This is a genomic window from Streptomyces sp. NPDC060194 (assembly GCF_042728285.1).
Classification (GTDB): domain Bacteria; phylum Actinomycetota; class Actinomycetes; order Streptomycetales; family Streptomycetaceae; genus Streptomyces.
On sequence record NZ_JBHWZH010000003.1, the window covers coordinates 1 to 55,949 of the forward strand.

The window sequence follows — 55,949 nt, forward strand, 5'->3', positions numbered from 1 at the left end:
GGGCCGACCCGGACGGGTCGGCCCTCAGCGCGTTCCCCTCACAACGGCCGCAATGCCGGTTCCTTCTGCACGGCTCCCAGCAGCCGGTCCAGCGCCATCTCCACGTCCTCTTTCCAGGACAGCGTGGTGCGCAGCTCCAGACGCAGACGCGGATGGACCGGGTGGGGGCGCACGGTCTTGAAGCCGACCGCGAGCAGATGCTCCGCGGGGAGCACACAGGCGGGCTCCTTCCAGCGGGCGTCACCGAAGGCCTCGATCGCCTTGAAGCCCCGGCGCAGGAGGTCCTTCGCGACCGTCTGCACCATCACCCGCCCGAGGCCCTGGCCCTGGTAGCCCGGCATGATCCAGGACGTCATCAGCTGGACGGCGTCCGGCGACACCGGGCTGGTGGGAAAGGCCGTCGACCGCGGCACGTAGTCCGGCGGGGCGTACAGGACGAAGCCGACCGGCACCTCGTCGACCTGGACCACACGCCCGCAGGAGCCCCACTCGAGGAGGACCGAGGAGAGCCACGACTCCTTCTCCAGTTCGGCCGTCCCCGCGTTCAGCGCTGCCTGTCCCCGTACCGGATCGAGCTCCCAGAAGACACAGGTGCGGCAGCGCTGGGGAAGCTCCGGAAGGTTGTCCAGCGTGAGCGGTACGAGCCGTCGCCCCATAGCGGCTGGTCCTCACTTTCCCCGCTCGCCGAAACGAGAGCGGCCGTCAGCGCACTTCGTTCTCTCAGCAGACTCCCGACGAAGCCGCCGAGGGCCCCCAGGCCCAGTCCCGCCGTCACCAGCCCACCGCGACTCACCGCTCGCACGGTCCCGCCTCCCCACTCCGAGTGCCTTCAGGTGGTTGCGCCGTCCCTGGGGCCATCGTAGCCAGGGCCTCGGTGCACCGACACCGACAGCAAGCAAAGGGCGGGCCGCGATCCGGTTGCCCGGATGCGACCCGCCCGATCTGCGCCGACGACGTCCGTCGCGGCGGTTCGATCACTCCTCCGCGGCCCCGTCGGGGTCGTCGGAGAGTCCCTGCTGCAGCACCCGGCCCTCGCCCGGCGCCAGGGACGTCAGGATCCGTTCGAGATCCTCCATCGAGGCGAACTCGACGGTGATCTTTCCCTTCTTCTGCCCCAGCTCGACCTTCACCCGCGTCTCGAACCGGTCCGAGAGCCGCGTTCCGAGGTCACTGAGCGCCGGCGACACCCGCCCGCCCGCCCGCGGCCCCTTGGGCTTCGGAGCGGACTTCTGCTCCGACCCCATCAGCGTCACGATCTCCTCGACCGAGCGCACCGACAGCCCCTCGGTGACGATCCGGTGAGCCAACCGGTCCTGCTCCGCCAGGTCGTCCAGCGACAGCAGCGCCCTGGCGTGCCCGGCCGAGAGGACCCCCGCGGCCACCCGGCGCTGCACGGCCGGCGACAGCTTGAGCAGTCGCAGGGTGTTGGACACCTGCGGCCGCGACCGCCCGATCCGGTCCGCGAGCTGGTCGTGCGTGCAGTTGAAGTCCTTCAGCAGCTGGTCGTAGGCGGCGGCCTCCTCCAGCGGGTTCAGCTGCGCCCGGTGCAGGTTCTCGAGCAGCGCGTCCAGCAGCAGCTTCTCGTCGTCCGTCGCACGGACGATCGCCGGAATACGGGTCAGCCCCGCCTCCCGGCTGGCCCGCCAGCGCCGCTCACCCATGATCAGCTCGTAGCGCTCGGCGCTGAGCTGCCGGACCACGACCGGCTGCAGAAGCCCGACCTCCTGGATCGACTTCACCAGCTCGGCCAGCGCGTCCTCGTCGAACACCTCGCGCGGCTGGCGCGGGTTCGGCGTGATCGAGTCCAGCGGAAGCTCCGCGAAGAAGGCGCCGACCGGCGTCTCCTCCACCACGGGCTCCGGATCCGGCCGCGATGTTTCACGTGAAACATCGCTCTGCGGCAGCGAGGTCACCGCCGCCGCGGCGACACCGCGCTCCGCGGTCAGCAGCGGCAGGCTCGACGGTGACGCCGATCCTCCGGTGATGGCCGTCGCCCGCTCAGGGCCCGGGGCCGCGGGAATCAGCGCGCCGAGCCCACGCCCCAGTCCTCTCCGTCGTTCGCTCACTGCATCCCCTCCGAAACATCGTGCCGGTTGTCCTGAACATTCCCGTGAGCCTGCTGCGCGTCGTACGCCAGGCCCACCCCGCGCAAGGCGATCTCCCGGGCCGCCTCCAGGTAGGAGAGCGAACCGCTGGAGCCCGGGTCGTAGGTGAGCACCGTCTGCCCGTAGCTGGGCGCCTCGGAGATCCGCACCGACCTCGGGATGCTCGTGCGGAGCACCTCCTTACCGAAGTGACCGCGCACCTCGTCCGCCACCTGCGAGGCCAACCGGGTCCGACCGTCGTACATGGTGAGGAGGATCGTCGACACGTGCAGCGCGGGGTTCAGGTGCCCCCGCACCAGGTCGACGTTCTTCAGCAGCTGCCCCAGCCCCTCCAGCGCGTAGTACTCGCACTGAATGGGGATCAGGACCTCCTGGCCGGCCACCATCGCGTTGACCGTCAGCAGGCCCAGCGAGGGCGGGCAGTCGATGAGGACGTAGTCCAGCGGCTGCTCGTAGGCCTGGATGGCCCGCTGCAGTCGGCTCTCCCGGGCCACCAGGGACACCAGCTCGATCTCCGCACCCGCGAGATCGATGGTGGCCGGCGCGCAGAACAGACCCTCCACGTCGGGGACGGGCTGGACGACCTCGGCGAGCGGCCTGCTCTCGACGAGGACGTCGTAGATCGAGGGCACCTCGGCGTGGTGATCGATGCCCAGCGCAGTCGAGGCGTTCCCCTGCGGGTCCAGGTCGATGACCAGGACACGGGATCCGTTCAGTGCCAGCGAGGCGGCGATGTTGACCGTCGTCGTGGTCTTGCCGACCCCGCCCTTCTGGTTGGCCACCACCATGATGCGGGTCTGGTCCGGCCGCGGCATGCGGGCGCCGGAACGACCGAATGCCTCCAGTGCCGACCGGGCTGAGCGCTCGATGGGTGTGTCGTCCGTCGGAGGCGATGTTTCACGTGAAACATCCTCCCCCGCCGATTCACTGCGGGGGCCGGGGACCGGATCGGTCATCGGCCCCGCGATATTGGCGTCGGACCGCAAGGATTCACTCTCCTCGACTTCAGGCTCGGGATGAACAGAGCCTGCCATGGTTTCGGGGCGAGGGACCAGCGAGGCCCGTTCTCCGGTGGATGATTCCACCTCTGTGGATACTTTGGTGACCCGTGCGGGGGTCGCGGACCCGGAGGCTGACGCTCGGGCGGACGCACCGCGGTTGCGCGGCTGAGCCGCGGCTCGACCGCGGCCGATGATGCCCTGCAGCAGGGAGCGATGTTTCACGTGAAACACGATGCCCAGCCGCAGGGCTCAGGGCAGGAAGACACTCCGGACCCGCGGGCGCGGCACCGGCTTCGGATCAACGGCGCCGGCGCGCGCGACCGGTCCTGGCCGCCTTGGCGCGCTTCGCGGCGAACCGCACGCCGCCCGGGCTCTCGCCCACCTCGACCCGGACCACGGTCGACATCGGGTCCACGACCCCCTCCCCGACCTGCAGCACCGAGGTGTCCACCACACCGAGCTTGCTCAGCGCGGCCCGCGCCCCCTGGATCTCCTCCTCGGCGGTGTCGCCCTTGAGCGCCAGCATCTCGCCGTACGGACGCAGCAGTGGCACACCCCAGCCCGCGAGCCGGTCCAGCGGCGCCACCGCCCGCGCGGTGACCACGTGCACCGGTGGCAGGGTGCCGAGCACCTCCTCGGCCCGGCCGCGCACGACGGTCACGTGGTCGAGTCCGAGCAGCTCCACGGCCTCGTTGAGGAAGTTCGTCCGCCGGAGCAGCGGCTCCAGGAGCGTGATGTTCAGATCGCGGCGCACCAGCGCCAGCGGGATCCCCGGCAGCCCCGCGCCCGAGCCGACGTCGCACACGGTGACGCCCTGCGGTACCGCCTCCGAGAGCACCGCGCAGTTCAGCAGGTGGCGCTCCCACAGGCGCGGAACCTCGCGCGGGCCGATGAGCCCGCGCCGGACGCCGGCGTCCGCGAGCAGCTCCGCGTAGCGGACCGCCTCGGGGAAGTACTCGCCGAACACCTTCCGGGCCTCGTCCGGCGCCGGGGGAAGCTCCGCTGTCTCCGTCACGGGGTTCCGTCCTTCCGTACCGCTCCGCCGCACCGGGGGTCACGGTCCCGGGGGCCACTGAACAACAGACTGACAAAGTCCGGCCCCGCCCGCGAACAGAAGCGGGCGGGGCCGGGAAGAGGGACCGGCTCGGATCAGGCCGGCAGCACGACGACGAAGCGCTGCGGCTCCTCGCCCTCGGACTCGCTGCGCAGACCGGCCGCCGCGATCGCGTCGTGGACGACCTTGCGCTCGAACGGAGTCATCGGGGCCAGCTTCACCGGCGCACCGCTGCTCTTCGCGTCGGCGGCGGCCTTCGCGCCCAGCTCGGACAGCTCCGCACGCTTCTGCGCGCGGAAACCGGCGATGTCGAGCATCAGCCGGCTGCGGTCCCCGGTCTCCCGGTTCACCGCCAGCCGCGTCAGCTCCTGCAGGGCCTCCAGGACCTCGCCGTCCCGGCCCACCAGCTTCTGCAGTTCGCGCCCGGCGGCGTCGCTGACGATGGAGACCGCGGCCCGGTCGGCCTCGACGTCCATGTCGATGTCGCCGTCGAGGTCGGCGATGTCCAGCAGACCCTCGAGGTAGTCGGCCGCGATCTCGCCCTCCTGCTCCAGGCGGGACAGCGCGTCGCCACTCTCGGCGGCGGCGGACGTGGTGGTGGTGCCTTCCGTCACGGGAGGGACTCCTTCTTACTTCTTGGTCGGGTGCTTGGGCCGCTGCGGACCCTTGCGCTGCCCGGACTTGGTCTGACGTGCCGAACCGGCCTTGGGACCGCCGGTCGCCCTGGACCGCGCCGGAGCGGCCCCGGGCTCGGCCGGCTTCTCCAGAGAGGTCTTCGCCGTGGCGCCGTCAGCGGAGTCCGGCGTCTGCGTCGTACCGGAGGAGCGCTGCGCCTTGGTCTGCCGCTTCGGCTGCTGGCGCCGGGCCCCGCTGCCGCCGGCCTCCGCGGGCTCCACGACCTCGCTCTTCACCACGACACCGTCGGCCTGGGCCGCCAGCCCCTTGGCGCCGAGGCCGGTGATGAACTTGCGCTCGTGCTCGTTGCGGTCCCGGCCCTTGGCCACGATCGCCTTGACGATGTTCTTCTCCCGGCGGCCACGGGTCGTCCCGCGGGCGGTGACGTGCTTGAGCATGCCCTCGAGCATCTTGGCCTGCGCCATGCTGCCCGGGGTGGGGTTCCGGTTGATCACGTACATCTGCTGGCCCATGGTCCACACGTTGGTGGTCAGCCAGTAGACGAGGACGCCGACCGGGAAGTTGATGCCCATCACCATGAAGATGACCGGGAAGATGTACATCATCATCTTCTGCTGCTGCATGAACGGCGTCTTGACCGTCAGGTCCATGTTCTTCGTCATCAGCTGGCGCTGCGTGTAGAACTGCGACGCCGACATGAGGACGATCATGAGCGCGGTGACGATGTGGACGCTCGTGATCGAGGCGTCCATCGCAGCGACCTCGGAGGCGCTGTCGGTGAACTTCGCCGCGAGCGGGGCACCGAAGATGTGCGCCTGGGAGGCGCTGTCGAGCAGGTCCTGGTTGATCGAGCCGATCGTCTTGTTCTTCGCGATCGAGTCGAGCACGTGGTACAGCGCGAAGAAGAACGGCGACTGCAGCAGGATGGGAAGGCACGAGGCGAGCGGGTTGGTACCCGTCTCCTTGTACAGCTTCATCATCTCTTCGGACTGGCGCTGCTTGTCGTTCTTGTAGCGCTCCTGGATGGCCTTCATCTGCGGCTGGAGCGCCTGCATGCCACGCGTCGCCTTGATCTGCTTCACGAAGAGCGGGATCAGGCAGATGCGGATCAGCACCACCAGGGACACGATGGACAGACCCCAGGCCCAGCCGGTGTCAGGGCCGAAGATCGCCCCGTAGACCGAGTGGAACTGGACGATGACCCAGGAGACGGGTGTCGTCAGAAAGCTGAAGATACTGGCGATCGTGTCCACTAATTGGGCTCCTTGAGCATTGGCGAGGTCTCTGCGGCGGGACGGTCCTCTACGGCGGGAGGTCCGCCCTTACCGGTGCCGCGCCATCGGTCGCGCAGCCATGCGTGCCACCGCGGCCGGGTGCGGGGCGGCACGTGGTCGACGCCGCCGGGCGACCACGGGTTGCACCGCAGGATGCGCCAGGCGGTCAGCACCGTGCCCTTGACCGCGCCGTGGCGGTCGACGGCCGTGTAGCCGTAGTGGGAGCACGACGGGTAGTACCTGCACACCGGCCCGAGCAGCGGACTGATGGTCCACTGGTACAGCTTGATGAGAGCCAGTAGCGGGTACTTCACCGCGCACCCCCTCCGAGGAGCCGCCGCAGTGCGGCGTCCAGGTCCCGGGCCAGCTGGTCGTGGTCGGCGTCGCCCGCACCGGGCAGCGCCCGTACGACTACCAGGCTACCGGGGGGCAGCTCGGAGAGGTGTTCGCGTACCAGATGGCGAAGTCTCCGCTTCACCTGGTTGCGCACCACTGCGCCGCCCACGGCTTTGCTCACGACGAAACCCGCACGCGCCGGGGGAGCTGTCTCCCCGGGTACGTGCGGGTCCGTTGATCCACTGCGAAGGTGGACGACGAGGAGCGGGCGTCCTGCCCGGCGTCCTCGCCGTACCGCGGTCGCGAAGTCCTCGCGCCGCCTCAGCCGGTACTCGGAAGGCAGCACGACGACATGACCTGACGGTGTCAGGCGGACAGGCGGGCGCGGCCCTTGCTGCGGCGCGTCGCGAGGATCGCGCGGCCGGCGCGGGTACGCATACGCAGGCGGAAACCGTGGGTCTTGGCGCGACGACGGTTGTTCGGCTGGAAGGTGCGCTTGCTCACTCGGGGGCTCCAGAGAAAAATCGGGTGATGGCGGGACATCGCCTGGCTGTCACCGTGCGCCCACGAGGAAGCTCGCGTACACGCACCGAGTGCACCGCTTCACAATCACAGATCGTGATCTTTGCCCATCGGAGGCAGGCGGCAGCAGCCATCGACAACTCGACCTGGTCACGGTACGCGCGGCTACGCCAATCGGTCAAACCGGGGTCGCGTCTCCCGTGTTGTCCCCAGGCTGTGGACAACAAGTTGTGTCTCGGCCCCGCCGCTGACTACCGTGGCCCGTCCCCTCTTCCCATTCCTGCCCCCCTGTCCCGATCACCCACCTGGCATCACACCATCGTGTGGGTTGACCGGTACTCATGAGAGAGCGTGCCCTGTGGCTGACGTACCTGCCGATCTTGCCGCAGTGTGGCCGCGAGTCCTGGAGAAGCTGCTGGGCGAGGGGCGCGGGCAGGGCGTGGAGACCAAGGACGAGCACTGGATCCGACGCTGCCAGCCGCTCGCGCTGGTCGCGGACACCGCGCTGCTCGCCGTGCCGAACGAGTTCGCGAAGGGCGTCCTGGAGGGCCGGCTCGCGCCGGTCGTCAGCGACACGCTGAGCCGGGAGTGCGGCCGGCCGATCCGGATCGCCATCACCGTCGACGACACGGTGGGCGAGGCGGAGCCGCCCCAGCAGTCCAGGGCGGGCCGGCAGCAGGACCAGCACCCGCCCGCCGGGCCGTCGCACGACGCCGCGTCCCACGAGCCGCAGCCCTACGAGGACGACCTCCCCGTCGCCCGGCCGACGTATCCCGAGTACCACCAGCGGCGCGAGCCCGGTGCGTGGCCGCGTCCCCAGGAGGAGTACGGCGGCTGGCAGCAGCAGCACCTCGGCTTCCCGGAGCGGGACGCGTCGCAGGACCGCTGGTCCGAGCGCGACCCCTACGCGAGCCCCCAGCACCCGGCTCCGCACGACTACCGCCCGCAGCCCGCGGAGCGCTCCCCGTACGACCGGTCCGACCGGTCCGACCGGCAGCTGCCGGACCGGCGCGACGGGCACGACGTCCACCGCGATCCGCTCGACGGCCCCGCGCGCCCGGACGACACCGTCCGCCACCAGAGCGACCGCCACCGCGACCGGCTGCACGACGACCGGCGCCACGACGACCGTCCGGGCCGCCACCCCGACGAGCGTCCCGCCCGCCACGAGCCGGACCACCGCCCGTTCGACCGCCCGCAGCACCGTCCGGGCGGCATGTCGGGCGCGCCGGGACCGATGGCCGCCCAGCCGGCTCCGGCATCCGGGCCGGGGGAGCCGCACGCCCGGCTGAACCCGAAGTACCTCTTCGACACCTTCGTCATCGGCGCGTCCAACCGCTTCGCGCACGCCGCCGCCGTCGCGGTGGCCGAGGCGCCGGCCAAGGCGTACAACCCGCTGTTCATCTACGGCGAGTCCGGCCTCGGCAAGACCCACCTGCTGCACGCCATCGGGCACTACGCCCGCACCATCTACCCCGGTACCCGGGTCCGCTACGTGAGCTCCGAGGAGTTCACCAACGAGTTCATCAACTCGATCCGGGACGGCAAGGGCGACACGTTCCGCAAGCGCTACCGCGAGATGGACATCCTGCTCGTCGACGACATCCAGTTCCTGGCGAGCAAGGAGTCGACGCAGGAGGAGTTCTTCCACACCTTCAACACGCTCCACAACGCCAACAAACAGATCGTGCTGTCCTCCGACCGGCCGCCCAAGCAGCTCGTCACGCTGGAGGACCGGCTGCGGAACCGCTTCGAGTGGGGGCTCATCACCGACGTCCAGCCGCCCGAGCTGGAGACCCGGATCGCGATCCTGCGCAAGAAGGCCGTCCAGGAGCAGCTCAACGCCCCGCCGGAGGTGCTCGAGTTCATCGCCTCCCGCATCTCGCGCAACATCCGCGAGCTGGAGGGCGCGCTCATCCGGGTCACGGCGTTCGCCTCGCTGAACCGCCAGCCGGTGGACCTCGGGCTCACCGAGATCGTCCTCAAGGACCTGATCCCCGGCGGCGAGGACGCGGCCCCGGAGATCACCGCCCCGGCGATCATGGCGGCGACGGCCGACTACTTCGGCCTGACGGTGGAGGACCTGTGCGGATCCTCCCGCAGCCGGGTCCTGGTGACGGCCCGGCAGATCGCGATGTACCTGTGCCGCGAGCTGACGGACCTCTCGCTGCCCAAGATCGGCGCCCAGTTCGGCGGCCGCGACCACACGACCGTGATGCACGCGGACCGCAAGATCCGCGCGCTGATGGCCGAGCGGCGGTCGATCTACAACCAGGTCACGGAGCTCACCAACCGCATCAAGAACGGCTGACGGCCGGCCGCTCGTACGAGGGCGGTCGCGGAGGGACGAAGCGCCTCCGCGACCGCCCTTCCGCATGCCCGGAGCCGCCTCGCGCAGGAGTCACGGGACGGCTCCGTGGCGGCTCACAGGCGGCTCCGGAGCGGCCGCCGGGCGGCTTGCGGACGGCTTGCGGCCCGCTCCGGGGGGCGTGAAGAGCGCGTTCGACGGGCGCGCACCGCAGGACATGCGCCTATCCGATGTTCGATTACCAGGCCCGAGGGCCCGGTTACCCACAGATCCGACGGTTTTCCTTCGTCCACAGCCTGGGGACGGGGAAGTTGTCCAGATTCCTTCCACAGGCCGGCTGGCTGATCCCGCGTCACCCCAGGTCGGGAGGCTGTGGATTTGTGAGCAACCGATGTCCACCGGTTGTGGAGGAAGATCTTGTCCACAGGCCTGTGGGTCGAGTTGTCCACCGCCCGCCCACAGGAAAGCAGCTTCGGTCCACATGTTCTCGCCTCTTCTCCACAGCGCTGTCCACTGTTCGGCAACGCGTCGTGCGGCTTCACCGGGTCGAGTGAAAGCGGTCACACCAAGGAGCTGGATTGGCTGTGGGTGAAGGGGGGTAAAGCTGGGGACGAACCTGTGGATCGGAGGGGCCTGTCTGGGGACGGCCTGTGCACAACCCGCGTCCGTCCACAGAGAGGCCCGGTTTTCCACCGGTGCCACCCACAGGGGCAGTGGACAAAAAACCGGTTCTGAGCTGCGAAAACGCGGTTATCCACGGTTTCCACAAGCCCTACTACTACCCCCACGGAGAGTTAGCCAGGGATTCGTTTCGAAGCGGGTCCTGTGCACAACTCGGCCGCGGGCCTCGTCGGGGCCTTCGCAGCGATTTGACCCCGAGCCGCACCGACTGTCAGTGCCGTAGGTCAGACTGGTCCCCGGCAACAGGCAACGAGCAGGAGGCGGCTTACGGTGAAGATCCGGGTGGAGCGCGACGTACTCGCGGAGGCGGTGGCTTGGGCGGCACGCAGCCTTCCGGCCCGTCCGCCGGTACCGGTCCTCGCAGGGCTGCTGCTGAAGGCGGAGAACGGCACGCTGAGCCTCTCCGGCTTCGACTACGAGGTCTCGGCGCGGGTCTCCGTGGACGCGGAGACCGAGGAGGAGGGCACGGTCCTGGTCTCGGGACGGCTCCTCGCCGACATCACCCGCGCCCTCCCCAACCGGCCGGTCGAGATCTCCACAGACGGTGTACGGGCGACCGTGGTCTGCGGATCCTCCCGGTTCACCCTCCACACCCTGCCGGTGGAGGAGTACCCGGCCCTTCCCCAGATGCCGACGGCGACGGGCACCGTCCCCGGCGAGGTCTTCGCCTCCGCCGCCGCCCAGGTCGCCATCGCCGCCGGCCGTGACGACACGCTGCCGGTGCTGACCGGTGTCCGCATCGAGATCGAGGGCGACACCGTCACCCTCGCCTCCACCGACCGCTACCGCTTCGCCGTGCGCGAGTTCCTGTGGAAGCCCGAGGACCCAGAGGCCTCCGCCGTGGCCCTGGTGCCCGCGAAGACGCTCCTGGACACCGCCAAGGCCCTCACCAGCGGCGACACCGTCACCATCGCCCTGTCGGGCTCCGGCTCCGGCGAGGGGCTCATCGGCTTCGAGGGCGCGGGCCGCCGCACCACGACTCGGCTGCTCGAGGGCGACCTGCCGAAGTACCGGACGCTGTTCCCGACCGAGTTCAACTCGATCGCGGTCATCGAGACGGCCCCGTTCGTCGAGGCCGTGAAGCGCGTCGCGCTGGTCGCCGAGCGGAACACCCCGGTGCGCCTGAGCTTCGAGCAGGGCGTGCTCATCCTGGAGGCCGGCTCCAGCGACGACGCACAGGCTGTGGAAAGGGTCGACGCGAAGCTGGAGGGCGACGACATCTCGATCGCCTTCAACCCGACCTTCCTGCTCGACGGCCTCAGCGCCATCGACTCGCCGGTGGCGCAGCTCTCGTTCACCACCTCGACGAAGCCGGCGCTCCTCAGCGGCCGCCCGGCGATCGACGCCGAGGCGGACGACGCGTACAAGTACCTGATCATGCCGGTCCGCCTCTCCGGCTGAGCCCCGTCGGGGGCGCGGGCCCGCCCGCGACCCCTCGCCTGAGCGCTCGGGCCCACAGCTGTGCACGCCTCGTCGGGCGTACGCTCGGACGCGGGTACGAAGGTGCCGCATACGCCACGTCGCTAGTGAAGGAACGCCTGATGGAGCTCGGTCTCGTCGGTCTCGGCAAGATGGGCGGCAACATGCGCGAGCGCATCCGCCGCGCAGGCCACACCGTCATCGGATTCGACCGCAACCCGGACGTCTCGGACGTCTCCAGCCTCGAGGAGCTGGTCGGTCAGCTCAAGGGCCCCCGCGTCGTGTGGGTGATGGTGCCGGCCGGCGCCGCCACCCAGTCCACCGTCGACGAGCTGGCCGAGCTGCTCTCCCCCGGCGACGTCGTGGTCGACGGCGGCAACTCCCGCTGGACGGACGACGAGAAGCACGCCGAGCAGCTGCGGGCCAAGGGCATCGGCTTCGTCGACTGCGGCGTCTCCGGCGGCGTCTGGGGCCTGCAGAACGGCTACGCGCTGATGTACGGCGGGGCCGCCGAGGACGTCGCGAAGGTCGAGCCGGTCTTCTCCGCGCTCAAGCCCGAGGGCGACTTCGGCTCGGTCCACGCCGGCAAGGTCGGCGCCGGGCACTTCGCGAAGATGGTCCACAACGGCATCGAGTACGCCATGATGCAGGCCTACGCCGAGGGCTGGGAGCTCCTGGAGGCGGTCGACTCGGTCACCGACGTCCGCGAGGTCTTCCGCTCCTGGCAGGAGGGCACGGTCATCCGCTCCTGGCTGCTCGACCTGGCGGTCAAGGCGCTGGACGACGACGAGCACCTGGAGCGGCTGCGCGGCTACGCGGCCGACTCCGGCGAGGGCCGCTGGACCGTCGAGGCGGCCATCGACAACGCGGTGCCGCTGCCCGCGATCACCGCATCGCTCTTCGCCCGCTTCGCGTCCCGCCAGGACGACTCCCCGCAGATGAAGATGATCGCCGCCCTGCGCAACCAGTTCGGCGGCCACGCGGTCGAGTCGAAGTCCGAGAACTGACCGGCACGTCCGCCCCAGATCGGTGCAGCGGCCCCCGGCCGTTGTCCACAGCCTGTGAAGCACGCCGGGAGAGGTCGGCAAGTCCATGCACGTCACGCATCTCTCGCTGGCTGACTTCCGGTCCTACGCCCGGGTCGAGGTTCCGCTCGACCCGGGCGTCACCGTGTTCGTCGGACCCAACGGCCAGGGCAAGACCAACCTGGTCGAGGCCGTCGGCTACCTGGCGACGCTCGGCTCCCACCGGGTCGCCTCCGACGCACCACTGGTCCGCTCGGGCGCCGAGCGGGCGGTCGTGCGGGCCGCCGTCACCCAGGGCGAGCGCTCGCAGCTGGTCGAGCTGGAGATCAACCCGGGCCGGGCCAACCGCGCCCGCATCAACAGGTCATCGCAGGTCAGACCGCGTGACGTGCTGGGGATCGTCCGGACGGTGCTGTTCGCGCCGGAGGACCTCGCGCTCGTCAAGGGCGACCCCGGCGAGCGCCGCCGCTTCCTCGACGAGCTGGTGACGGCCCGCTCCCCGCGGATGGCGGGGGTGCGCTCGGACTACGAGCGCGTGCTCAAGCAGCGGAACACCCTGCTGAAGTCGGCCGCCCTCGCCCGGCGGCACGGCGGCCGGCAGCTCGACCTGTCCACGCTGGACGTCTGGGACCAGCACCTCGCCCGGGTCGGCGCGGAGCTGCTCGCCCACCGCCTGGACCTGATCGCGACCCTCCAGCCGCTGGCCGACAAGGCGTACGAGCAGCTCGCGCCGGGCGGCGGCCCGGTCCACCTGGAGTACAAGCCGTCGGCGCCCGGGGAGGGGACGAGCCGCGAGGAGCTGTTCGAGCAGCTCATGGCCGCGCTCGCCGAGGCCCGCACGGCGGAGATCGAGCGCGGCGTCACCCTGGCGGGGCCGCACCGCGACGACCTGGTCCTCAAGCTCGGCGCCCTGCCCGCGAAGGGCTACGCGAGCCACGGCGAGTCCTGGTCGTTCGCGCTGGCGCTGCGGCTGGCCTCGTACGACCTGCTGCGGGCCGAGGGCAACGAGCCGGTGCTGGTCCTCGACGACGTGTTCGCCGAGCTCGACGCCCGCCGCCGGGAGCGGCTGGCGGAGCTGGTGGCCGGCGGCGAGCAGGTGCTCGTCACGGCGGCCGTGGGCGACGACGTCCCCGGCGTCCTCACGGGCGCCCGCTACGCGGTCGCCGACGGCGAGGTGACGCGGGCGTGAGCGCCCCGACCGGCGGCGACGCAGGGACCGGCCGGGGCTCCGGCGACGGCCCCGAGGCCCCCAGGCCCCCGGAGATGTCCGGTGTCGACCTGGCCCGCCAGGCGCTGGCCGCGGCGAAGGCCCAGGCCAAGGCGCGCGGGGACGCGGCCAAGCAGCGGAAGCAGGCGAGGCGCGGCGGCCTGCGTTCCGGCGCCCGCGCGGACGGCAGGGACCCGCAGCCGCTGGGCCAGGCGATCACCCGGCTGATCACCGAGCGCGGCTGGGAGGCCCCTGCGGCCGTCGGCGGCGTCATGGGCCGCTGGCCGGAGCTGGTGGGCGAGAAGCTGGCCGACCACTGCGTGCCCCAGACCTACGACGAGGACACCCGGGTCCTCACCGTGCTCTGCAGCTCCACTGCCTGGGCCACGGAGCTGCGGCTGCTCGCGCCGCAGCTGGTGGCCCGGCTCAACCAGGACCTCGGGCAGGGCACGGTCCGGCTGATCAAGGTGCTCGGCCCTGGCGGCGGCTCCCGCCGCTTCGGCCCGCTGCGCGCCCCCGGCAGCACGGGGCCCGGCGACACCTACGGCTGACGCCTCCACGGCCGAGGCGGCCGAGCGTCCGCGGCCAAGGCGTCGGATCCCGCCGACGGGGCACCAGGACGGAGCGCTCGGACAGCGTGTTTCGACGGGCCTTCGGGGCCACGGCGACGGGCGGGGACGAGGGGACGTGCCGAGACCTGGGTCACGGTCGCCGGCAGTTGACAGCCGGAAGCGCTGAGTGCCGCTGTGAGCCTCTCGGAGCCCCGGCCCGCATATGGGGAGTCGGACGCGGGAGTGCGCGGGCGGCACATGCCAACTCAGGTACCGGCACGACCCCACTTTGGTCGCCGCAACCGGTAGACTGACCCAGGTTCCCGTCATTTTCGGGGACCTCGTCGAGTAGTGGCAGTCCCGCAGGGTCCAAAGCGGGTCCGGCACCGGATCGCCTCCGGGCCCGACCCGAGTCCGAGAGAGAACGACGCGGCTGTTCCCGTCTGCACGGGGGACGGCTCGTGCTGTGCCAGAAAGGGCGCTTCGTGGCCGATTCCGGCAACCCCAACGAGAACACCCCGTCCCCGTCCGGCGACGGTGAGAGCGCACCGGGAGAGAGCGTGGAGGCGGCCCCCGAGGCCATCACGCACGGCGAGGTCTCCGCCGCCTCGTACGACGCGAGCGCGATCACCGTGCTCGAGGGCCTCGACGCGGTCCGCAAGCGCCCCGGCATGTACATCGGTTCCACCGGCGAGCGCGGCCTGCACCACATGGTGCAGGAGGTCGTCGACAACTCCGTCGACGAGGCGCTGGCCGGTCACGCGGACACCATCGACGTGACGGTCCTGGAGGACGGCGGCGTCCGCGTCGTCGACAACGGCCGCGGCATCCCGGTCGGCATCGTCCCGTCCGAGGGGAAGCCGGCCGTCGAGGTCGTGCTGACCGTCCTGCACGCCGGCGGCAAGTTCGGCGGCGGCGGCTACGCCGTCTCCGGCGGTCTGCACGGCGTCGGCGTCTCGGTGGTGAACGCGCTCTCCCAGCGGGTCGCCGTGGAGATCCGCACCGACGGCTACCGCTGGACCCAGGAGTACAAGCTCGGCGTCCCCGTCGCCCCGCTCGAGCGCCATGAGGCGACCGAGGAGACCGGCACGTCGGTGACGTTCTGGGCCGACGGCGAGATCTTCGAGACCACCGAGTACTCCTTCGAGACGCTGTCGCGCCGCTTCCAGGAGATGGCCTTCCTCAACAAGGGCCTCACCATCCGGCTCACCGACGAGCGCGAGTCCGCCAAGGCCGTCCTCGACGCCGACGACCCGCAGGCGGCCGAGGCCACCGACGAGGCCGAGAAGGTCCGCACGGTCACGTACCACTACGAGGGCGGCATCGTCGACTTCGTGAAGTACCTGAACGCGCGCAAGGGGGAGCTGATCCACCCGACCGTCATCGACCTCGAGGCGGAGGACAAGGAGCGCCTGCTCTCCGTCGAGATCGCGATGCAGTGGAACTCGCAGTACCAGGAGGGTGTCTACTCCTACGCGAACGTCATCCACACGCACGAGGGCGGTACCCACGAGGAGGGCTTCCGCGCCGCGCTGACCAACCTGGTCAACCGCTACGCGCGCGACAAGCGGCTGCTGCGGGAGAAGGACGACAACCTCTCCGGCGAGGACATCCGCGAGGGCCTGACCGCGATCATCTCGCTGAAGCTCGGCGAGCCGCAGTTCGAGGGCCAGACGAAGACGAAGCTGGGCAACACCGAGGCGAAGACGTTCGTCCAGAAGATCGTCTACGAGTACCTGACGGACTGGTTCGACCGGAACCCGAACGAGGCCGCGGACATCATCCGCAAGGCCATCCAGGCGCAGACCGCGCGGGTCGCGGCCCGCAAGGCGCGCGACCTGACCCGCCGCAAGGGCCTGCTGGAGTCGGCGTCGCTGCCGGGCAAGCTGAGCGACTGCCAGTCCAACGACCCGACGAAGTGCGAGATCTTCATCGTCGAGGGCGACTCCGCCGGCGGCTCGGCGAAGTCCGGCCGCAACCCGATGTACCAGGCGATCCTGCCGATCCGCGGCAAGATCCTGAACGTCGAGAAGGCGCGGATCGACAAGATCCTCCAGAACACCGAGGTGCAGGCGCTGATCTCGGCGTTCGGCACCGGTGTGCACGAGGACTTCGACATCGAGAAGCTCCGCTACCACAAGATCATCCTGATGGCGGACGCCGACGTCGACGGCCAGCACATCAACACGCTGCTGCTGACGTTCCTCTTCCGCTTCATGCGCCCGCTGGTCGAGGCCGGCCACGTGTACCTCTCCCGCCCGCCGCTCTACAAGATCAAGTGGGGCCGCGAGGACTTCGAGTACGCCTACTCCGACCGCGAGCGCGACGCCCTGGTGGAGCTCGGCAAGCAGAACGGCAAGCGGATCCGCGAGGACTCGATCCAGCGCTTCAAGGGCCTCGGCGAGATGAACGCCGAGGAGCTCCGCGTCACCACCATGGACACCGACCACCGGGTCCTCGGCCAGGTCACGCTCGACGACGCGGCGCAGGCCGACGAGCTGTTCTCGGTCCTCATGGGCGAGGACGTCGAGGCGCGGCGCTCGTTCATCCAGCGCAACGCCAAGGACGTCCGCTTCCTCGACATCTGAGTCGGCCCGCAGGGACCGCACGAAAGGACTGACGACCAGCAATGGCCGACGAGAACACCCCCACACCTGACAACCCGCAGGTCGAGGGCCTTGCCATGCGTGTCGAGCCGGTGGGGCTCGAGACGGAGATGCAGCGCTCCTACCTCGACTACGCGATGTCCGTCATCGTCTCGCGCGCCCTCCCGGACGTGCGCGACGGTCTGAAGCCCGTGCACCGCCGCGTCCTGTACGCGATGTACGACGGCGGCTACCGGCCCGAGAAGGGCTTCTACAAGTGCGCCCGCGTCGTCGGCGACGTCATGGGCACGTACCACCCGCACGGCGACTCCTCGATCTACGACGCCCTGGTCCGCCTCGCGCAGCACTGGTCGATGCGGATGCCGCTGGTGGACTCCAACGGCAACTTCGGCTCCCCGGGCAACGACCCGGCCGCCGCGATGCGGTACACCGAGTGCAAGATGATGCCGCTGGCCATGGAGATGGTCCGGGACATCGACGAGGAGACCGTCGACTTCAAGGACAACTACGACGGCCGCAACCAGGAGCCGGTCGTCCTGCCGGCCCGCTTCCCGAACCTGCTGATCAACGGCTCGGCCGGCATCGCGGTCGGCATGGCGACGAACATCCCGCCGCACAACCTGCGCGAGGTCGCCGACGGCTGCCAGTGGTTCCTGCAGAACCCCGAGGCCTCGCACGAGGAGCTGCTCGACGCGCTCCTGGAGCGCATCAAGGGCCCCGACTTCCCCACCGGCGCGCTGGTCGTCGGCCGCAAGGGCATCGAGGAGGCGTACCGGACCGGTCGCGGCTCCATCACGATGCGCGCGGTCGTCGCGGTCGAGGAGGTGCAGGGCCGGCAGTGCCTGGTCGTCACCGAGCTGCCCTACCAGGTCAACCCGGACAACCTCGCGCAGAAGATCGCCGACCTGGTGAAGGACGGCAAGATCGGCGGCATCGCCGACGTCCGCGACGAGACCTCCTCGCGCACCGGCCAGCGGCTCGTCGTCGTCCTGAAGCGGGACGCCGTCGCCAAGGTCGTCCTGAACAACCTGTACAAGCACACCGACCTGCAGACGAACTTCAGCGCCAACATGCTGGCCCTGGTGGACGGCGTGCCGCGCACCCTGGCGATCGACGCGTTCATCCGCCACTGGGTGACGCACCAGGTCGAGGTCATCGTCCGCCGGACGAAGTTCCGGCTGCGCAAGGCGGAGGAGCGGGCGCACATCCTGCGCGGCCTCCTCAAGGCGCTGGACGCCATCGACGAGGTCATCGCGCTCATCCGGCGCAGCAATACCGTCGAGATCGCGCGCGAGGGCCTGATGGGCCTCCTGGAGATCGACGAGATCCAGGCGAACGCGATCCTGGAGATGCAGCTGCGCCGGCTGGCCGCACTGGAGCACCAGAAGATCACCGCCGAGCACGACGAGCTCCAGGCCAAGATCAACGAGTACAACGCGATCCTGGTCTCGCCCGAGCGGCAGCGCGGCATCGTCAGCGAGGAACTGGCGGCGCTCGTCGAGAAGTTCGGCGACGACCGGCGCTCCAAGCTGGTGCCCTTCGAAGGCGACATGTCCATCGAGGACCTGATCGCCGAGGAGGACATCGTCGTCACCATCACGCGTGGCGGCTACGTCAAGCGCACCAAGACCGAGGACTACCGCTCGCAGAAGCGCGGCGGCAAGGGCGTGCGGGGCACGAAGCTGAAGCAGGACGACATCGTCGACCACTTCTTCGTCTCCACCACCCACCACTGGCTGCTGTTCTTCACCAACAAGGGCCGCGTCTACCGCGCGAAGGCCTACGAACTGCCGGACGCCGGGCGGGAGGCGCGCGGCCAGCACGTGGCGAACCTGCTGGCCTTCCAGCCGGACGAGAAGATCGCCGAGATCCTCGCGATCCGCGACTACGAGGCGGTGCCGTACCTGGTGCTCGCCACGAAGTCGGGCCTGGTGAAGAAGACGCCCCTCAAGGACTACGACTCGCCCCGCTCCGGCGGCGTCATCGCGATCAACCTGCGCGCGATGGACGACGGCCGCGAGGACGAGCTGATCGGCGCCGAGCTGGTCTCGTCCGAGGACGACCTGCTGCTCATCAGCAAGAAGGCGCAGTCGATCCGCTTCACGGCCTCCGACGACACCCTGCGGCCGATGGGCCGCGCGACCTCGGGCGTCAAGGGCATGAGTTTCCGCGACGGGGACGAACTGCTCTCGATGAATGTCGTCCGGCCCGGTACGTTCGTGTTCACCGCAACGGACGGCGGGTACGCGAAGCGGACGAACGTGGACGAGTACCGGGTCCAGGGCCGTGGTGGTCTGGGGATCAAGGCTGCGAAGATCGTGGAGGACCGGGGAACCCTGGTCGGCGCCCTGGTCGTCGAGGCGACCGACGAGATCCTGGCCATCACGCTCAGCGGTGGTGTCATCCGTACGCGAGTCAATGAAGTGCGCGAGACGGGCCGTGACACCATGGGCGTCCAACTGATCAACCTGGGCAAGCGCGATGCCGTCGTCGGCATCGCGCGGAACGCCGAGGCGGGTCGGGAGGCCGAGGAAGTCGACGGGGACGTCCCGGCCGACGCGGCAGGACCGAACGACGCCGCGGACGCAAGTACCGAGGTGACGGACACGGGCGACCGGCCCGGGACCGAGTAGCACGAGGAGTCAGGTCGTGAGTGGAGCCACGGGCGCCGGAGCCAAGGACGAGTCCGGAGCGGAGGACGGCCGTGGCTCTGCCACCGACTCCCGAGGTGGGGGGAACACCGTGACGGACACCAGGGGTCCGCAGACGCAGGAGACACAGGGGTACAAGGGGCCGCTGCCGGCCGACCGGCAGCAGGAGGCCCCCAAGGAGCCCGCCCAGCCGTACCACCCGCCGCAGGCCTACGGGCCGGGGGCGGCGCCTGCGGGGGCCAAGGGCTCCGCGGCCGGCGGGGCCACCGCCGGCGGGGACCCGCAGCGGCGTCCGGCCGCGCCCCGTCCGGGGCCGCAGCCGCCGGTGCCCGCGCCCGCGCAGCGCACCGCGCCGCGGACCCGCAAGGCGCGGCTGCGGGTGGCCAAGGCGGACCCCTGGTCGGTGATGAAGGTCAGCTTCCTGCTGTCCATCGCGCTGGGGATCTGCACGGTCGTCGCCGCGGCGGTGCTGTGGATGGTCATGGACGCCATGGGCGTCTTCTCGACCGTCGGCGGGACCATCTCCGAGGCCACCCAGTCGGACGACGGCGGCGGTTTCGACCTCGAGTCGTTCCTGTCGCTGCCGCGGGTGCTGACGTTCACCTCGATCATCGCCGTCATCGACGTCGTGCTGGCCACGGCGCTGGCGACCCTGGGGGCGTTCATCTACAACCTGTCCGCCGGGTTCGTGGGCGGCGTGGAGCTGACGCTCGCCGAGGACGAGTAGGGCGAGGGCAGGCCGCGCGGGTATCGATTTTGGGACTGGCCGCCTGGTGCGCTAATCTTCAGAGGTCAGCGCGGCACGGCGGAAACGCCCAGCGCGGCGGGGCTATAGCTCAGTTGGTTAGAGCGCATCCCTGATAAGGATGAGGCCACAGGTTCAAATCCTGTTAGCCCCACCGGCACGAAGGCCCCCGAGCGATCTCGCTCGGGGGCCTTCGGCGTGTCCGGGCCGGGCGGAGAGCCCCGGCAAGGGCTCTCCGCAGCCGGCTACGGGGTGAAGGACCCCTCGTTCACCGAGGACAGGCCGTCGGTGACGGCGAAGGCCGCGATCCACATGGACACCTCGAAGAGGAGGAACGCGGCCAGCAGCGACCACAGCAGGAAGCGCGCCCAGCGGGGGAGCCGGAAGGCGATGCGGCCGGGGCCCTCGGGGGCGGTGCGGTGGCGCCACAGCCAGACCAGGGCGCCGGCCCGGACGACCACCGCGATACAGGACATCGCGAACTCGGCCGGGTGGCCGAGGCCGAAGGCCTGGTCGACGACGCGCATGAACAGGTTCGGCAGAATGAACCACCCCGCGGCGATCCACTTCCGTGAGGTGGTCCACCAGGCCGACATGGCCAGGGCGGCGAACCCCAGTGCCGTCACGACGACGACCGGGAACTGCAGCACGTCGGAATGCGGCGCCGCCGTGAGCAGGCCCGTCACCGAACTGGCCGCGAGCAGCGCCACGACGGTGCGCGGGCTGCCGCGCCGCTGCTCGGGGTCGTCGTACGCGGCGGCCTCACGCACCGCGGTGGTGGCGATGTCCCCGGGGTCGCCGAGTTCGGCGAGGATCAGGTCGAGCTCACCCGGCCGCTCGGCCAGGGCGACGTCGATGTGCTCGGAGAGGTCGGCCAGCAGCTCCCTGCGGCGGCCGGCGGGCAGGGGCGCGGCGGCGCGGTCGACGGCGGCCAGGTAGCGGCGTATCTCGGGGTGGGTGACGGTGCTCTTCACTGTTCTCTCCGGTCTGCGTGCTGGTCGGGGGTGACGAGGCGGTCGACCGCCCGGGTGAACTCGGCCCATACGACGGCGAAGTCCGCGAGCGCCGTGCGGCCCTTGTCCGTCAGCGCGTAGTAGCGCCGCGGCGGGCCGCTGGGCGACTCGCTCCAGTCGGTCGTCACCAACTCCTCGCGTCGCAACCGGGTCAGCAGCGGGTACACCGTGCCCTGGCTCGTCGCCAGGGCTACCGTGTTCGCCAACTCGCCCAGAAGTTCCGTGCCGTACCGCGGGCCGTCACGCAGGAGTGACAGCACGCAGTACTCGAGGACCCCCTTGCGGAGCTGGCTCAATGTCTTGCCAGGTTCCATGCAATGCATAGTAGGTGGCAGTTGCATGTATCGCAAGGAAGTCCCGGGCGCGGGCTCCGGGATGCCTTGGAGGCCGCGGGCGGCCGTGCGGGCGCCGGCGCGAAGGGGGGAGGTCCGAAGTGCCGCGCGGGTGTTTCCCGGTTGCGACGCAGGTCACCGATTGGTATCGGCCGGTGTGTAGAGTGGGCCGCTGAGAGGTCCCCTCACGTCAAGGAAAGACGAGGTCGCGCGGTGAAGAAGCTTCTCCTGGTCGCACTGGCTGCAGTCGGCGGTCTCCTCGTGTACCGCCAGGTTCAGGCGGATCGCGCCGAGCAGGATCTGTGGACGGAGGCGACCGACTCCGTGCCCGCCGGTTCGGGCAGCTGAGACCGTCGAGCTGTTCGCGAAGCCCCGGCCGCCACTGAGCGGCCGGGGCTTCGTGCTGTCCGGCGCCGGGTCGGCGGGCCCGTGCGGTGCGAAAGGGGACAAGGCGGTCGCGGGGGTGCGGGGCGGGGACAGGGCCGTGGGCGCCGGTGCAGGATGGGCCGGTGCGGCGAACCGCCCGGGAGGGGCGTCACGGCCCGCGCGGGGTGCGGCTGGGGCTTGAGGAGGGGTGCGTGATGGGTGTCAGCGTCAGGCGGGGCGGCAGGGTCCGGTCCGCGGCCGTGGCGGGGGCCGTCCTCGCGGTGCTCGCCGGCCCGCGGGCCTGGGCGGCCGACGCCGATTCCGTGCCGTCCTACGCGCCCGCACCGGACTCGCTCCGGATCGAGGGCGCGCGGAGCACCGGGGACGCCGAGGAGCTCAAGGCGGGCGGCTTCTACTCCGACACGATCGGCCCGGGGGAGCGGCTCCACTACCGCGTCCGGCTGGACGCGGCCGAGACCAGCGCGTTCGTCTCCGCGGTGGCCCAGCCGGTCGCGAAGGCGAAGGTCGCCTACGGGGACGGCATCGCCGTCACGCTCATGACGGCCGCCGGCTCCCTGTGCGGCAGCGGCAGCGGCAGCACCTTCGGCACCGAACAGGCCCGCCCGCTCGCCGACTTCGCCTCTCGGCTGATCGGTGAGGACAGGCCCTGCCAGGAGGCCGGCACGTACTACGTGCGGGTCGAGCGGACCAGCGACCCCGCCTCGGACCGGTCCGACTGGCCGCTGGAGCTGGCCTTCATGCGGGAGCCGGGCCTCAAGGGCGGCCCCAAGCCGACGGCGGCGCCCAGCGGCTGGCCGAGCGCATCCCCCGAACCGGCGGGCGCCGAGCCGGTCGACCGCAAGGGCGGCACCGGTTTCAACGACGCGCGCTCGGTGGAGGCGGGCGTGTGGAGGGACCGGCTGGTGCCGGGTCAGACGGCGTACTACCGGGTCCCGTTGGACTGGGGGCAGCAGCTCACCGCGCGGGCCGAGCTGTCGCAGGCCGACGAGCTGACCGACGACAGCGCCTACGCGAGCTCCGGGCTCACGGTCGAGATCCTCGACACCGTCCGCGGCCCGGTGCTCGACGGTTCGAAGTCCTACGACGGCGAGCAGGCCGAACTGGGCCTCGGTCCGACGGCCCCGGTCGCGTACAACAACCGATTCGAGTCCTCGGCGGGCGTCGCCGGGATGCGCTTCTCCGGCTGGTACTACGTGGCCGTCACCCTCGACAAGGAGATCGCCGGCTTCACCAAGGGGAGGATCCCGCTGCTCCTGCGGCTGAACGTCGAGGGCGAGCCCGGCGAGGGGCCCGGTTACGACGGTGACGCGTCGGCCGCCGGGTTCGGGATCAGCGACGAGGACCGGGAGGCCGCGGTGAGCGGCGCGACGGCGGAGGAGAGCGCGGCGAGCGGCGCGATGACCGTGCTCGGGCTGGGCGGCATCGGGGCGGGGACGGTTCTGCTGGGCGGGCTCGGGGCGTGGACGCTGATCGCCAGGAGGCGGGCCGCGGCGGGTGCGGGGCAGGGGCCGGGGCCGGTTCCGGGGCAGGGGTACGGGCCGCCGGCCTGGTGAGACGCGCCCCCCGGTCGCGGCCGGGGGCCGGGTCGGCGGGGTGTCCGGCTCAGTGGGATGTCCGGGCCGAGCGGCGTGTGCCGGCCGGCGCGGGGGGTTCCGGCGCGGCGGAGTTCCCGGGCGGGACCGGTGTCATGCCTGGGTCAGGGCCCAGATGCCGATCGCATAGCAGACGAGTGCCAGCAGGAGCACCGGGACCGCCACCTTCGCGGGCGGTCCCGGCCGGCGTCGTGCCGTCCCGGATCCGGCGGCCGGGGAGGGAACCCCGGCGGGCTGAGCGGTGTAGGACTTCGTGAAGGGGCTTTCCTCGCGCACCGCCGAGGTCTGCACCCCGTACGGAGCGAGGGAGGGCGCATGGCCGGGAAGCGGACCGGGATGAGCGCCGGGCTGGGTGGGTGCGGTCGCCTGGTGCAGGGGGTGTCCGTAGCCGGGAGGCGTGGCGTCCGGCGTGGTGGCGGCGGGCGGCGTGTAGCGGGGCGGCGTGTGCCCGGCGGTCGGGACGGGCGGCGCCGACGGCCGGTCGGGGGCGAGGCGCTGCGGCGGTGGGGCGAGGTGGAAGCTGCCGGTCTCCGACGGCTCGTGGCCCGTTGTCGCGGCTCCGGTCCGCCCGGGCTGCTCCTGGCCGCCCTGCGGTCCGTGGGGTCCCTGGTCTCCCCGCGGCTCTGCCCGGCCGCCGCCGGCCGAGGCTCCCGCCGGCCCACTCGGTCCGAACCCGGGCGGCAGCGGGCCGAGTTGGTCGAAGACCTCGACCGGATCGTCGGCGGGGTCGGCCTCGGGCAGCATCTCCACGGCCGCCGCCAGCGCCTTGCGCGCCCCCACGGCCGTCCGGAACCGGGCGTGCGGGTCCGGCTGCAGCAGGTTCGCCACGACCTGCCACAAGGGCTCCGGAACGCCCTCGGGGGCGGCCGGGGTGCCGTGGGCGGCGAACTGCTCCACGAGGGCCTGCGAGTCCGGCTTCGCCCCCTGCAGGAGGTAGAGCGCCACGAGCCCCACCGCGAAGAGGTCGGCGGGGAAGTCGGGTTCGGCGCCCAGCATCTGCTCCGGCGCGAAGTACCCGGGTGTCCCGATCACGAAGTCGGTCTCGGTCAGGCGCGGTTCGCCCTTGCGCATCGAGATGCCGAAGTCCGACAGCCGCAGGTGCGGCCGCCCGGTGCCGGTCGCCTCCAGCAGGATGTTGGCCGGCTTGATGTCCCGGTGGACGACCCCCTCGGCGTGCACCGTCGCCAGTCCCGCGAGCAGCTGGTCGAGCAGCGTGCACACGAAGCGGGGCGGCAGCGGGCCGTAGTCGCCGATGAGGTGCGCCAGCGAGCCGCCGCTGACCAGGTCCATGGTGAACAGGACTTTGTCGTCGTCGGCCGCCCAGCTGGCCGGCGCCAGCACGTGCGGGTGGTCGATGCGCAGCGCCTGCTCGCGCACGAAGCGCAGCAACGTGTGCGCGTCGCTCTGCAGCAGCACCTTCGCCGCCACGTACCGCTTGCGCCGGTGGTCCCAGGCGCGCCAGACCGCTCCGGCGCCGCCCCTGCCGATCGGATCGGCCAGCTCGTACCGGCCGGCGAAGACCTCACCCATCGTGCTCTGCCCGCCCCCGCCCGGTCAGTTCTGGTGCGCCTCGTAGTGGGCGATCGCCTCGGCGGTGCGCCCTGCGCCGTACACCCGCAGGAACTCTGCCAGTTCGGGGTGGGTGGGCGCGAGGGAGTCGGCCGCATCGATGATGTCGCCGGCGCCGGCGACCGAGCGGAGCAGCGACTGGATCTCTCGCACCACGCGGCGCACGGTGGGCGCTCCGGAGGAGTTGGCGGTCTGCCCGCTGGAGGTCAGCACCGACCCGCCCTGCGACCTCTTGATCTCGTCCATCCGCGCCGAGGCCTCGCCGGCGCTGACGCTGCCGTCGGCGACCTGCCCGGACAGTTCCTGGAGCAACTGCACCCGCTGCACCACCGCGGGGTTGCCGATCTTCGCGCGCTGGCCGCTCATGAGCTGCGACAGCATGGGCGCCGACAGGCCGAGGACGGACGCCAGCCGGGCCTGGTTCAGGCCCAGGTCGTCTATGAGCCTGCGGAACAGCATCCCCAGCGGCTCCCCGTACCAGTTGCGCTGAAGCTCCCTGGCTCTGGCCGTCGCTTCCTGCTGTGCCGCGTCCATGGCGTCTCCCCCTTGCTGACCCGAACGTCGCTTCGCTCGTGCGAACCGACTCCGCATCCTACGGAGCGGGCGGGTTCCGCGGGAGTCCCAATCCTTTTGCGGAACCCCCGGTGCGACCCGGTACTCTTGTGTCCGGCAGCGGTCCACACCCTGCCGCGGGGCCTTAGCTCAGTTGGTAGAGCGCTGCCTTTGCAAGGCAGATGTCAGGAGTTCGAATCTCCTAGGCTCCACCTCTTCAGACCTCCCTGACCTGCGGAAAAGCGGGCAGGGAGGTTTTTCGTCCGGCATGCGGAAGGGCCCGGCGGGTCGTTCCGCCGGGCCCTTCGGGACTGTCGCCGCGAGGGCGTCAGCTGTTCTTCTTGCCGCCGTCCGTTCCGCCGTCGACGGCGGGGTCGGTGTTGAGGTCGGTGTACGTGGCCTCCGCCTCGTCCTGCTTGGCGCGGACCTCGGGGTCGAGGACGGCCTGGCCGCTGCCGTCGACCGTGGTCAGCGGGGCGGGGTCGACCTCGGTCGCGGCCGGGGGCTCGACCAGCCAGTCCGGGTTGGCCTGCTTGTCCCACCACTTCCAGGCGGCGTACGCGCCACCGGCGAGCAGGCCGGTGATCGCGAGCCCCTTGGCGAGTCGGCCGGCCCGGGCCCGCCGCTCGTTGCGGCGCACGAGCTTCGCCACGTCCTTGGCCGTGATCTGGCCGCGCAGCGCGGCGAGCGCGGCCGCGCTGCGGCCGGCCGCCTCGTCGCGGACCGGACCGGCCGCGGCGACGGCCTGCTCGACACGGGGTCGGGTGTAGTCGGCCGCCTGGTGCGCGGCCTTACGGGTACGGATGGCTGCCCGGTGCGCGGCTTCGTCCACCTTCGGCGGCACGTGGGAGCGGGCCTGGTCCACGTACGGGGCGACGTGCGTGCCGTACTGGACCTTCGCCTGCTTGGCCGCCTTGTGCACCTTGGGCGCCAGCGTCACGCGCGCCTCGTGTGCGTAGCGGGCAGCCTGTTCCTTGGCCGTCTCTGCGTAGGGCGCCACCGCTTCCGCGGCGTGCACGACGCTGTCCTTGGCGTTGCCGGTCGCGGCGCGCACGCTGTCGATGCGGGTCACGGGTTCCTCCTCCTCGGTGGCGTATCGGTTTTCACCTTTCCACCCTTATTCGGATCATGCCTGTCAGGAGCGCTTGCGGCATGCGGGGCACGGCATCCGGGTCCAGAAAACCCGGCAATGCGGTACAGGCTGTACTAAGGGGAGCTTTGGCGTCGACAATGCCACGCTTCGTTCCCCCGCGGGGAGGTTAGGACGCGATTCGCCGGTCCCTGGGCTGCTTTTGTCCCCGCACGGCGGCTGCATGCGAGGATCGGCCCCGTCAGAAGCGAACGACGGAAGGCAGACCGTGGCCGAGCAGCTCTACGCCACCCTCAGGACCACCCACGGCGACATCGAGCTCCGGCTGCTGCCGAACCACGCGCCGAAAACCGTGCGGAACTTCGTGGAGCTGGCGCGCGGCGAGCGCGAGTGGACCCACCCGGCCACCGGGCAGAAGTCCTCCGACCCGTTCTACGACGGCACCACGTTCCACCGGGTGATGAGCGGCTTCATGATCCAGGGCGGTGACCCGCTGGGCGACGGCACCGGCGGCCCCGGCTACGAGTTCGCGGACGAGTTCCACCCGGAGCTGGCCTTCGACCGGCCGTACCTGCTGGCGATGGCCAACGCGGGCCCCGGCACCAACGGTTCGCAGTTCTTCATCACCGTCTCGCCGACCGCGTGGCTCAACCGCAAGCACACGATCTTCGGCGAGGTGGCGGGACCGGCGGGCCGTGCGGTCGTCGACGCGATCGTCGCCCTCCCGACCAACTCCCGCACCCACCGGCCGCTGAGCCCCGTCGTCGTGGAATCGGTGACCGTCGCGACCCGATGACCCGGGCGGGCCGGCGTCGGCGGTCGCGGGAACCTGGGGGCCCGCCCGTCCGTACTTCCGACACAGGGGCTTCCGCACGGCGGAACCCGGCAGAGGGCACGGACGGGGCGGGCCCGTCCGCCAAGAGGGGATCGGACGATGGAGCAGGTTCCTCGGGACCAGGGAGCACCGGACGGCGTGCGGGACTGCTACCGCCACCCGGGCCGGCCGACGGGGATCAGCTGCACCCGCTGCGAGCGGCCGATCTGCACCGACTGCATGGTCAGCGCGTCGGTCGGCTTCCAGTGCCCGGAGTGCGTGCGCACCGGATCGGGCACCGGCCACCGGCCGGACGCGAACCGCCCCCGCAACCTCGCGGGCGGGGCGGTCGCGGACGGCGACCCGGTCCTCGTCACCAAGGTGCTGATCGCGCTCAACGTCGCCGTCTACGGCCTGGCGTTCGTCCTCGGCGACCGGTTCGTGGACGCGCTCTACCTCGTCGGCCAGGCGATCAACCCGGCGACGTTGCAGGTGGAAGGGGTCGCGCAGGGCGAGTGGTATCGGCTGCTCACGGCGACGTTCCTGCACGAGGACCTGGTCCACATCGCGTTCAACATGCTGGCGCTGTGGGTGTTCGGCGGCATGGTCGAGCGGCATCTCGGCCGCTCCCGCTACCTGGTGCTGTACCTGCTGTCCGGCCTCGGCGGCTCCGTCCTCGCCTACCTCGTGGCCGCGCCGAACCAGCCGTCGCTGGGCGCCTCCGGGGCGGTCTTCGGGCTGCTCGGCGCCGTGGCCGTGCTCTCGCGCCGGCTGCGGGAGGACATGCGGCCCATCGTGATCCTCATCGTGGTGTACGTGATCTTCTCGTTCCGCGGCGGGATCTCCTGGGAGGGGCACCTGGGGGGTCTGGTGACCGGGGTCCTGGTGTCTGCGGCGCTCGTCTTCGCCCCCCGCGAGCGGCGCCGGCTCGTGCAGTACGGCGGCTGCGCCCTGGTGCTGCTCGTCCTGCTCGGGGCGAGCGTGGTGCGGTCCGCCGCGCTCACCTGAGCCGTCCTTTATCCACAGCGAGCGGCCGCCGCTGTGCAAGCCCGGTGAAACGCCCGTGCCCCTCGTCCCGACCTGGATCTTCCCAGGAAGGACAAGGGGCACAGGTGTTCCGGGCCTACGATGACGTAGTCGTACCGGCGTCAACCCCGTGGAAGTTATCCACAGCTCGTACGACCTTTCCCACAGCCGTCCACACCTGTGGACAACATTGTGGATGATCCGACTACTCGATCGTTCCGCGGATCACTTCCACTGCGTGGAGACACCGAACCCGGCCGCGATGAAGCCGAATCCGACCACGATGTTCCAGTTCTCGATCGCCTTGATCGGCAGCGAGCCCTCGGTGACGTAGAAGAGGACGATCCAGACCAGGCCGACGACGAAGAGCGCCAGCATGACCGGGGCCACCCAGCTGCGGTTCGTCAGCTTGATCGCGTTCGCCTGCTTCGCCGGCGGCGGCGTGAAGTCGGCCTTCTTGCGGATACGTGACTTCGGCACGAGGGACTCTCCTGTCGATGCGCTGCGTGGCCGCGCAGGTAACTGTGCAGGTAGCAGGTGAAGGGTGGCTGGCCCCAGGGGGTCGTGGGGGACCTCCGGGCGTCCGTTAGCGTAGTGCTTCCGGCTGTGTCGTAAGGAGAGGGTACGTTGACCAATTCCGACGACTCCCGCCTCGGGCCCCCGCCCGGACCCCTCCCGGAGGCCGAGCCCGCGCCGGAGGCCGCCTCCGGTCCGTCCCCCGCCCCGCACCACGGCCATGCCGCCGCCCCGGGGCCGAAGCGGCTGCGGCCGGTGCGGCTGCTGACCGCGGGCGTCTTCGCGTTGGCCGGCCTGATCTTCGTGACCAGCTTCAACACCGCGAACGGCACCAACATCCGGTCCGACGAGTCGCTCCTGAAGCTGTCCGACCTGATCCACGAACGCGACCGCGAGAACAAGCGCCTCACCGAGGTCAACGCGACCCTGCGCAAGGACGTCGAGTCCCTCGTCGAGCGCGACGACGGCAGCACGAAGGCCGAGGACGCGAAGCTGGCGGCGCTGGAGAAGGCGGCCGGCACGAAGGAGCTGAGCGGCGGCGCCGTGACCGTCACCCTCGCCGACGCGCCCCCGAACGCGGTGGCCAAGCTGCCCGGCTACCCGGAGCCGCAGCCCAACGACCTCGTCATCCACCAGCAGGACCTGCAGGCCGTGGTCAACGCCCTGTGGCAGGGCGGCGCCAAGGGGATCAAGGTCATGGACCAGCGGCTGATCTCCACCAGCGCCGTCCGCTGCGTCGGGAACACGCTCATCCTGCAGGGCCGCGTCTACTCGCCGCCGTACAAGGTGACCGCCGTCGGTGACCGGGAGGCCCTCCAGCGGGCGCTCGCCGCGTCCCCCGAGATCCAGAACTACATGCTCTACGTCAACGCCTACGGGTTGGGCTGGAACGTCGAGGAGCACCGCTCGCTGACCCTCCCCGCGTACGCGGGCACCGTCGACCTCCACCACGCGGAGCCCGCGGGCGGCGCCTCCGCGCGGTGACCGCCGCACACCCAGCCTGTGGACAACCGGAAACGGCCGCCTCCGCGCCGCTAGTCTGGTGCGACAGGACTCCGCAGGGCCTGGGGTGACGGGAAGGGAAGGGTCGGGGATGTACGGCTGGATCTGGCGGCATCTGCCGGGCAACGCGTTCGTGCGGGCACTGCTCTCGCTGGTGCTGGCGCTCGCCGTGGTCTGGGCGCTCTTCGAGTACGTCTTCCCGTGGGCCGAGCCCCTGCTCCCCTTCAACGATGTGACGGTGGACGGCCAGTGACCACACGCATTCTCGTCGTCGACAACTACGACAGCTTCGTCTTCAACCTCGTCCAGTACCTCTACCAGCTCGGCGCCGAGTGCGAGGTGGTCAGGAACGACAAGGTCGACCTGGCGCACGCCCAGGACGGCTTCGACGGGGTGCTGCTCTCCCCCGGCCCCGGCACGCCCGAGGAGGCCGGGATCTGCGTCGACATGGTCCGCCACTGCGCGGCCACGGGCGTGCCCGTCTTCGGCGTCTGCCTGGGCATGCAGTCGATGGCCGTCGCCTACGGCGGGGTGGTCGGCCGCGCCCCCGAGCTGCTGCACGGCAAGACCTCGCCGGTCGTCCACGACGGCGCGGGCGTCTTCGCCGGACTGCCCTCGCCGTTCACCGCGACCCGCTACCACTCGCTGGCCGCCGAGCCCGAGCGGCTGCCCGACGAGCTGGAGGTGACCGCGAGGACCGCCGACGGGATCGTGATGGGGCTGCGGCACCGGGACGCGGCCGTGGAGGGCGTGCAGTTCCACCCCGAGTCCGTGCTGACCGAGCACGGGCACCGCATGCTGGCCAACTGGCTCGCGCAGTGCGGCGACCCGACCGCCGTCGCCCGCTCCGAGGGCCTGGCCCCGGTGGTGGGCAGGGCCTCGGCGTGACGCCGCCGCGCCACGGGATCTCCCCGGAGTCCCCCGGGGCGCGGCTGCCCGATTCCGACACCCTGACGCTGCGGTTGCCGGACCCGCCGCCGGACCCGGCACCCGGACCTCCCGCGGACGGCGGCCGTGCCGCCCGCAGGAGGGCCGCGGCGGGCCGGGGCGGGGCCGCCGGGGGACACGGGCGCCGCAAGGCCCCCAGAGGCGGTGCACGGGCCCGCGGTGCGGCTCCCGGCGGGCCGGCCGACTCCGCCGCGGGGGCGACGGCGGGGGCGCGGCCCCTCTCCCGGGTCGAGGCGCGGCGGCTGGCCAGGGAGCGCAGACCCGGCGCCGCCGCCGTCCTGAGCCGGGCCGTGGGGGAGCTGTTCATATCGGTCGGCGTCGTGATGCTCCTCTTCGTGACCTACCAGATGTGGTGGACGAACGTCCGCGCCGGCCAGAGCGCCGCCGACGCGCGCAGCAGCCTCCAGGACCGCTGGGCGCAGGACGACGACGCCTCCGCGCCCGGGAAGCGCGGGGCGGGCGCCTTCGAGCCCGGCGAGGGCTTCGCGCTGCTGCACATCCCGAAGCTCGACGTCGTGGTCCCGATCGCGGAGGGCGTCGACAAGGAGAAGGTGCTCGACCGCGGGATGGTCGGCCACTACGCCGAGGGCGGCCTGAGGACGGCGATGCCGGAGGCGAAGCGCGGCAACTTCGGACTCGCGGGCCACCGCAACACCCACGGCGAACCGTTCCGGTTCATCAACCGGCTGAAACCGGGCGACGCGATCGTCGTCGAGACGCGGGACACCTTCTACACGTACGACATGGCGAGCATCCTTCCGCAGACGCCGCCGAGCAACACGGACGTACTCGACGCGGTGCCGGCGGGCTCGGGCTTCGAGGGGCCGGGCCGGTACATCACGCTGACCACCTGCACGCCCGAGTTCACCAGTACCTTCCGGCTGATCGTCTGGGGCAAGATGGTCGACGAACGGCCGCGCGAGGACGGCAGACCGGACGCCCTCGTCGGCTGAGCGTCCGCGGTGGGGAAGCAGGTGCGCGGAGAACCGCGCACGACCGGGCGAGACGGACGGGCAGGTTCAGGTGGGAGCGAGAACCCGGCAGCGGGACGAGCGGACGCGTGCGGCCACGCGCCGGGCGGGGCGGCGCGGCCCGATCGCGTCCGCGGTGAGCGTCTTCGGCGAGCTGCTGATCACGGCGGGCGTCGTGCTCGGCCTGTTCGTCGTCTACTCGCTGTGGTGGACGAACGTCCTGGCGGACCGCGAGGCGTCCCGCGAGGGCGACCAGGTGCGTGAGCAGTGGGCCGACGACGGCCCGGCCGGCCCCGGCGCCCTCAACACGCAAGGCGGGCTCGGCTTCCTGCACGTGCCGGCGATGAGGAACGGCGAGGTCCTCGTCCGCAAGGGAACCGCCACGGACACCCTCAACGGCGGGGTCGCCGGGTACTACACCAAGCCCGTGAAGTCGGCGCTCCCCCAGGACGAGACCGGCAACTTCTCCCTCGCGGCGCACCGCGACGGGCACGGGGCGAAGTTCCACAACATCGACAAGCTGAAGACCGGCGACCCGATCGTCTTCGAGACGAAGGACAACTGGTACGTCTACAAGGTGTTCAAGGCGCTTCCCCAGACCTCGAAGTTCAACGTCGGTGTCCTGGACGCGGTCCCCGAGGAGTCCGGTGCGACGAAGCCCGGCCGCTACATCACCCTCACGACCTGCACCCCGGTGTACACCTCCCGGTTCCGCTACATCGTCTGGGGCGAGCTGGAACGCGTCGAGAAGGTCGACGCGGAGCGCACGCGGCCGGCGGAGCTGCGGTAGCCCCCGCTCCCGCCCGGCCGCTCCCGGCGGACGCACCGGAGCCCCGGCATCGGTCGTGATGCCGGGGCTCCGGTGTCTGTTCGGGTACGGGGGCCGGTCAGTCGTCGCGGCGGCCGTTGTTGCGGCCGTCGCCGTTGCCTCCGTTGTTGTCACCGTCGTTGCCGCCGATGAGGCCGCTTCCGTCGCCGATGTTGCCGCCGGGGGCGGGGACGGTCCGAAGGTTGACGGCGGAGCCCTCGTCGACCTGGGAGTTGCCGCCCGGGTCCTGGGCGACCACGAGGGCGTTGTCGTCCTGGGGGCCCTCGATGTTCCCGGGCTTGAGACCGGCCTGCTCCAGGGCTGCCTTGGCGTCCTTGAGGGACGTCGTCAGGGGCGCGAAGGCGGGGACGGCGACCTTCTTGACCTCCTTGGCCTTGCCGATGGTCAGGGTGATCTGCGTACCCTCTGCGGCCTTGCCGCTCGGATTCTGCTTGATGACCTTGTTGACCAGGTTGGGGTCGTCGGTCTCCTCATCGGTCCTGGCCACGACGAACCCGTTCTGCACGAGCTGCGCCTGCGCCGCCTCGAAGGGCTGGTTCAGCACGTTCGGGATCGTCTTCTGCGACTCACCCGCCGAGACCTTCAGCGACACCTCCGCGCCCTCTTCGGCCTTGGAGCCGCCCTTCGGGCTCTGGCTGATGATGTTGCCCTCTGGGACGGTGTCGGACTCGACCTTGTCGACGGAGACGTCGAAGCCCTTGTCCTCCAGGATCTCGGTCGCGTTGTCCTCGGACTTCTCCGTGACGTCCGGCACCTCGATCTTCGGCTCCCCCGTCGAGATCGTGACGTTGACCGGCTCGTTCTTCGCGAGCTTGCCGCCCTCGGGGTCCTGCGTGCAGACCTGGCCCTTCTCGATGCCCTCGACCGCGCACTCGCCGCGGGAGGTGACGACGAGCTTCAGCTGGCTGTTCGTCGTGGCCTGCTCCGCGGCCCGCTCGGTCTTGCCGACGAGGCTCGGCACGTTGACGGTGTCCTTGCCGTCGTTGTTGGCGAAGGCCCACATGCTGAGCGCGACTATCCCCGCGAGGACCAGCGCGCCGGCCACGACGAGCATGATCGTCGAGGTGTTCGACTTCCGCTGCGGCTGACGCCGCCGCCCGCCGCCGTCGTCGGAGCCGTATCCGTAGCCGCCCTCGTTCGGGGGGATCGGGGGCAGCATCGACGTCTGGTCGACCGAGGAGCCGCCCGACTGGGCGCGCAGCGGGGCGGTGGACTGGTCGCTGTCGTAGGAGCCGTAGCCGACCGAGCCCATGGCGGCGGTGGCGGCGACCGGGCGGCCGTCGAGGAGCGCCTCGATGTCGAGGCGCATGTCGTCGGCCGACTGGTAGCGGTAGTCGGGGTCCTTGGTGAGCGCCTTCAGCACGATCGCGTCCATCTCGGACGTGATCTCGTGGTCGAAGTTGCTGGGCGGCTGCGGCTCCTCGCGTACGTGCTGGTAGGCGACGGCGACGGGCGAGTCCCCCACGAACGGCGGCCGGACGGTCAGCAGCTCGTAGAGCAGGCAGCCGGTGGAGTAGAGGTCGGAGCGGGCGTCGACCTGCTCGCCCTTGGCCTGCTCGGGCGAGAGGTACTGGGCGGTGCCGATGACCGCGGCCGTCTGCGTCATGGTCATGCCGGAGTCGCCCATCGCGCGGGCGATGCCGAAGTCCATGACCTTGACCTGGCCGGTGCGGGTCAGCATGACGTTCGCGGGCTTGATGTCGCGGTGGACGATGCCGTTGCGGTGGCTGTACTCCAGGGCCTGGAGGATGCCGATCGTCATCTCCATGGACCGCTCGGGCAGCAGCTTGCGCCCGGAGTGCAGCAGCTCGCGCAGCGTGGACCCGTCGACGTACTCCATCACGATGTACGGGATGGAGATGGACGCGCCGTTGCCCGACGCGCTGTCGTACACCATGTCCTCGCCGGTGTCGTAGACCGCGACGATCGCCGGGTGGTTGAGCGAGGCGGCCGACTGGGCCTCACGGCGGAAACGGGCCTGGAACGAGGGGTCGCGGGCGAGGTCGACCCGGAGGGTCTTGACCGCCACGGTGCGGCCGAGCCGGGTGTCGTGGGCGAGGTAGACCTCGGCCATGCCACCACGGCCGAGCACGGAGCCCAGCTCGTACCGGCCGCCGAGGCGACGCGGCTCTTCCATAGCTGTACCTACCAGACCTCTGTAGTCGCTGCTGTCCGGGGCATACCGTACCGGTCCCGCCGGGTCCGCCTCCGCCGCGGAGGCTCAACCGATACGGGACCGGTACCGCGTGGAGGGCGGTTGGAAGGGCGTCGCGAGGGGTATCACCTCAGGTCCGACCGCATCCGGCGTGTGTCACTCATGTCACGCTCGGCCTGGGGTTCACTTCCGGCCGACCACGGCTTCCATGACCTTCTGGGCGATGGGGGCGGCGATCCCGCTGCCGGTGATCTGGTTGCGGTCGACGCCCGCGTCCTCGACGATCACCGCGACCGCGACCGGCGAGGAGCCGTCGGCGGCCTGTGCGTAGGAGATGAACCAGGCGTACGGGTTCTCGCTGTTGTTCACACCACGCTGGGCCGTACCTGTCTTGGCGCCGATCTTGTACCCGTCGCCCAGGCCGACCTTGCCGCGGGCACTGCCGTCGGTGACGACGTACTCCATCATCTGCTGGAGCTTCTGGGCGTTCTCCGGGGAGACCGCGCGGCCGAACTCCTCCGGCTTGCTCCGCTCGACGGTGTCGAGGTTGGGAGCCTTGAGCTCGGAGACCATGTTGGGCTTCATGACCACGCCGTCGTTGGCGATGGCGCCCGCGACGACGGCCATCTGGAGCGGGGTCGCACGGTTGGAGGCCTGCCCGATGCCCGCCATGGCGTTCTGCGGCCGGTTGTCCTCCGGGTAGTCGGACGCCTCCGCGCGGACCGGCGTGAAGAACTCCTGGCCGAAGCCGAACTTCTTCGCCTGCTCGATCATCTTGTCGTTGCCCAGGTCGTCGCTGATCTTCGCGAAGACGGTGTTGCAGGACTGCCCGAGGGCGACCTTCATCGAGCCGTCCTCGCAGCCGGCGTCGGAGAGGTTCGTCAGCGGGTTCCTGCCGTCGGTCAGCGGCAGCTTGTACGGCGACGGGGAGTCCGTCTTGTCGTCGATGCCGTTGTAGAGGCCGTTCTCGAGGGCGGCCGCGGCGGTAACCACCTTGAAGGTCGAACCGGGCGCGTACGTCTCGCGGAGCGCGCGGTTCAGCATGGGCTTGTCCTTGTCGTCGCCCAGGCGGTTCCACGCCTTGCCGTCCGCGGTGGACTGCCCGGCGAACTCCGACGGGTCGTAGGACGGGGTGGATACCAGGGCGAGGATGCGGCCGGTCGACGGCTCGATCGCCGCGACGGCACCCTTCCGATCGCCGAGGCCCTCGAAGGCGGCCTTCTGCGCCGCACCGTTGAGCGTGGTGACGACGTTGCCTCCGCCCGGCTTCTTCCCGGTGATCATGTCGATGGTCCGGCGGAAGAACAGCCGGTCGTCGGTGCCGGTGAGGATGCCGTCCTCGAGGCTCTCCAGCTGGTTGGCGCCGAACGCCTGGGAGGCGAAGCCGGTGACGGGTGCCCACATGGGACCGTCCTTGTAGGTCCGCTTGTACTTGTAGTACGTGTCGTCCGTCGCCTTGGAGCCGGTGATCTCCTTGCCGTCGACGACGATGTTGCCGCGCGGCGAGGCGTAGCGCTCGATGTCGACGCGCTTGTTGTTCGCGTGCGTGCGCAGCTCGTCCGCCCTGACGTACTGCAGCCAGTTGTCGCGGATCAGCAGCGCGAAGACGAGCAGGCCGCAGAAGATCGCGATTCGGCGGAGGGGCTTGTTCACGGCCGTACCACCTGGGTCATCTCGGCGTCGGGAGAGGGGGCCGGCGTGGGGGCGGGGCGCCGGGCGGTGTCGCTGACACGAATGAGGATGCCGATGAGCGCCCAGTTGGCGATCACGGAGGAGCCACCCGCCGCGATGAACGGCATGGTCATGCCGGTGAGCGGGATGAGGCCCATCACGCCGCCCGCCACGACGAACACCTGGAGCGCGAAAGCCCCGGAGAGGCCGATGGCGAAGAGCTTGCCGAAGGGGTCGCGCGCGGCGAGCGCCGTGCGGACACCGCGCTCGATGATCAGCCCGTAGAGGAGCAGGAAGGCCATGACGCCGGCCAAGCCGAGCTCCTCACCGACGGTGGCGAAGATGAAGTCGGAGTTGGCGGCGAAGCCGATGAGGTCGGAGTTGCCCTGGCCGAGACCGGTACCGAGGATGCCGCCGGAGCCGAACGACATCAGCACCTGGGTCATCTGGTCGCAGGCGTAGGCCATGTTCGTGCCCGGATCCGCCGTCTTGAGACAGCCGAAGGGATCCGTCCAGGCAGCGACCCGGGACTGCACATGCCCTGCGAACGAAGCGACCGTGACCGCTCCGACCGCGGCCATGCCGAGACCGATGACGATCCAGCTGGTTCGCTCGGTGGCGACGTACAGCATGATCACGAACATCCCGAAGAACAGCAGGGACGTACCGAGGTCGGTCTCGAAGACCAGGATCAGAATCGACATGGCCCAGATGACGAGGATCGGACCCAGGTCTCGTCCTCGCGGCAGGTAGAGCCCCATAAAGCGGCGGCTCGCCAGGGCGAGCGCGTCACGCTTCACCATCAGGTAACCGGCGAAGAAGACGGCCAGGACGATCTTGGCGAATTCACCGGGCTGGATGGAGAATCCGCCGACCCGGATCCAGATCTTGGCCCCGAAGACGTCAGCGCCGAGTCCCGGCACCAGCGGGAGCAGCAGCAGGACGAGAGCCACGACCATCGAGATGTAGGTGTAGCGCTGCAGGATGCGGTGGTCCTTGAGGACGACCATCACGCCCGCGAACAGGGCGATGCCGAGGGCCGAGTAGATCAGCTGGTTCGGCGCGGCCTCGGAGAAGGAGCGCACCCTCTGCAGCCGCTCGGACTGGTCGAGCCGCCAGATCAGGACCAGCCCCAGCCCGTTCAGCAGCGTCGCGATCGGCAGCAGCAGCGGGTCCGCGTACGGCGCGAACTTGCGCACCACGAGGTGCGCGACGCCCGCGAGGAGGCCGAGGCCGAGGCCGTAGCCGAGCATGCCGGTCGGGACCTCGTCGTTCAGCGCGAGGCCGACGTTGGCGTAGGCGAAGACCGGGATGAGCACGGCGAAGACGAGGAGCACGAGCTCCGTGTTCCGCCGGCTCGGCGCTCCGATCGCGCCGATGGTGGATGTGTGGTGCGTACTGCTGCTCATGGTGTGGCGCTGGCCCCCTCTACGGCTCGCTACTGCTTACCGCAGTTCGAGACCACGCTCTGCTCCGCGTCCGTGTAACCGGGGTCGATCGGAGCGGGAGTCTTCGTGGCCTTGGGATTGTTCGGGTCGTCGTCGGCGCGCAGGCCGGTGGTGCCGCCCGCCTCGCCCTCGCCGGTCTCCGCGTTGCGCTCGTTCTCGGCCTTGGCGGCCGCCTCCTGCTTCTTGCAGGCGGAGGCCTGGACGCCGAGCTCGTCGAGCTTGGTCTGGGCCTCCTTGAGGCTGCCCTCGGAGATCGTGCCCTCGACCTGCTTCTGCTGGTAGGGCGGGAGGTACTTGAGTTCGATATCAGGTTCGTCGTCGTACACCTTCGACATGCTCACCCAGGCGAGGTCCTGGCTGATGCCGCGGTAGATGGCGACGTGGTCGTCGTTGGCGCCGACGTAGTACTGGCCCTGGGTCCAGCGCCAGCCGCCGTACGCGGCGCCGCCGAGGACGGCCAGGGCGAGGACCGTGTAGAAGGATCTCTTCAGCCACCGCCGCCGCGGGCGCTCCTTGACGTAGTCGTCCTCCCCGTAGAGGTCGAACGAGTCGTCGGGGGCGTAGCCGTCGCCGCCGGGCGGGCCGTAGTCGCCGCCACCGCCGCCCTGGCCGCGCGGCTCCTGGCGGCCGAGGCCGGCGGCGCGGCCGGCGGGGGTCTGCATGGCGCCGTTTCCGTCGCCGTAGCTCTGGTGCTGGTTCTCGGCCACCGCGCCGACGATCACCGGGGTGTCGTTGGGGCGGCCGGCCAGGGTGTCGCCGCCGTCGGCGTTCTCGACGTCGGCCACGATGACGGTGATGTTGTCCGGGCCGCCGCCGCGCAGTGCGAGCTCGATGAGCGACTGCACAGTCTCCTGTGGGCCGTGGTAGCTCGCCAGGGTGTTCTCCATCGTCTCGTGCGAGACGACGCCGGAGAGGCCGTCGGAGCAGATCAGGTAGCGGTCGCCCGCCCGCACCTCGCGGATGGAGAGGTCGGGCTCGACGTGGTCGCCGCTGCCGAGCGCGCGCATGAGGAGCGAGCGCTGCGGGTGGGTGGTGGCCTCGTCGGGGGTGATGCGGCCCTCGTCGACCAGGCGCTGGACCCAGGTGTGGTCCTGGGTGATCTGGGTGAGGACGCCGTCGCGCAGCAGGTAGGCGCGGGAGTCGCCGACGTGGACGAGGCCAAGGCGCGCGCCGGTCCACAGCAGGGCGGTGAGCGTGGTGCCCATGCCCTCGAGCTCGGGGTCCTCCTCGACCATCATGCGGAGCTGGTCGTTGGCCCGCTGGACGGCGGTGCCGAGCGAGGTGAGCAGGTCCGAGCCGGGGACGTCGTCGTCGAGGGCGACGATGGTGGAGATCACCTCGGAGGACGCGACCTCGCCGGCCGCCTGACCGCCCATGCCGTCGGCGATGGCGAGGAGCCGGGGGCCGGCGTAGCCGGAGTCCTCGTTGCCCTCGCGGATCATGCCCTTGTGCGAACCGGCGGCGAAGCGCAGCGAGAGACTCATGTGCACCTCTCCGGTCCAGGCCGCCTCGGGGTAAAGCCTGTCTGGAGCCACACTGCCCACCCTCCGGTCGGGACCACGCGCGGGGCCGGGGTCCGGCCGGTGTCCGCGTGCTCGCTCCGCTCGCGCCTCTTCATGATGTAGCACTACTTCCGCAGTTCGATGACGGTCTTGCCGATGCGGATCGGTGCACCCGGCGCGATGGGTGTGGCGGTGGAGAGCCGGTTGCGGTCGAGATACGTGCCGTTCGTGGACCCGAGGTCCTCGACGATCCACTGGCCGTCGCGGTCGGGGTAGATCCTCGCGTGGCGGCTGGAGGCGTAGTCGTCGTCCAGGACGATCGTGGAGTCGTGCGCCCGGCCCAGGGTGATGGTCTGGCCCTGGAGGGCCACGGTGGTGCCGGTCAGGGTGCCCTCGGTGACGACGAGCTTGGTGGGCGCCCCCCGGCGCTGGCGGCCGCCGCCCGACTGCTGGCGCTGCTGCGGGGGCGCGGTGCGGCCCGCCTGCTGCCTGGTGTTGCTCTCCCGGCGGGAACCCCGCGCGGTCACGCGGGTGCCGAACAGGTCACTGCGGATGACCTGCACGGCGACGATCACGAACAGCCACAGGACGGCCAGGAATCCTAGCCGCATGACCGTCAGGGTCAGCTCTGACATTGCCCCCGCTTCACCCTTCGGCTTGCCGGTAAATGATGGTCGTACTGCCCACGACGATCCGCGAGCCGTCGCGGAGCGTAGCGCGGGTGGTGTGCTGTCCGTCCACCACGATGCCGTTGGTCGATCCGAGATCGGCGACCGTGGGGGGCGTACCGACCCGGATCTCGCAGTGCCGGCGGGAGACGCCGGGGTCGTCGATCCGGACGTCGGCCTCGGTGGACCGGCCGAGCACGAGGGTGGGGCGGGTGATCTGGTGGCGGTTGCCGTTGATCTCGATCCAGCGGCGGGCGGAGCCGCCGGCGTGCGGCGCGGGGCCGCGGCCGGCTCCGGAGGGTACCGGCTGCGGGCGGTTGCCGCCGGGCGGGCCCGGGGGCATCGGGGGCGCGCCCGCGGGCTGGGGGTAGCCGTATCCGCCGCGTCCTTCGGGCCGTCCGGGGCCCTGCGGGCCGTCCTGGGACGTGCTGGAGGCCAGTGTGCGGCTGCGGACGCGGTAGAGGCCGGTGTCGAGGTCCTCGGCCTTCTCCAGGTGGACCTTGATCGGGCCCATGAAGGTGTACCGCTGCTGCTTGGCGTAGTCGCGCACCATCCCGGAGAGCTCGTCGCCGAGCTGGCCGGAGTACGGGCTCAGGCGCTCGAAGTCGGGGGCGCTGAGTTCGACGATGAAGTCGTTGGGGACGACGGTGCGGTCGCGGTTCCAGATGGTGGCGTTGTTGTCGCACTCCCGCTGGAGCGCGCCCGCGATCTCGACCGGCTGCACCTCGGACTTGAACACCTTCGCGAAGGTGCCGTTCACCAGGCCTTCGAGCCGCTGCTCGAAACGTTTCAGGACTCCCATGGGGCACCTCCTCCGTACGTGTCGTCCTGGTACTGCTTACTGATCGTATCCACGCGCCGGGAAATCGGCTGGTTCCCCTTGTGCCGCACGGAGCCGGGTGTCGGCTCTCACACGGGATCGTAGAGGGGACACCTGACCGCTGTCCCTGCCCCAGTGTCGCGCACCCGGCTGTGGATCCTCCCGGGCAGGTGCCCGGGGATACGGATGTGAATCCACCCCTGACCGCGTGCTACGGTTCTGCATGTCGAGAGGCGCTCGGCCCGAACGGGTGAGAGAGCTTCGGAACACACTCGAAATGCGCGAGTGGCGGAACGGCAGACGCGCTGGCTTCAGGTGCCAGTGTCCTTCGGGACGTGGGGGTTCAAATCCCCCCTCGCGCACAAACGGAAGCCCCGCAGATCCTCGGATCTGCGGGGCTTTCGCGTTGCCCGGGGCCGCGCGGGGGCCGTCGGGCGGGGCCCCTCCGCGCGGGCGGGGGTCAGGCCGCGGCGTGGGTGACGGCCAGGGCCTTGGCCTTGGCGGCGGCGTCGGCGAGCGCCTGGGCGCGCGAGGCCTCGGAGAGCGGGACCAGCTCGGCCATGGCGGGGACCACGGGGGCCAGCGTCAGCTCGGGGACGACGAAGTCGACCGGCGAGGCGAACATCGACGTGATGAGGGTCTCCAGATAGTTCTGCACGAACTCGGCCCCCGCGCGGGGCGTGCCGGGCGCGTAGGAGCCGCCGCGGCTGGCGACGAACGTGAACGGGGTGCCGGCGACGCTGCTGGTCTCGCCCGCCGTGCGCCCGATGACGATGACGTGGTCGAGCCACGCCTTGAGCGTCGAGGGGATCGTGAAGTTGTACATCGGGGCGCCGATGACGACGGCGTCGGCCTGCTCGAGCTCGCTGATGAGTTCCTTGCGCAGCGGGTCGTCGGCGCCGGCGACCGCGGCCTCCGGCGTCAGGTGCGGGAGCGGGTCCGCGGCGAGGTCGCGGCGGACGACGACGCCCTCGGGGTGTTCGGCCCGCCAGGTCTCGACGAAGAGCGCGGTCAGTTCGCGGGAGGCGGAGTCCTGCCGCTGGAGGGCGGAGTCGAGGTGCAGGAGGACGGCCATGGTGGTCTCCAGGGACGAGGTGCGGCGCCGCGGGGGGCATGCCGCAGGGGATGAGTGCGTAACTATTCTTATCACGGCTCCTTACTTTTTCTCACCCGCTTAAGGGTGCCGGTACCCTGGGCGCATGGCGGCGGAGGCGGACGAGCAGGTGTGCAAGCAGGTCGACCACGGCATCAAGCTCGTCTTCGAGCTGCTCGGGAAGCGCTGGACCGGCCCGATCGTGGCCGTCCTCATGGAGCGCCCGGTCCACTTCGCCGCTTTGCGGCGGGCGATCCCCGGCATCAGCGAGCGGATGCTCTCCGACCGGCTGACCGAGCTCGCGGCCTCCGGACTGGTCGTCCGCAGGGTGCACGAGGGGCCGCCGCTGCGGGTCAGCTACGGGCTGACGGACGCCGGGCGGGCGCTGGAGCCGGCCCTCGTGGAGCTGCGGAAGTGGGCGGAGGCGCACCTGCCGCCCGAGGAGGCCGTGCGCTGCAGTGAGTTCGGCGGCGCGTAGAGGCGGGCCGGGGCGGCGTGCCGGGAGACCGGGGCGTCAGGCCGTCTCGTTGTAGCGCAGCAGGTACGCGGCGAACCGGGCGAGGTCCGCCGGCTCCCACTCCGCGAGGCGCTCGTGGAAGGCCTGCCGGCGCAGCTGGGTGGCGCGGGCGAGCACGGCCGTCCCGGCCTCGGTCGGGTGCAGCACCTGGACGCGGTGGTCGCCGGGGTCCACCCGCCGCTCGACGAGCCCGAGCTTCTCCAGGGCGCCGATCTGCCGGCTGACCGTGGACTTGTCGAGCGTGTAGTGCGCTGCGAGGTCGGTCGCGCGGCAGCCCTGCCGGTCCTCCAGGTGCGCGAGCAGCGTGAAGGAGACCAGGGACAGCTCCGGATGCATCCGGGCGGCGGTGGCCCGGGCGCGCCGGGCGAACGCGGTCATCTCGCGCTGGATGGTCTCGATCGAGGCGTCGCGGTCTGGCATGAGGGCTCTTTCTCGCTGGTGTAGTTGTATAGTACAACGTAAGTGAGAGTTGTACAAGCCAACCATGGAAGGGTCCCGCCCATGTCCTCCCACGCCGCAGACGCCGCCCATGGCGCCGGGACGGGTGACGCAGCCGCGCTCCGGCACGTGCTCGGCCACCTCGTCACCCCCTTGCTGATGTGCATCGGCATGGGCCTCGCCTACCTGGGGGCGTTCGGGAGCCCGCAGCCGCACGACATGCGCGTCGACGTCGTCGGCAGCGGGCCCGGCGCCCAGGTGCTCGCCCAGCACCTGAACGACACGGGTGACGGCGCGCTCGACGTCCGGACCGTCCCCTCCGAGGCCGCCGCCCGGCAGCAGCTGACGGACCGGGAGATCGTCGCCGCCTTCCTGCCGGGCGACCGGCCCGAACTGCTCGTCGCCTCCGCGTCCTCGGACACCGACGCGACGGTGGCCGAGGGCGTCTTCACCAAGGTCGCCGCCGCCCAGGACGCCCCGCTGACCGTCACCGACATCGTGCGGACGGCCTCCGGCGACCCGACGGGTCAGGGTGTCTTCTTCCTGCTCGTGGCGATCAGCATCGGCTCCTACGCCTCGGTCGCGGTGATCGGCGGGGTCGGCGGGGTGCTGCCGATGCGGCTGCGCGCGCTGCTCGGACTCGGGATGTCGCTCGTGGTGAGCCTGGTCGGGCTTGCCTTCGCCGGGCCGGTCTTCCACCTGGTCGACCACGGGCTCACCGGCGTCTGGGGGCTCGCGTGGATCTACTCCGCGGGCATCCTGCTCGTCGGCATCGGGCTGCACACGTTCCTCAAGCGGTGGACCACGCTCGGCGTGATGGCGCTGTTCGTGATGCTCAACTTCACCAGCTCCGGCGGGTTGTTCCGGCCGGACCTGCAGAACGGGTTCTTCGGTTCGCTGCACGCGTTCTGGAACGGGGCCGGGTTCGTCGAGGGCGCGCGCGGGGTCGTGTACTTCGGCGGCGACCAGGTGGGGCGGCATGTCGGCACGCTGGTCGGGTGGGCGCTGGCGGGGGCGGTGCTCGTCGCGGCGGCGGGAGTGGTCGAGGCGCGGCGGAGGGCGGTCGGAGCGGCCGTGGCCGGTGCGGGGGCCGCGGTCGGTGCGGCGGGCGCGGTGGGTGCGGCCGGTGCGGCGGGTGCGCGGTCGGAGGAGGCGCGCGCCGAGGCCGAGGAGGAGGCGGAGGAGGCCGTCGGCGTGTGAGCCGAGCGGCCGGAATGCGATCCGGAGCGGGCGGGGCGGGCCGAGGAGGTCCGCCCTGCCCGCGTTTCGCGTGTCCGACCTGGCATTTCGCGCGGTCGGGTGGCGGGGTTGTCCACCGCGCGTGGGTTGTCCACAGGACCTGACGGGAGCGTACGGCCGGGCGGTACGGTCGTGGCCGGTTCGGAACGGTGTGCGGTACGGAGAGGGGGGCCCATGAGCGGGACCGGTGCGGTGGGGGGCGTCGTCGAGGACTCCGGGGTGCGGATCCCCGAGGTGGCCGGCTTCGCGCGCTGGCGGGACGGGCACAGCGAGGCGGCCGCCGGCCGCGGTTCCGCCAAGCAGGAGGGCAAGGCGCTGCGCGAGCGGCTGCCCCGCGCGGCGCAGGCCGAGCTGCGGATCGACCCGCGGCGGCCCGACGCCCTGCGGGCGGTGGAGGAGTCCAACGTGGGCCGGCTGGAGGCGCTCACCCCGATCCGGGTCGGCCGGATGGCCGCGAGCCCGTTCGCCTTCCTGCGCGGTTCGGCCGGGCTCATGGCCTACGACCTGGCCCGCACCCCGGTGACCGGCATCGCCGCACAGATCTGCGGCGACGCCCACGCGGGCAACTTCGGCCTGTACGGGGACGCCCGCGGCGAACTCGTCATCGACCTGAACGACTTCGACGAGACGGTCGCCGGCCCGTGGGAGTGGGACGTGAAGCGGCTGGCCGCCTCGCTGGTCCTCGCCGGGCGTGAGGTGGGGGCGGACGAGGACACCTGCCGGGAAGCGGCGCTGCTCACCGTGGGCTCCTACCGGCGGACCATGCGCTTCCTCGCCAAACTGCCCGCGCTCGACGCGTGGAACGCGATAGCGGACGAGGAGCTGGTCTCCCACTCCGACGCCCGCGACCTCCTGGGCACCCTGCGGAGGGTCTCGGAGAAGGCCCGGAGGAACACCAGCGGCCGCTTCGCCGCCCGGTCCACCGAGGAGTCCGAGAGCGGCGGCCGCTGCTTCGTCGACGCGCTGCCGGTGCTGCGCCGGGTCCAGGACGCGGAGGCGGCCGCCGTCGCCGGCTCGCTCGCCTCCTACCTGGAAACCCTGTCGGAGGACCGGCTCCCGCTGCTCGCCCGGTACTCCATCCAGGACGTGGCCTTCCGGGTGGTGGGCACCGGCAGCGTCGGCACCCGGTCCTACGTGGTCCTGCTCCTGGACCACCGGGGCGAGGCGCTGGTGCTCCAGGTGAAGGAGGCCCGGCGCTCCTCGCTGGTGCCCTACCTGGCGGAGGTCGAGGGCTTCGGGGCGGGCCGGGCCGGCGCCGACCTGTTCGGGGAGAGCGGGGAGCACGCCGGGCACGAGGGACGGCGGGTCGTCCTCGGTCAGAAGCGCATGCAGGTGGTGACCGACAACCTCCTGGGCTGGACGACCGTCGAGGGACTGCCGTACCAGGTTCGGCAGTTCAGGAACCGCAAGGGCAGCGTCGACCCGGTGGCGCTCGCCGCCGACCAGGTCGACGACTACGGCCGGATGACCGGCGCGCTCCTGGCCCGGGCCCACGCCCACACGGCCGACCCGCGGACGATCGCCGGCTACTGCGGCAAGAGCGAGGAGCTGGACGAGGCGGTGGCCGACTTCGCGGTGGCCTACGCGGACCGCACGGAGGCGGACCACGAGGTGCTGCTGCGGGCCGTCCGCGAGGGCCGGATCGCCGCCGAGGAGGGGGTGTGAGCCGCGGGCGGGCCCTCGGGGCGGCGAGGGCCCGGGCGGCCGGGGACGGGGCGGGGGACGGGGCCGGGCGGGCCGCCGGCGGCCGGGTGAGCTTTAGGCTGGCCGGGTGAGTACTCCGGAGCAGGAACAGGACGCCGCACAGGCGCGGCCCGAGGCGCGTCTCGCGGCGGCCGTGCGGGCCGCCGAGCAGGCGCTGATCGAGTTCGAGATCGCGGTGGAGACGTTCCGGATCGAGGTGGAGAACTTCTCGCGCCTGCACCACCAGAAGCTCGGTCCGATGTACGCGCGGCTCGACGAGCTGGAGGCGCGGATCGCGGAGGCGAAGGCGGCGCGGTCGGGCGACCCGGACGACGTCAGGCTCGCCGCCGAGCTGCGGGCCCAGGTGCAGCCCATGCCGGGCGTGGAGGAGCTGTTCCACGGCTGGATGGACTCCGAGGGGCTCTTCCCCGAGGCCCAGTCGATGCTCACCGGCCAGGAGGTGCGCCCCCCGCAGCGGGTGCGGCCCTCGGACGAGGTGCGCAAGCTGTACCGCGAACTGGCCCGCAAGGCCCACCCCGACCTGGCCCAGGAGGACGCCGAGCGGAGCCGCCGGGAGGAGTTCATCACCCGGGTCAACGCGGCCTACGCGCGCGGCGACGAGGAGCGGCTGCGGGAGTTCGCCGAGGAGTGGGCGGCCGGTCCGGAGCCCGCCGAACGCCGGCTCACCGAGACCGAGGAGCTGTACGCGCGGCTGGAGTGGCTCTCGCGGCGCAAGGAGATGCTCACGGTCGTCGCCCGCGACCTGGAGGAGGGCGCGATCGGGTCGATGCTCCGGATGGCGCCGGACGACCCGGACGCACTGCTCGACGAGATCGCCGAGCAGCTGCTCGCCCAGGTCTCCGCGCGGGAGGCGGAACTCGACGGGCTGCTGGCGGACGACGCCCCCCGCGGTCCTTCGGGGGGCGACGGGTCCTGAGCCGGGGTCCGGTAGTTTTCGGGGTATGAACTTCGGTGCTGTGCCCACGGTTGGTGTCGACGCGTTGCGCGACGGGGACTTCCTGCTCGACGTCCGGGAGGACGACGAGTGGAAGGCGGGCCACGCGGAGGGCGCGCTGCACATCCCGATGAGCGACTTCGTCGCCCGCTTCGGCGAGCTGACCGAGGCCGTGAGCGAGGAGAACCCGCGGGTGCACGTGGTCTGCCGGGTCGGCGGCCGGTCCGCGCAGGTCACCCAGTACCTGGTGGGGCAGGGCATCGACGCGGTGAACGTCGACGGCGGCATGCTGGCCTGGGAGAGCGCCGGCAAGCCGGTCGTCACCGACGGGGGCGGGTCCGGGATCGTCGTCTGACGGCCGGCGCGCCTCGGGGCGTTCCCTGGTCCTCGGGCGCGTCCGGGCCCCGGGCGGATTCGGGCCTCAGGCGTCCCGATGTCCCGTGGGCTCAGGTGTCCCGGGGCTCAGGCGTCCCGCGGGCTCAGGCGTCGAAGTCCAGCTCGACCCGGGGTGTCGTCGGGTGGGACTGGCAGGCGAGGACGTAGCCCGCGTCCGTCTCCTCCGGTTCGAGGGCGAAGTTGCGGTCCATCGTGACCTCGCCGGTCAGTAGCCGGGAGCGGCAGGTGCCGCAGACGCCGCCCTTGCAGGCGTAGGGGGCGTCCGGCCGGTTGCGGAGCACCGTGTCCAGGAGGGACTCGCCGGGCAGCGCGGAGTACGTGCCCGCGCGTCCGCCGAGGGTCGCCGTCACCGTCGCCGTGAGGGCCGGTGCGGCCGCCGCCGGGTCGGGGACCGCCGAGGCGGGCACCGCCGCGGCGTGGAAGATCTCGCGGTGCACCCGGTCGCGCGGGACACCGAGCGTCCGCAGCGCGCGCTCGGCCTCCTGCACCAGGCCGTAGGGGCCGCACAGGAACCAGCCGTCGACCGAGTCCACCGGGAGCAGGGCGGGCAGCAGCGCGGTCAGCCGCGGTTCGTCCAGCCGGCCCGGGGGCAGTCCTGCCTGCTGGTCCTCGCGGGAGAGCGCGTTGAGCAGGTGGAAGCGGTCGGGATGGCGGTCCTTCAGGTCCGCGGTCTCCTCGAGGAACATCGTGGACGCCGTGGTCCGGTCGCTGCGGACGAGGTGGAAGCGGGCCTCAGGCTCACGGGACAGCAGCGTCGCCGCGATGGAGAGCACCGGGGTGATCCCGCTGCCGCCGACGATCGCGGCGTACCGCCCGGGACGCGGCGCCAGCGTGAACCGGCCGGCGGGCGGCAGTGCGTGGACGGTGTCCCCGGGCGCCAGCTCCTTGCAGGCGTACGGGGAGAACGCGCCGCCCTCGACGAGCCGGATGCCGATCCGCAGGGTGGCGGGATCGTCGTCGGCGGGGCTGCAGATCGAGTAGGTGCGGCGCATTTCGGCTCCCTCTGCGCCCGCTCCCGCGGCGGCAAGGCGGCGCAGGGTCAGGTGCTGGCCGGGAGTGTGCCGGAAGGTCGCGCGGAGCTCCGGCGGAACGGCCAGCGTCACCGCCACCGCGTCCTCGCCGAGCGGGTCGACGGCGGTCACCAGGAGCGGGTGGAACGCGGGAGGGGCGACGGCGGGCGCGGACGGGGGAGTGCTCACGGGGCCACCTCCTTGAAGTGGTCGAACGGCTCCCGGCAGGACGCGCAGCGGCGCAGCGCCTTGCAGGCCGTGGAGGAGAAGCGGCTGAGGAGTTCGGTGTCCGTCGAACCGCAGTGGGGGCAGCGGATGGCGAGCGACAGCGGCACGGGCCCGCGGCCCCCGGCGGCGGATCCCGCCGGGCCGCCCGGGCGCGGGGGGGCGATGCCGGCCTCGGTGAGCTTGCGGCGGCCCTCGGTGGTGATGTCCGCGGTGGACCAGGGCGGCGCGAGCACCGTTCGGACCGTCACCTCGGGGATGCCGCGGGCGTGCAGTGCGTGCTCGATGTCGGTGCTCATCGCGTCGACGGCCGGGCAGCCGGTGTAGGTGGGGGTGAGGAGGACCTCGACGTGGCGCGGGGTGGTCAGGTGCACCCCGCGCAGCACGCCGAGGTCGGCCAGGGTGACCATCGGGAGTTCCGGGTCGGGGACCTCGCCGGCGAGGGCGAGGAGCTCGGCCTCCAGCGGGGAGAGGTCCGGCGACGTCACCATGACGCCCCCGGGTGGCTCCGGTGGAGGTGCTGCATCTCGGCGAGCAGCCGGCCGAAGGACTCGGTGTGCACGCCCTGCCGACCGGCTCCGGCGGACCAGGCGCCGGTGCGGGGGGTGGCGGGGACGGTCAGGGTGGCCTGCTCCAGGACGGCGGTGACGGAGGCGAGCCAGTCGGCCTCCAGCGCACGGGGCAGCAGCCCGGCGTCGTCGGGTCCCTCGTCGACCTCGCGGTCGCTCTCGTCGCCGGTTCTGTCGCCGGTTCCGTCGAGGCCAGGGAGCGGCTCGAAGAGCTCGCCGGTGTGGCGCCACAGGGCGTCGACGGCCCGCTGCATGCGGTCGTGGCTCTCCGGGGTGCCGTCGCCGAGGCGCAGCGTCCACTGCTCGGCGTGGTCGCGGTGGTACGCCACCTCGTGGACCGCCTTCGCGGCGAGCGGCGCGAAGGGCCCCCCGGAGGCGGCGAGACGCACGTACAGCGGGTGCTGGTAGGTGGAGAAGAGCAGTTGGCGGGCGATGGTGTCGGCGAAGTCGCCGTTCGGCTGCTCGACGAGCTGGACGTTACGGAAGGCCCGCTCCTCGCGCAGGTAGGCGAGCTCGTCCTCGTCGCCGACGAGGGTGTAGAGAACGCGCGCCTGGCCGAGGAGGTCCAGGGCGATGTTGGCGAGGGCGACCTCCTCCTCCAGGACGGGGGCGTGGCCGGCCCACTCGCCCAGGCGGTGGGAGAGGATCAGCGCGTCGTCGGCGAGGGCCAGCGCGGCCGCCGGGGGGACGGCGGAGGGGGCCTCGGTGGGGGCCGGGCGGGGGGTGGTCACAGGTGCCGCACTCCGTCCGGGATCTCGTAGAACGTGGGGTGGCGGTAGGGCTTGTCGGCCGCGGGCTCGAAGAAGGGGTCCTTCTCGTCCGGCGACGAGGCCGTGACCGCCGTGGAGGGCACGACCCAGATCGAGACGCCCTCGCTACGGCGGGTGTAGAGGTCGCGCGCGTTGCGCAGGGCGAGGTCGGCGTCGGGCGCGTGCAGCGAGCCGGCGTGGGTGTGGGAGAGACCGCGGCGGGAGCGGACGAAGACCTCCCAGAGCGGCCACTCGGCGGGGCGCGGCGCGTCGGTGCTCATCGGGCGGTCTCCGTGAGGGTTGGGGCGGGCTCGGGGGCCGGGTTCGCACGCGGGGACCGCTTCGCGGCGTAGGCCGCGGCCGCCTCGCGGACCCAGGCGCCGTTCTCGTGGGCGCGGCGGCGCTGGGTGATGCGCTGCTCGTTGCAGGGGCCCTCACCCTGGAGGACGGCCTTGAACTCCGACCAGTCGATCGCGCCGTACGACCAGTGGCCGTTCGACTCGTCCCAGGCCAGGTCGGGGTCGGGCAGTGTCAGGCCCAGGGCCTCGGCCTGGGGGACGCAGATGTCGACGAAGCGCTGGCGCAGCTCGTCGTTGGAGTGCCGCTTGATCTTCCAGGCCATGGACTGCGCGGAGTGCCCGGAGTCGGCATCGGGCGGGCCGAACATCATCAGGGACGGCCACCACCAGCGGTCCACCGCGTCCTGTGCCATCGCGTGCTGCGCCTCGGTACCGCGGGAGAGGGCGAGCAGCAGCTCGTACCCCTGGCGCTGGTGGAAGGACTCCTCCTTGCAGATGCGGACCATGGCGCGGGCGTACGGGCCGTAGGAGCAGCGGCAGAGGGGGACCTGGTTGGTGATCGCCGCGCCGTCGACGAGCCAGCCGATGGCGCCGACGTCGGCCCAGGACAGGGTGGGGTAGTTGAAGATCGACGAATAGCGCTGGCGGCCCGCGTGCAGCTTGTCGAGCAGCTCGTCGCGGCTGACGCCGAGGGTCTCGGTGGCGGAGTAGAGGTAGAGGCCGTGGCCCGCCTCGTCCTGGACCTTGGCCAGGAGGATCGCCTTGCGGCGCAGGCTGGGTGCGCGCGTGATCCAGTTCGCCTCGGGCTGCATGCCGATGATCTCGGAGTGCGCGTGCTGGGCCATCTGGCGGACGAGGGTCGCGCGGTAGGCGTCCGGCATCCAGTCGCGGGGCTCGACGCGCTCGTCCGCGGCGAGCGTGGCCTCGAAGCCGGCCTCGAGGGCGGTCGGGCCGGGCCCGGGTCCCGCCGCGGCCGGCGCGGGTCGCGCCGCCTCGCCCACTGCTGTGTGCGGTGCCACTGCCGTCATCGCGGCTCCCTGGGTCGCCCGTGGTCCCTCGGCCGGTGCTCCCGACCGATCGTTCGGTTCGTTGCTTTCCATGGTGCGACCCGCGCCCGTAGGGTGTCAACACCTGTGGACAACCGGCCGCTCGCTGTGCCGGGAGGGACGAGATGGACCCGTACGAGGCTGACGACGAGGGCCGGGGGCCGGAGGACGACCCCCGGTCCGGCCGCGTGCGCGCGCCCGGGATCGGGGGCCTCTCGCGGCCCTACCGGGTGGTCGCCGCGCTCGCCCTCGGGGTGGTCGCGGTCGTCGCCGGCACCCATCTGGCCATGGTCTTCCTGCACGTGGCGCCGTCCAACACCGTCACCAAGCAGCACGGCGACGTGGTCGGCGACTGGATCTACCCGGAGTTCGAGCAGAACTGGAAGCTGTTCGCCCCCAACCCGCTCCAGCAGAACATCGCCGTGGAGGCGCGCGCGGAGGTGAAGGCGCCCGACGGGGAGCGGACGCTCACCGGGTGGGAAGGGCTCTCCGCGGAGGACGGCGCCGCCATCGACGGCAACCTGCTCCCCAGCCACACCCAGCAGAACGAACTTCGCCGCGCCTGGGACTTCTACGCCTCCACCCACGACTCCGACGACAACCGGCCCTCCGGCGGCCTGCGCAGCGAGCTCTCCGACCGCTACGTGCACCGCATCGCGCTGATGCGGCTCGCCGAGCGCGCCCCCGAGGGCGCGAAGGTGACCCAGGTGCAGCTGCGGGTGCGCACGACGAACGTCCAGCCGCCCGACTGGAGCACGGAGAAGATCGAGGCGAAGCCGTCGCTACGGCAGCTGCCGTGGTGGCCTGTCACCGCGCGGGACGCCGACCTCGGGGCCGGCCGCGCTCCCGCCGGCGCCGGGGCCCGGTCGGAGGACGCGCGATGAGGCGCTTCACGACCGCGGCCGGGCGCGCCGTCCGCACGGTCACCGCGACGGCGCTCGGGCCGTACCAGAGCGCGGTCGTCCGGATCGGCTTCGCCGGCACGTGGCTGTTCTTCCTGCTGCGCGAGCTCCCCCACCGCCACGAGCTGTACGGCCCCGGCAGCCCCTGGAACTGGGACATGGCCCAGCGGCTGATCGCGGAGAACGGGGCGTTCACCGCCCTGATGTGGTCCGACGGCCGCCTCTGGTTCGAGATCGTCTACGCCGCCGCCGTGGTCTCCAGCGCGCTGCTCCTGGTCGGCTGGCGAACCAGGACCATGTCCCTGCTGTTCATGGTCGGCGTCCTGTCCCTCCAGAACCGCGCGATCTTCATGGGCGACGGCGGTGACAACGTCATCCACCTGATGGCGATGTACCTGGTGCTGACCCGCTGCGGGCAGGTCTGGTCCCTCGACGCCCGCCGGCTGCGGCGCGACCGGCGGGCCGGGGGCGCGGGCGGCGCGCCCGCCGACCGGACGGGGCCGGTGCTGTGGGCCGTGCTCGGCGCCGTCCTCGCCGCGGTCACGCTGATGGGGTCGTTCGCCGGCTGGGGCTGGCCGCTGTTCTTCTGGGCGTTCTGGGCGGGTCAGGGGCTGTGGTGGCTCACCGGCCGCTCGCCGGCCGCCGGCAGCGGCGAGCCGCGGGCGCTGCTCGACGTCCTCGCGAACGTGCTGCACAACGCGGCTCTGCTGGTGATCATGGCGGAGGCCTGCCTGATCTACGCCACGGCCGGCTGGTACAAGGTCCAGGGCGGCCGGTGGCAGGACGGGACGGCCGTCCACTACCCGCTGCACCTTGACTACTTCTCCCCCTGGCCCGCCCTCGCGGACCTGCTGTCGGCCAGCGGTGTGATGATGCTGCTCGTCACCTACGGCACCGTCGCGGCGCAGATCGCCTTCCCGTTCACGCTGTTCAACCGGCGGGTCAAGAACGTCCTGCTCGCCGTGATGATGGTCGAGCACGCGGTGATCGCCGTCGTGCTCGGGCTACCGTTCTTCTCGCTGGCGATGATCGCGGCGGACGCGGTGTTCCTGCCGACGGGGTTCCTGCGGCGGCTGGGGGCGGGCGCCTCGCGGCTGTCCGCGGCCGTCGCGGCCAGGGTTCCGGCCCGGGTCCCGGGGCGGGGCGGGACGAAGGGCGGCGGGGAGCCCGTCGAGGCACCGGCCCGCGTTCCCTGGCCCGCCGCCGTCCCCTCCTCGTCCGCGGTCCCGGCGTCCGCGGGCGCGCGGGCGGTCGTGCCGGCCCCCGCGTCCGAGGGGGCGGGCGCGCGGAGGTCCGAGGCCGACGAGGGCCGGGGCGGCAGCGACAGTGACAGCGACCGAGGTTCCGGTCCCGGGGTGGCGGGTGACGGCGGGTCCGGGGCGGCTCTGGCGCCGGGCCGGGGCGCCGGGCGGGAGGGGCCGGCGTCGGGTCCGCCCGTACGCTGAGCGGCATGGATACGGAGGCGGGAGCGGGTCCGACGGCCGGGGCGGTCGCGCGGTGGCACGAGCGCGCCGCGGGGAGCGACGTCGTGCTCCTCGACGGCTTCCACGCCGTCAAGCACGCCGTGCGCTTCGGCGCCGGGGTGCCCGTGGCGCTCGCCGCCGACAAGCCGGCCGCGCTGGCGCTCGCCGACGACCTCGCCCCGGACGTACGGGCCGCCCTGGACGCGCTGCTGCGGGAGGTGCCCGCCGAGGTGCTGCGGGGGCTCGTGCCCCGGGTGCACCCGACGGGTGTCGCCGCGCTCGCGGTGCGGCCGTCGCGGGCGGCGAACCTGGCCGCGCTGGGAGTCGCGGGCCGTGCACCGGACCTGCCCGGCGCGCCCGGGCCTGCGGGCGCGCCGACCGCCGCGACCGGCACGGCCGCCCGCGCACCGCGCACCGCGCCCGTGGTGGTCCTCGACGAGCCGCGCAACCTCGGCAACGCGGGAGCCGTGATCCGCCTCGCGGCCGGCTTCGGGGCGGCGGGAGTGGTCACCACGGGCCCGCTCGACCCCTGGCACCCCACGGTCGTCCGCGGCGCGGCCGGGCTGCACTTCGCAACGGCCGTGGAGCGGCTGGACGTCGCCGACCTCCCGCCCGGGCCGGTGTTCGCACTGGACGCCAAAGGGGAGGACATCCGAGGGCTCACGCTGCCGGACGACGCGGTGCTCGCGTTCGGCTCGGAGCGCAGCGGGCTCTCCGCCGCGCTGCGCGACCGGGCCGACGCGCTCGTCTCGCTGCCAATGCGCCCGCAGGTCTCCAGCTACAACCTGGCCACCAGCGTGGGGATGGCGCTGTTCCACTGGAGCTGCGGGGGCACCGGTCGGGTGTGAGGCTCAGGCCTGCCGGCGCACCTCCACCACGCGGAAGCGGTCCGCGACGAAGGCGCTGTCGCACAGGGCCGCGTTGGCCGCGGGGTTGCCGCCGCTGCCGTGGAAGTCGGAGAACGCGGCCGTCTGGTTGACGTACACCCCGCCGGTGAGGTTCAGGGAGAGCTGGGCGCACTCGTCGAAGCACACCTCCTCCAGGGCGCGCTCGACCTCCGGGGAGGTCGTGTACCCGCCGACGGTCATCACGCCGTGCTCGCGGATCGTGCGGCGCAGCAGGTCCAGGGCCGCGTCCGGGGAGTCGACGGCGACGGCGAAGGAGACCGGGCCGAAGTGCTCGCTGAGGTAGGCGGCCTGCGCGTCGGGCTTCGCGCCGTCCAGCTTGACGACGACCGGGGTGCGGACGACGGCCGCGGGGAAGTCCGGATGGGCGATCTCCCGGGCGGCCAGCGCGACCTCGCCGAGGCCGGGGGCCGCCTCCACGCGGGCCTTCACGTCCGGGTTGACCAGGGCGCCGAGCAGGGCGTTCGCCCGGGCGTCGTCCCCGAGGAGGCGGTCGACGGCGGCGGCGAGGTCGGCGACCACCTCGTCGTAGGACTTCGGGCCCGACTCGGTGGTGATGCCGTCGCGGGGGACGAGCAGGTTCTGCGGGGTGGTGCACATCTGGCCGCTGTAGAGGGAGAGCGAGAAAGCCAGGTTGGCGAGCATGCCCGGGTAGTCGTCGGTGGAGTCGACGACGACCGTGTTGACGCCGGCCTTCTCCGTGTAGACCTTCGCCTGGCAGGCGTTGGCCTCCAGCCAGTCGCCGAACTCCGTCGAGCCGGTGTAGTCGACGATCCGGATCTCGGGCCGGGTGGCCAGGGTCTTCGCGAGGCCCTCGCCGGGGAGTTCGGCGGCCAGGGCGACCAGGTTCGGGTCGAAGCCGGCCTCGGCCAGCGTCTCGCGGGCGACGCGGACGGTCAGGGCTAGCGGGAGGACCGCGCGGGGGTGCGGCTTGACCAGGACCGGGTTCCCGGTGGCCAGCGACGCGAACAGGCCCGGGTAGCCGTTCCAGGTGGGGAAGGTGTTGCAGCCGATCAGCAACGCGACACCGCGGCCGACCGGGGTGAACGTCTTCGCCAGGGCGAGCGGCTCGCGCTTGCCCTGCGGCTTGGACCAGTCGGCGGCCGCGACCGTCGACGTCTGCTCGCGGTAGGCGTAGGCCACGGCCTCCAGGCCGCGGTCCTGGGCGTGCGGACCGCCGGCCTGGAGCGCCATCATGAAGGCCTGGCCGCTGGTGTGCATCACCGCGTGGGCGAACTCGTGGGTGCGGGCGCTGATCCGGGCCAGGATCTCGACGCAGACCGCGGCCCGCAGCTCGGCCCCCGCCGCCCGCCACCCCGGTGCGGCGGCCCGCATCGCGGGGAGCAGCACGTCAGGGTCGGGGTGGGGGTACTCGATGCCCAGCTCGACGCCGTACGGGGAGACCTCGCCGCCGGTCCAGGCGTCCGTCCCCGG

Annotated in this window: 54 protein-coding genes and 3 tRNA genes (1 of these 57 running past the window's edge); 28 read left to right on the plus strand and 29 right to left on the minus strand. The window is 71.7% G+C overall.

Annotation, left to right across the window (positions count from 1 at the left end):
- Window positions 1-38 precede the first annotated feature (38 nt).
- The 9 genes from ACFWEG_RS00950 to rpmH form a co-directional block, all read right to left on the minus strand.
- Window positions 39-656 carry a GNAT family N-acetyltransferase gene (locus ACFWEG_RS00950; protein ID WP_387207701.1) on the minus strand — a complete coding sequence of 206 codons (618 nt, stop codon included), beginning with the start codon at window positions 654-656 and terminating at the stop codon, window positions 39-41.
- A 318-nt stretch (window positions 657-974) separates the two neighbouring features.
- Window positions 975-2,066 carry a ParB/RepB/Spo0J family partition protein gene (locus tag ACFWEG_RS00955; protein WP_387207703.1) on the minus strand — a complete coding sequence of 364 codons (1,092 nt, stop codon included), beginning with the start codon at window positions 2,064-2,066 and terminating at the stop codon, window positions 975-977.
- Complete coding sequence (locus ACFWEG_RS00960) at window positions 2,063-3,139, minus strand: AAA family ATPase (RefSeq protein ID WP_387207705.1); 1,077 nt, start codon at window positions 3,137-3,139, stop codon at window positions 2,063-2,065. The genes ACFWEG_RS00955 and ACFWEG_RS00960 overlap by 4 nt, the downstream gene beginning before the upstream one ends.
- 265 nt (window positions 3,140-3,404) lie before the next feature.
- Complete coding sequence (gene rsmG, locus ACFWEG_RS00965) at window positions 3,405-4,121, minus strand: 16S rRNA (guanine(527)-N(7))-methyltransferase RsmG (protein WP_387207707.1); 717 nt, start codon at window positions 4,119-4,121, stop codon at window positions 3,405-3,407.
- Window positions 4,122-4,255: 134 nt separating this feature from the next.
- Window positions 4,256-4,774, minus strand: a complete 519-nt coding sequence (locus ACFWEG_RS00970; RefSeq protein ID WP_387207709.1) for a protein jag — start codon at window positions 4,772-4,774, stop codon at window positions 4,256-4,258.
- Between the two features lie 15 nt (window positions 4,775-4,789).
- Window positions 4,790-6,049, minus strand: a complete 1,260-nt coding sequence (gene yidC / locus ACFWEG_RS00975) for a membrane protein insertase YidC (protein WP_387207711.1) — start codon at window positions 6,047-6,049, stop codon at window positions 4,790-4,792.
- Window positions 6,049-6,384 carry a membrane protein insertion efficiency factor YidD gene (gene yidD / locus ACFWEG_RS00980; protein ID WP_387207713.1) on the minus strand — a complete coding sequence of 112 codons (336 nt, stop codon included), beginning with the start codon at window positions 6,382-6,384 and terminating at the stop codon, window positions 6,049-6,051. The genes yidC and yidD overlap by 1 nt, the downstream gene beginning before the upstream one ends.
- A complete protein-coding gene (rnpA, locus tag ACFWEG_RS00985; RefSeq protein ID WP_387207715.1) occupies window positions 6,381-6,752 on the minus strand; it encodes a ribonuclease P protein component in 372 nt (123 codons plus the stop codon). Before rnpA ends, yidD begins: the two co-directional genes overlap by 4 nt.
- A gap of 20 nt (window positions 6,753-6,772) precedes the next feature.
- Complete coding sequence (gene rpmH / locus ACFWEG_RS00990; protein WP_003975051.1) at window positions 6,773-6,910, minus strand: 50S ribosomal protein L34; 138 nt, start codon at window positions 6,908-6,910, stop codon at window positions 6,773-6,775.
- A gap of 376 nt (window positions 6,911-7,286) precedes the next feature.
- Here rpmH and dnaA point away from each other — a divergent pair, with 376 nt between their 5' ends.
- The 9 genes from dnaA to ACFWEG_RS01035 all read left to right on the plus strand — a co-directional run bounded on the left by dnaA (window position 7,287) and on the right by ACFWEG_RS01035 (window position 20,275).
- Window positions 7,287-9,239 (plus strand): chromosomal replication initiator protein DnaA, encoded by a 1,953-nt coding sequence (dnaA, locus tag ACFWEG_RS00995; protein WP_387207717.1) that lies wholly within the window; start codon window positions 7,287-7,289, stop codon window positions 9,237-9,239.
- A 948-nt stretch (window positions 9,240-10,187) separates the two neighbouring features.
- Window positions 10,188-11,318: a DNA polymerase III subunit beta gene (gene dnaN / locus ACFWEG_RS01000; RefSeq protein WP_387207719.1), complete on the plus strand. Its 1,131-nt coding sequence runs from the start codon at window positions 10,188-10,190 to the stop codon at window positions 11,316-11,318.
- A 140-nt stretch (window positions 11,319-11,458) separates the two neighbouring features.
- Entirely contained in the window at window positions 11,459-12,343 is an 885-nt protein-coding gene (gene gnd, locus ACFWEG_RS01005) for a phosphogluconate dehydrogenase (NAD(+)-dependent, decarboxylating) (protein WP_387207721.1), read from the plus strand.
- Between the two features lie 85 nt (window positions 12,344-12,428).
- The gene (recF, locus tag ACFWEG_RS01010) at window positions 12,429-13,550 is read left to right on the plus strand and encodes a DNA replication/repair protein RecF (RefSeq protein ID WP_387207723.1); all 1,122 of its coding nucleotides are present in this window, start codon (window positions 12,429-12,431) and stop codon (window positions 13,548-13,550) included.
- Between the two features lie 74 nt (window positions 13,551-13,624).
- Window positions 13,625-14,119 (plus strand): DUF721 domain-containing protein, encoded by a 495-nt coding sequence (locus ACFWEG_RS01015; RefSeq protein WP_387207867.1) that lies wholly within the window; start codon window positions 13,625-13,627, stop codon window positions 14,117-14,119.
- 461 nt (window positions 14,120-14,580) lie between these two features.
- Entirely contained in the window at window positions 14,581-16,707 is a 2,127-nt protein-coding gene (gene gyrB, locus ACFWEG_RS01020) for a DNA topoisomerase (ATP-hydrolyzing) subunit B (RefSeq protein WP_387207725.1), read from the plus strand.
- Window positions 16,708-16,748: 41 nt separating this feature from the next.
- Complete coding sequence (gyrA, locus tag ACFWEG_RS01025; protein WP_387207727.1) at window positions 16,749-19,358, plus strand: DNA gyrase subunit A; 2,610 nt, start codon at window positions 16,749-16,751, stop codon at window positions 19,356-19,358.
- 16 nt (window positions 19,359-19,374) lie between these two features.
- Complete coding sequence (locus ACFWEG_RS01030) at window positions 19,375-20,103, plus strand: DUF3566 domain-containing protein (protein WP_387207729.1); 729 nt, start codon at window positions 19,375-19,377, stop codon at window positions 20,101-20,103.
- Window positions 20,104-20,201: 98 nt separating this feature from the next.
- Window positions 20,202-20,275, plus strand: a tRNA-Ile gene (locus ACFWEG_RS01035).
- A 91-nt stretch (window positions 20,276-20,366) separates the two neighbouring features.
- Here the strand turns inward: ACFWEG_RS01035 and ACFWEG_RS01040 are convergent.
- Together ACFWEG_RS01040 and ACFWEG_RS01045 are read right to left on the minus strand one after the other, a co-directional pair.
- On the minus strand, window positions 20,367-21,095 hold the full coding sequence (locus ACFWEG_RS01040) for an HAAS signaling domain-containing protein (protein ID WP_387207731.1): 729 nt from the start codon (window positions 21,093-21,095) through the stop codon (window positions 20,367-20,369).
- The gene (locus tag ACFWEG_RS01045; RefSeq protein WP_387207733.1) at window positions 21,092-21,448 is read right to left on the minus strand and encodes a PadR family transcriptional regulator; all 357 of its coding nucleotides are present in this window, start codon (window positions 21,446-21,448) and stop codon (window positions 21,092-21,094) included. Before ACFWEG_RS01045 ends, ACFWEG_RS01040 begins: the two co-directional genes overlap by 4 nt.
- A 231-nt stretch (window positions 21,449-21,679) precedes the next feature.
- Between ACFWEG_RS01045 and ACFWEG_RS01050 the strand changes: the two genes are divergently transcribed.
- Both ACFWEG_RS01050 and ACFWEG_RS01055 read left to right on the plus strand, forming a co-directional pair.
- Entirely contained in the window at window positions 21,680-21,814 is a 135-nt protein-coding gene (locus tag ACFWEG_RS01050) for a DLW-39 family protein (RefSeq protein ID WP_387207735.1), read from the plus strand.
- A gap of 233 nt (window positions 21,815-22,047) precedes the next feature.
- Complete coding sequence (locus tag ACFWEG_RS01055; RefSeq protein WP_387207737.1) at window positions 22,048-23,406, plus strand: hypothetical protein; 1,359 nt, start codon at window positions 22,048-22,050, stop codon at window positions 23,404-23,406.
- Between the two features lie 132 nt (window positions 23,407-23,538).
- Here the strand turns inward: ACFWEG_RS01055 and ACFWEG_RS01060 are convergent, their stop codons facing one another.
- Together ACFWEG_RS01060 and ACFWEG_RS01065 are read right to left on the minus strand one after the other, a co-directional pair.
- Complete coding sequence (locus tag ACFWEG_RS01060) at window positions 23,539-24,975, minus strand: protein kinase (protein ID WP_387207739.1); 1,437 nt, start codon at window positions 24,973-24,975, stop codon at window positions 23,539-23,541.
- A 24-nt stretch (window positions 24,976-24,999) separates the two neighbouring features.
- A complete protein-coding gene (locus tag ACFWEG_RS01065; RefSeq protein ID WP_387207741.1) occupies window positions 25,000-25,548 on the minus strand; it encodes a helix-turn-helix domain-containing protein in 549 nt (182 codons plus the stop codon).
- Window positions 25,549-25,705: 157 nt separating this feature from the next.
- Between ACFWEG_RS01065 and ACFWEG_RS01070 the strand changes: the two genes are divergently transcribed.
- Window positions 25,706-25,778, plus strand: a tRNA-Ala gene (locus ACFWEG_RS01070).
- A gap of 116 nt (window positions 25,779-25,894) precedes the next feature.
- On the opposite strand, the gene ACFWEG_RS01075 is transcribed toward ACFWEG_RS01070, so the two are convergent.
- The gene (locus ACFWEG_RS01075; protein ID WP_387207743.1) at window positions 25,895-26,638 is read right to left on the minus strand and encodes a DUF5324 family protein; all 744 of its coding nucleotides are present in this window, start codon (window positions 26,636-26,638) and stop codon (window positions 25,895-25,897) included.
- A gap of 286 nt (window positions 26,639-26,924) precedes the next feature.
- Here ACFWEG_RS01075 and ACFWEG_RS01080 point away from each other — a divergent pair, with 286 nt between their 5' ends.
- Both ACFWEG_RS01080 and ACFWEG_RS01085 read left to right on the plus strand, forming a co-directional pair.
- Entirely contained in the window at window positions 26,925-27,452 is a 528-nt protein-coding gene (locus ACFWEG_RS01080) for a peptidylprolyl isomerase (RefSeq protein WP_387207745.1), read from the plus strand.
- Between the two features lie 138 nt (window positions 27,453-27,590).
- Window positions 27,591-28,478: a rhomboid family intramembrane serine protease gene (locus ACFWEG_RS01085; RefSeq protein ID WP_387207747.1), complete on the plus strand. Its 888-nt coding sequence runs from the start codon at window positions 27,591-27,593 to the stop codon at window positions 28,476-28,478.
- 243 nt (window positions 28,479-28,721) lie between these two features.
- Here the strand turns inward: ACFWEG_RS01085 and crgA are convergent, their stop codons facing one another.
- Window positions 28,722-28,976 (minus strand): cell division protein CrgA, encoded by a 255-nt coding sequence (gene crgA / locus ACFWEG_RS01090; protein ID WP_387207749.1) that lies wholly within the window; start codon window positions 28,974-28,976, stop codon window positions 28,722-28,724.
- 282 nt (window positions 28,977-29,258) lie between these two features.
- Here crgA and ACFWEG_RS01095 point away from each other — a divergent pair, with 282 nt between their 5' ends.
- From ACFWEG_RS01095 to ACFWEG_RS01115, 5 genes are all read left to right on the plus strand, one after another.
- Window positions 29,259-29,996, plus strand: coding sequence for a DUF881 domain-containing protein (locus ACFWEG_RS01095; RefSeq protein ID WP_387207869.1), 738 nt, complete (start codon window positions 29,259-29,261; stop codon window positions 29,994-29,996).
- 109 nt (window positions 29,997-30,105) lie between these two features.
- Window positions 30,106-30,267 (plus strand): hypothetical protein, encoded by a 162-nt coding sequence (locus ACFWEG_RS01100; RefSeq protein WP_387207751.1) that lies wholly within the window; start codon window positions 30,106-30,108, stop codon window positions 30,265-30,267.
- The gene (locus ACFWEG_RS01105; protein ID WP_387207753.1) at window positions 30,264-30,902 is read left to right on the plus strand and encodes an aminodeoxychorismate/anthranilate synthase component II; all 639 of its coding nucleotides are present in this window, start codon (window positions 30,264-30,266) and stop codon (window positions 30,900-30,902) included. The genes ACFWEG_RS01100 and ACFWEG_RS01105 overlap by 4 nt, the downstream gene beginning before the upstream one ends.
- A complete protein-coding gene (locus ACFWEG_RS01110) occupies window positions 30,821-31,915 on the plus strand; it encodes a class E sortase (RefSeq protein WP_387207871.1) in 1,095 nt (364 codons plus the stop codon). Before ACFWEG_RS01105 ends, ACFWEG_RS01110 begins: the two co-directional genes overlap by 82 nt.
- Before the next feature lie 70 nt (window positions 31,916-31,985).
- Window positions 31,986-32,723, plus strand: a complete 738-nt coding sequence (locus ACFWEG_RS01115; protein ID WP_387207755.1) for a class E sortase — start codon at window positions 31,986-31,988, stop codon at window positions 32,721-32,723.
- A gap of 97 nt (window positions 32,724-32,820) precedes the next feature.
- Here the strand turns inward: ACFWEG_RS01115 and pknB are convergent, their stop codons facing one another.
- From pknB to ACFWEG_RS01145, 6 genes are all read right to left on the minus strand, one after another.
- Window positions 32,821-34,899, minus strand: a complete 2,079-nt coding sequence (pknB, locus tag ACFWEG_RS01120; RefSeq protein WP_387207757.1) for a Stk1 family PASTA domain-containing Ser/Thr kinase — start codon at window positions 34,897-34,899, stop codon at window positions 32,821-32,823.
- Window positions 34,900-35,100: 201 nt separating this feature from the next.
- Window positions 35,101-36,570 (minus strand): peptidoglycan D,D-transpeptidase FtsI family protein, encoded by a 1,470-nt coding sequence (locus ACFWEG_RS01125; RefSeq protein ID WP_387207759.1) that lies wholly within the window; start codon window positions 36,568-36,570, stop codon window positions 35,101-35,103.
- Entirely contained in the window at window positions 36,567-37,997 is a 1,431-nt protein-coding gene (locus ACFWEG_RS01130; protein WP_387207761.1) for an FtsW/RodA/SpoVE family cell cycle protein, read from the minus strand. The genes ACFWEG_RS01125 and ACFWEG_RS01130 overlap by 4 nt, the downstream gene beginning before the upstream one ends.
- Window positions 37,998-38,026: 29 nt before the next feature.
- Window positions 38,027-39,520, minus strand: a complete 1,494-nt coding sequence (locus ACFWEG_RS01135) for a PP2C family protein-serine/threonine phosphatase (protein WP_387207763.1) — start codon at window positions 39,518-39,520, stop codon at window positions 38,027-38,029.
- Window positions 39,521-39,663: 143 nt separating this feature from the next.
- Window positions 39,664-40,173 (minus strand): FHA domain-containing protein, encoded by a 510-nt coding sequence (locus ACFWEG_RS01140; protein ID WP_387207765.1) that lies wholly within the window; start codon window positions 40,171-40,173, stop codon window positions 39,664-39,666.
- 10 nt (window positions 40,174-40,183) lie between these two features.
- The gene (locus tag ACFWEG_RS01145) at window positions 40,184-41,008 is read right to left on the minus strand and encodes an FhaA domain-containing protein (RefSeq protein ID WP_387207767.1); all 825 of its coding nucleotides are present in this window, start codon (window positions 41,006-41,008) and stop codon (window positions 40,184-40,186) included.
- A gap of 297 nt (window positions 41,009-41,305) precedes the next feature.
- Between ACFWEG_RS01145 and ACFWEG_RS01150 the strand changes: the two genes are divergently transcribed.
- Window positions 41,306-41,388 (plus strand) — tRNA-Leu (locus tag ACFWEG_RS01150).
- Window positions 41,389-41,486: 98 nt separating this feature from the next.
- Here ACFWEG_RS01150 and ACFWEG_RS01155 read toward each other — a convergent pair.
- A complete protein-coding gene (locus tag ACFWEG_RS01155) occupies window positions 41,487-42,101 on the minus strand; it encodes an FMN-dependent NADH-azoreductase (protein ID WP_387207769.1) in 615 nt (204 codons plus the stop codon).
- A gap of 124 nt (window positions 42,102-42,225) precedes the next feature.
- On the opposite strand from ACFWEG_RS01155, the gene ACFWEG_RS01160 reads away from it, so the two are divergent.
- Window positions 42,226-42,597 (plus strand): winged helix-turn-helix transcriptional regulator, encoded by a 372-nt coding sequence (locus tag ACFWEG_RS01160; protein ID WP_387207771.1) that lies wholly within the window; start codon window positions 42,226-42,228, stop codon window positions 42,595-42,597.
- Window positions 42,598-42,633: 36 nt separating this feature from the next.
- Here the strand turns inward: ACFWEG_RS01160 and ACFWEG_RS01165 are convergent, their stop codons facing one another.
- Window positions 42,634-43,056, minus strand: coding sequence for a MarR family winged helix-turn-helix transcriptional regulator (locus ACFWEG_RS01165; protein ID WP_387207773.1), 423 nt, complete (start codon window positions 43,054-43,056; stop codon window positions 42,634-42,636).
- Window positions 43,057-43,137: 81 nt separating this feature from the next.
- On the opposite strand from ACFWEG_RS01165, the gene ACFWEG_RS01170 reads away from it, so the two are divergent.
- The 4 genes from ACFWEG_RS01170 (at window position 43,138) to ACFWEG_RS01185 (ending at window position 47,306) form a co-directional block, all read left to right on the plus strand.
- The gene (locus tag ACFWEG_RS01170) at window positions 43,138-44,274 is read left to right on the plus strand and encodes a hypothetical protein (protein ID WP_387207775.1); all 1,137 of its coding nucleotides are present in this window, start codon (window positions 43,138-43,140) and stop codon (window positions 44,272-44,274) included.
- Between the two features lie 213 nt (window positions 44,275-44,487).
- Window positions 44,488-45,978, plus strand: a complete 1,491-nt coding sequence (locus tag ACFWEG_RS01175) for a DUF2252 domain-containing protein (protein ID WP_387207777.1) — start codon at window positions 44,488-44,490, stop codon at window positions 45,976-45,978.
- Between the two features lie 106 nt (window positions 45,979-46,084).
- On the plus strand, window positions 46,085-46,933 hold the full coding sequence (locus tag ACFWEG_RS01180) for a hypothetical protein (RefSeq protein ID WP_387207779.1): 849 nt from the start codon (window positions 46,085-46,087) through the stop codon (window positions 46,931-46,933).
- Between the two features lie 25 nt (window positions 46,934-46,958).
- On the plus strand, window positions 46,959-47,306 hold the full coding sequence (locus ACFWEG_RS01185; RefSeq protein WP_387207781.1) for a rhodanese-like domain-containing protein: 348 nt from the start codon (window positions 46,959-46,961) through the stop codon (window positions 47,304-47,306).
- A 124-nt stretch (window positions 47,307-47,430) separates the two neighbouring features.
- Here ACFWEG_RS01185 and ACFWEG_RS01190 read toward each other — a convergent pair whose 3' ends face one another.
- The 5 genes from ACFWEG_RS01190 to paaA are packed head-to-tail and all read right to left on the minus strand — an operon-like array spanning window position 47,431 to window position 51,227.
- The gene (locus tag ACFWEG_RS01190; protein ID WP_387207783.1) at window positions 47,431-48,546 is read right to left on the minus strand and encodes a 2Fe-2S iron-sulfur cluster-binding protein; all 1,116 of its coding nucleotides are present in this window, start codon (window positions 48,544-48,546) and stop codon (window positions 47,431-47,433) included.
- Window positions 48,543-49,073 carry a 1,2-phenylacetyl-CoA epoxidase subunit PaaD gene (gene paaD, locus ACFWEG_RS01195; protein ID WP_387207785.1) on the minus strand — a complete coding sequence of 177 codons (531 nt, stop codon included), beginning with the start codon at window positions 49,071-49,073 and terminating at the stop codon, window positions 48,543-48,545. Before paaD ends, ACFWEG_RS01190 begins: the two co-directional genes overlap by 4 nt.
- Window positions 49,067-49,882 (minus strand): 1,2-phenylacetyl-CoA epoxidase subunit PaaC, encoded by an 816-nt coding sequence (gene paaC, locus ACFWEG_RS01200; RefSeq protein WP_387207787.1) that lies wholly within the window; start codon window positions 49,880-49,882, stop codon window positions 49,067-49,069. Before paaC ends, paaD begins: the two co-directional genes overlap by 7 nt.
- Entirely contained in the window at window positions 49,879-50,181 is a 303-nt protein-coding gene (gene paaB, locus ACFWEG_RS01205; protein ID WP_387207789.1) for a 1,2-phenylacetyl-CoA epoxidase subunit PaaB, read from the minus strand. Before paaB ends, paaC begins: the two co-directional genes overlap by 4 nt.
- Window positions 50,178-51,227 carry a 1,2-phenylacetyl-CoA epoxidase subunit PaaA gene (gene paaA / locus ACFWEG_RS01210; RefSeq protein WP_387207791.1) on the minus strand — a complete coding sequence of 350 codons (1,050 nt, stop codon included), beginning with the start codon at window positions 51,225-51,227 and terminating at the stop codon, window positions 50,178-50,180. The genes paaB and paaA overlap by 4 nt, the downstream gene beginning before the upstream one ends.
- Before the next feature lie 143 nt (window positions 51,228-51,370).
- Here paaA and ACFWEG_RS01215 point away from each other — a divergent pair, with 143 nt between their 5' ends.
- From ACFWEG_RS01215 to ACFWEG_RS01225, 3 genes are read left to right on the plus strand one after another with little or no spacing between them, the layout of a single operon-like run.
- Entirely contained in the window at window positions 51,371-52,129 is a 759-nt protein-coding gene (locus tag ACFWEG_RS01215) for a DUF5819 family protein (protein WP_387207793.1), read from the plus strand.
- Window positions 52,126-53,592 (plus strand): HTTM domain-containing protein, encoded by a 1,467-nt coding sequence (locus ACFWEG_RS01220; RefSeq protein ID WP_387207795.1) that lies wholly within the window; start codon window positions 52,126-52,128, stop codon window positions 53,590-53,592. Before ACFWEG_RS01215 ends, ACFWEG_RS01220 begins: the two co-directional genes overlap by 4 nt.
- A 5-nt stretch (window positions 53,593-53,597) precedes the next feature.
- Entirely contained in the window at window positions 53,598-54,458 is an 861-nt protein-coding gene (locus tag ACFWEG_RS01225; protein WP_387207797.1) for a TrmH family RNA methyltransferase, read from the plus strand.
- Window positions 54,459-54,461: 3 nt separating this feature from the next.
- Here ACFWEG_RS01225 and paaN read toward each other — a convergent pair whose 3' ends face one another.
- A protein-coding gene (gene paaN / locus ACFWEG_RS01230) for a phenylacetic acid degradation protein PaaN (RefSeq protein ID WP_387207799.1) crosses the window boundary here: on the minus strand, window positions 54,462-55,949 show its 3' portion. Its footprint extends 204 nt past the window's final position; 1,488 of the gene's 1,692 nt are visible here — the last part of the coding sequence; its start codon lies off the right edge, out of view — the gene reads right to left on this strand; the stop codon is at window positions 54,462-54,464.

Bases quoted from the DNA above. Each gene is read 5' to 3' on its own strand.
- ACFWEG_RS00950 (WP_387207701.1), bottom strand. From the start codon at position 656: ATGGGGCGACGGCTCGTACCGCTCACGCTGGACAACCTTCCGGAGCTT.
- ACFWEG_RS00960 (WP_387207705.1), bottom strand. From the start codon at position 3,139: ATGGCAGGCTCTGTTCATCCCGAGCCTGAAGTCGAGGAGAGTGAATCC.
- gnd (WP_387207721.1), top strand. From the start codon at position 11,459: ATGGAGCTCGGTCTCGTCGGTCTCGGCAAGATGGGCGGCAACATGCGC.
- recF (WP_387207723.1), top strand. From the start codon at position 12,429: ATGCACGTCACGCATCTCTCGCTGGCTGACTTCCGGTCCTACGCCCGG.
- ACFWEG_RS01015 (WP_387207867.1), top strand. From the start codon at position 13,625: ATGTCCGGTGTCGACCTGGCCCGCCAGGCGCTGGCCGCGGCGAAGGCC.
- gyrA (WP_387207727.1), top strand. From the start codon at position 16,749: ATGGCCGACGAGAACACCCCCACACCTGACAACCCGCAGGTCGAGGGC.
- ACFWEG_RS01045 (WP_387207733.1), bottom strand. From the start codon at position 21,448: ATGGAACCTGGCAAGACATTGAGCCAGCTCCGCAAGGGGGTCCTCGAG.
- ACFWEG_RS01055 (WP_387207737.1), top strand. From the start codon at position 22,048: ATGGGTGTCAGCGTCAGGCGGGGCGGCAGGGTCCGGTCCGCGGCCGTG.
- ACFWEG_RS01060 (WP_387207739.1), bottom strand. From the start codon at position 24,975: ATGGGTGAGGTCTTCGCCGGCCGGTACGAGCTGGCCGATCCGATCGGC.
- ACFWEG_RS01065 (WP_387207741.1), bottom strand. From the start codon at position 25,548: ATGGACGCGGCACAGCAGGAAGCGACGGCCAGAGCCAGGGAGCTTCAG.
- ACFWEG_RS01085 (WP_387207747.1), top strand. From the start codon at position 27,591: ATGGAGCAGGTTCCTCGGGACCAGGGAGCACCGGACGGCGTGCGGGAC.
- ACFWEG_RS01100 (WP_387207751.1), top strand. From the start codon at position 30,106: ATGTACGGCTGGATCTGGCGGCATCTGCCGGGCAACGCGTTCGTGCGG.
- pknB (WP_387207757.1), bottom strand. From the start codon at position 34,899: ATGGAAGAGCCGCGTCGCCTCGGCGGCCGGTACGAGCTGGGCTCCGTG.
- ACFWEG_RS01130 (WP_387207761.1), bottom strand. From the start codon at position 37,997: ATGAGCAGCAGTACGCACCACACATCCACCATCGGCGCGATCGGAGCG.
- ACFWEG_RS01135 (WP_387207763.1), bottom strand. From the start codon at position 39,520: ATGAGTCTCTCGCTGCGCTTCGCCGCCGGTTCGCACAAGGGCATGATC.
- ACFWEG_RS01140 (WP_387207765.1), bottom strand. From the start codon at position 40,173: ATGTCAGAGCTGACCCTGACGGTCATGCGGCTAGGATTCCTGGCCGTC.
- ACFWEG_RS01145 (WP_387207767.1), bottom strand. From the start codon at position 41,008: ATGGGAGTCCTGAAACGTTTCGAGCAGCGGCTCGAAGGCCTGGTGAAC.
- ACFWEG_RS01155 (WP_387207769.1), bottom strand. From the start codon at position 42,101: ATGGCCGTCCTCCTGCACCTCGACTCCGCCCTCCAGCGGCAGGACTCC.
- ACFWEG_RS01160 (WP_387207771.1), top strand. From the start codon at position 42,226: ATGGCGGCGGAGGCGGACGAGCAGGTGTGCAAGCAGGTCGACCACGGC.
- ACFWEG_RS01165 (WP_387207773.1), bottom strand. From the start codon at position 43,056: ATGCCAGACCGCGACGCCTCGATCGAGACCATCCAGCGCGAGATGACC.
- ACFWEG_RS01170 (WP_387207775.1), top strand. From the start codon at position 43,138: ATGTCCTCCCACGCCGCAGACGCCGCCCATGGCGCCGGGACGGGTGAC.
- ACFWEG_RS01175 (WP_387207777.1), top strand. From the start codon at position 44,488: ATGAGCGGGACCGGTGCGGTGGGGGGCGTCGTCGAGGACTCCGGGGTG.
- ACFWEG_RS01185 (WP_387207781.1), top strand. From the start codon at position 46,959: ATGAACTTCGGTGCTGTGCCCACGGTTGGTGTCGACGCGTTGCGCGAC.
- paaD (WP_387207785.1), bottom strand. From the start codon at position 49,073: ATGGTGACGTCGCCGGACCTCTCCCCGCTGGAGGCCGAGCTCCTCGCC.
- paaB (WP_387207789.1), bottom strand. From the start codon at position 50,181: ATGAGCACCGACGCGCCGCGCCCCGCCGAGTGGCCGCTCTGGGAGGTC.
- paaA (WP_387207791.1), bottom strand. From the start codon at position 51,227: ATGACGGCAGTGGCACCGCACACAGCAGTGGGCGAGGCGGCGCGACCC.
- ACFWEG_RS01215 (WP_387207793.1), top strand. From the start codon at position 51,371: ATGGACCCGTACGAGGCTGACGACGAGGGCCGGGGGCCGGAGGACGAC.
- ACFWEG_RS01220 (WP_387207795.1), top strand. From the start codon at position 52,126: ATGAGGCGCTTCACGACCGCGGCCGGGCGCGCCGTCCGCACGGTCACC.
- ACFWEG_RS01225 (WP_387207797.1), top strand. From the start codon at position 53,598: ATGGATACGGAGGCGGGAGCGGGTCCGACGGCCGGGGCGGTCGCGCGG.